General features: G+C 61.2%; 40 protein-coding genes. 26 read left to right on the forward strand and 14 right to left on the reverse strand.

Translation table 11 applies throughout. From position 1 onward, the window contains the following. Positions 1–250: 250 nt before the first annotated feature. Together rhtA and AC07OT_RS30020 are read left to right on the forward strand one after the other, a co-directional pair. Positions 251–1138 carry a threonine/homoserine exporter RhtA gene (rhtA, locus tag AC07OT_RS30015; protein ID WP_065939873.1) on the forward strand — a complete coding sequence of 296 codons (888 nt, stop codon included), beginning with the start codon at positions 251–253 and terminating at the stop codon, positions 1136–1138. A gap of 165 nt (positions 1139–1303) precedes the next feature. Continuing rightward, entirely contained in the window at positions 1304–1585 is a 282-nt protein-coding gene (locus AC07OT_RS30020) for a hypothetical protein (RefSeq protein WP_495103193.1), read from the forward strand. Between the two features lie 106 nt (positions 1586–1691). Here AC07OT_RS30020 and AC07OT_RS30025 read toward each other — a convergent pair whose 3' ends face one another. From AC07OT_RS30025 to AC07OT_RS30035, 3 genes are all read right to left on the reverse strand, one after another. Continuing rightward, entirely contained in the window at positions 1692–3500 is a 1809-nt protein-coding gene (locus AC07OT_RS30025) for an aminopeptidase P family protein (protein ID WP_495109782.1), read from the reverse strand. 39 nt (positions 3501–3539) lie between these two features. Next, on the reverse strand, positions 3540–4700 hold the full coding sequence (locus tag AC07OT_RS30030) for a cysteine desulfurase family protein (RefSeq protein WP_495109783.1): 1161 nt from the start codon (positions 4698–4700) through the stop codon (positions 3540–3542). Between the two features lie 234 nt (positions 4701–4934). Next, positions 4935–5204, reverse strand: a complete 270-nt coding sequence (locus AC07OT_RS30035; protein ID WP_065924558.1) for a hypothetical protein — start codon at positions 5202–5204, stop codon at positions 4935–4937. Positions 5205–5602: 398 nt separating this feature from the next. On the opposite strand from AC07OT_RS30035, the gene msuE reads away from it, so the two are divergent. From msuE to AC07OT_RS30055, 4 genes are read left to right on the forward strand one after another with little or no spacing between them, the layout of a single operon-like run. Beyond that, positions 5603–6166, forward strand: coding sequence for an FMN reductase (msuE, locus tag AC07OT_RS30040; protein WP_495109784.1), 564 nt, complete (start codon positions 5603–5605; stop codon positions 6164–6166). Positions 6167–6175: 9 nt separating this feature from the next. Next, positions 6176–7315: an FMNH2-dependent alkanesulfonate monooxygenase gene (ssuD, locus tag AC07OT_RS30045; RefSeq protein WP_027607133.1), complete on the forward strand. Its 1140-nt coding sequence runs from the start codon at positions 6176–6178 to the stop codon at positions 7313–7315. 55 nt (positions 7316–7370) lie between these two features. Beyond that, positions 7371–8558: an acyl-CoA dehydrogenase family protein gene (locus AC07OT_RS30050; protein ID WP_495109785.1), complete on the forward strand. Its 1188-nt coding sequence runs from the start codon at positions 7371–7373 to the stop codon at positions 8556–8558. 13 nt (positions 8559–8571) lie between these two features. Beyond that, entirely contained in the window at positions 8572–9675 is a 1104-nt protein-coding gene (locus AC07OT_RS30055) for a sigma-54 interaction domain-containing protein (protein WP_065924541.1), read from the forward strand. Here AC07OT_RS30055 and AC07OT_RS30060 read toward each other — a convergent pair. Beyond that, complete coding sequence (locus AC07OT_RS30060; RefSeq protein WP_495109786.1) at positions 9664–10029, reverse strand: antibiotic biosynthesis monooxygenase; 366 nt, start codon at positions 10027–10029, stop codon at positions 9664–9666. The genes AC07OT_RS30055 and AC07OT_RS30060 overlap by 12 nt on opposite strands. A gap of 99 nt (positions 10030–10128) precedes the next feature. Between AC07OT_RS30060 and soxR the strand changes: the two genes are divergently transcribed. The 10 genes from soxR (at position 10129) to AC07OT_RS30110 (ending at position 17454) form a co-directional block, all read left to right on the forward strand. Continuing rightward, complete coding sequence (soxR, locus tag AC07OT_RS30065) at positions 10129–10602, forward strand: redox-sensitive transcriptional activator SoxR (RefSeq protein ID WP_495109787.1); 474 nt, start codon at positions 10129–10131, stop codon at positions 10600–10602. Between the two features lie 58 nt (positions 10603–10660). Beyond that, positions 10661–11119, forward strand: coding sequence for a VOC family protein (locus AC07OT_RS30070; RefSeq protein WP_141157193.1), 459 nt, complete (start codon positions 10661–10663; stop codon positions 11117–11119). Between the two features lie 220 nt (positions 11120–11339). Further along, a complete protein-coding gene (locus tag AC07OT_RS30075) occupies positions 11340–12542 on the forward strand; it encodes a PepSY-associated TM helix domain-containing protein (RefSeq protein ID WP_141157192.1) in 1203 nt (400 codons plus the stop codon). Next, entirely contained in the window at positions 12539–13078 is a 540-nt protein-coding gene (locus tag AC07OT_RS30080; RefSeq protein WP_495109788.1) for a PA2404 family protein, read from the forward strand. The genes AC07OT_RS30075 and AC07OT_RS30080 overlap by 4 nt, the downstream gene beginning before the upstream one ends. Then, positions 13075–13398 (forward strand): hypothetical protein, encoded by a 324-nt coding sequence (locus AC07OT_RS30085; protein WP_495109789.1) that lies wholly within the window; start codon positions 13075–13077, stop codon positions 13396–13398. Before AC07OT_RS30080 ends, AC07OT_RS30085 begins: the two co-directional genes overlap by 4 nt. After that, positions 13395–13955, forward strand: coding sequence for a DUF6162 family protein (locus tag AC07OT_RS30090; protein ID WP_495109790.1), 561 nt, complete (start codon positions 13395–13397; stop codon positions 13953–13955). The genes AC07OT_RS30085 and AC07OT_RS30090 overlap by 4 nt, the downstream gene beginning before the upstream one ends. A gap of 19 nt (positions 13956–13974) precedes the next feature. Continuing rightward, positions 13975–14895 (forward strand): metal ABC transporter substrate-binding protein, encoded by a 921-nt coding sequence (locus AC07OT_RS30095; protein WP_027607123.1) that lies wholly within the window; start codon positions 13975–13977, stop codon positions 14893–14895. Then, the gene (locus AC07OT_RS30100) at positions 14892–15638 is read left to right on the forward strand and encodes a metal ABC transporter ATP-binding protein (protein WP_495109791.1); all 747 of its coding nucleotides are present in this window, start codon (positions 14892–14894) and stop codon (positions 15636–15638) included. Before AC07OT_RS30095 ends, AC07OT_RS30100 begins: the two co-directional genes overlap by 4 nt. Further along, positions 15635–16534 (forward strand): metal ABC transporter permease, encoded by a 900-nt coding sequence (locus AC07OT_RS30105; RefSeq protein WP_099584462.1) that lies wholly within the window; start codon positions 15635–15637, stop codon positions 16532–16534. Before AC07OT_RS30100 ends, AC07OT_RS30105 begins: the two co-directional genes overlap by 4 nt. Beyond that, positions 16534–17454, forward strand: coding sequence for a metal ABC transporter solute-binding protein, Zn/Mn family (locus tag AC07OT_RS30110; RefSeq protein WP_495109792.1), 921 nt, complete (start codon positions 16534–16536; stop codon positions 17452–17454). The genes AC07OT_RS30105 and AC07OT_RS30110 overlap by 1 nt, the downstream gene beginning before the upstream one ends. 19 nt (positions 17455–17473) lie before the next feature. On the opposite strand, the gene AC07OT_RS30115 is transcribed toward AC07OT_RS30110, so the two are convergent. After that, positions 17474–18187: a UTRA domain-containing protein gene (locus tag AC07OT_RS30115; RefSeq protein ID WP_495109793.1), complete on the reverse strand. Its 714-nt coding sequence runs from the start codon at positions 18185–18187 to the stop codon at positions 17474–17476. A gap of 347 nt (positions 18188–18534) precedes the next feature. Here AC07OT_RS30115 and AC07OT_RS30120 point away from each other — a divergent pair, with 347 nt between their 5' ends. From AC07OT_RS30120 to AC07OT_RS30145, 6 genes are all read left to right on the forward strand, one after another. Continuing rightward, entirely contained in the window at positions 18535–19611 is a 1077-nt protein-coding gene (locus AC07OT_RS30120) for an ABC transporter substrate-binding protein (protein ID WP_027607118.1), read from the forward strand. Positions 19612–19800: 189 nt separating this feature from the next. After that, on the forward strand, positions 19801–20607 hold the full coding sequence (locus AC07OT_RS30125; RefSeq protein WP_495109794.1) for an alkaline phosphatase family protein: 807 nt from the start codon (positions 19801–19803) through the stop codon (positions 20605–20607). Beyond that, positions 20604–21449, forward strand: coding sequence for an ABC transporter permease (locus AC07OT_RS30130; protein WP_495109795.1), 846 nt, complete (start codon positions 20604–20606; stop codon positions 21447–21449). Before AC07OT_RS30125 ends, AC07OT_RS30130 begins: the two co-directional genes overlap by 4 nt. Next, entirely contained in the window at positions 21436–22236 is an 801-nt protein-coding gene (locus tag AC07OT_RS30135) for an ABC transporter permease (RefSeq protein WP_495109796.1), read from the forward strand. The genes AC07OT_RS30130 and AC07OT_RS30135 overlap by 14 nt, the downstream gene beginning before the upstream one ends. Further along, positions 22233–23222, forward strand: coding sequence for an ABC transporter ATP-binding protein (locus tag AC07OT_RS30140; protein ID WP_092490276.1), 990 nt, complete (start codon positions 22233–22235; stop codon positions 23220–23222). The genes AC07OT_RS30135 and AC07OT_RS30140 overlap by 4 nt, the downstream gene beginning before the upstream one ends. A 30-nt stretch (positions 23223–23252) precedes the next feature. Next, positions 23253–23906 carry an HAD family hydrolase gene (locus AC07OT_RS30145; RefSeq protein ID WP_495103203.1) on the forward strand — a complete coding sequence of 218 codons (654 nt, stop codon included), beginning with the start codon at positions 23253–23255 and terminating at the stop codon, positions 23904–23906. A 78-nt stretch (positions 23907–23984) separates the two neighbouring features. Here the strand turns inward: AC07OT_RS30145 and AC07OT_RS30150 are convergent, their stop codons facing one another. After that, the gene (locus AC07OT_RS30150; protein ID WP_495109797.1) at positions 23985–24947 is read right to left on the reverse strand and encodes a zinc-binding dehydrogenase; all 963 of its coding nucleotides are present in this window, start codon (positions 24945–24947) and stop codon (positions 23985–23987) included. A 138-nt stretch (positions 24948–25085) separates the two neighbouring features. Here AC07OT_RS30150 and AC07OT_RS30155 point away from each other — a divergent pair, with 138 nt between their 5' ends. Both AC07OT_RS30155 and AC07OT_RS30160 read left to right on the forward strand, forming a co-directional pair. Beyond that, positions 25086–27167, forward strand: a complete 2082-nt coding sequence (locus AC07OT_RS30155) for a carboxy terminal-processing peptidase (protein WP_174562728.1) — start codon at positions 25086–25088, stop codon at positions 27165–27167. Positions 27168–27285: 118 nt separating this feature from the next. Beyond that, on the forward strand, positions 27286–29055 hold the full coding sequence (locus tag AC07OT_RS30160; RefSeq protein ID WP_495109798.1) for a bifunctional diguanylate cyclase/phosphodiesterase: 1770 nt from the start codon (positions 27286–27288) through the stop codon (positions 29053–29055). Here AC07OT_RS30160 and AC07OT_RS30165 read toward each other — a convergent pair. The 4 genes from AC07OT_RS30165 to bamJ all read right to left on the reverse strand — a co-directional run bounded on the left by AC07OT_RS30165 (position 29052) and on the right by bamJ (position 31353). Beyond that, positions 29052–29423 (reverse strand): hypothetical protein, encoded by a 372-nt coding sequence (locus AC07OT_RS30165; protein WP_005786715.1) that lies wholly within the window; start codon positions 29421–29423, stop codon positions 29052–29054. The genes AC07OT_RS30160 and AC07OT_RS30165 overlap by 4 nt on opposite strands. Next, on the reverse strand, positions 29420–29758 hold the full coding sequence (locus AC07OT_RS30170; RefSeq protein ID WP_065939991.1) for a helix-turn-helix domain-containing protein: 339 nt from the start codon (positions 29756–29758) through the stop codon (positions 29420–29422). Before AC07OT_RS30170 ends, AC07OT_RS30165 begins: the two co-directional genes overlap by 4 nt. A 93-nt stretch (positions 29759–29851) precedes the next feature. Next, complete coding sequence (locus tag AC07OT_RS30175; protein ID WP_027607108.1) at positions 29852–30310, reverse strand: YkvA family protein; 459 nt, start codon at positions 30308–30310, stop codon at positions 29852–29854. A 311-nt stretch (positions 30311–30621) separates the two neighbouring features. Beyond that, on the reverse strand, positions 30622–31353 hold the full coding sequence (bamJ, locus tag AC07OT_RS30180) for a BamJ family beta-barrel-assembly machinery protein (RefSeq protein ID WP_146478036.1): 732 nt from the start codon (positions 31351–31353) through the stop codon (positions 30622–30624). Between the two features lie 258 nt (positions 31354–31611). Here bamJ and AC07OT_RS30185 point away from each other — a divergent pair, with 258 nt between their 5' ends. Continuing rightward, entirely contained in the window at positions 31612–33420 is a 1809-nt protein-coding gene (locus AC07OT_RS30185) for a di-heme-cytochrome C peroxidase (protein WP_495109799.1), read from the forward strand. Next, the gene (locus tag AC07OT_RS30190) at positions 33417–34583 is read left to right on the forward strand and encodes a catalase family protein (RefSeq protein ID WP_495109800.1); all 1167 of its coding nucleotides are present in this window, start codon (positions 33417–33419) and stop codon (positions 34581–34583) included. Before AC07OT_RS30185 ends, AC07OT_RS30190 begins: the two co-directional genes overlap by 4 nt. A gap of 229 nt (positions 34584–34812) precedes the next feature. Here AC07OT_RS30190 and AC07OT_RS30195 read toward each other — a convergent pair whose 3' ends face one another. The 4 genes from AC07OT_RS30195 to AC07OT_RS30210 all read right to left on the reverse strand — a co-directional run bounded on the left by AC07OT_RS30195 (position 34813) and on the right by AC07OT_RS30210 (position 40795). Then, complete coding sequence (locus AC07OT_RS30195; RefSeq protein ID WP_495103209.1) at positions 34813–36093, reverse strand: MFS transporter; 1281 nt, start codon at positions 36091–36093, stop codon at positions 34813–34815. Then, complete coding sequence (locus AC07OT_RS30200) at positions 36090–37034, reverse strand: LysR substrate-binding domain-containing protein (protein WP_115488141.1); 945 nt, start codon at positions 37032–37034, stop codon at positions 36090–36092. Before AC07OT_RS30200 ends, AC07OT_RS30195 begins: the two co-directional genes overlap by 4 nt. Positions 37035–37117: 83 nt before the next feature. After that, positions 37118–39127: a CocE/NonD family hydrolase gene (locus tag AC07OT_RS30205; protein WP_495109801.1), complete on the reverse strand. Its 2010-nt coding sequence runs from the start codon at positions 39125–39127 to the stop codon at positions 37118–37120. Positions 39128–39211: 84 nt separating this feature from the next. After that, the gene (locus tag AC07OT_RS30210) at positions 39212–40795 is read right to left on the reverse strand and encodes a BCCT family transporter (RefSeq protein ID WP_495109802.1); all 1584 of its coding nucleotides are present in this window, start codon (positions 40793–40795) and stop codon (positions 39212–39214) included. Between the last annotated feature and the right edge of the window lie 390 nt (positions 40796–41185).

The raw sequence follows: 41185 nt of genomic DNA on the forward strand, positions 1-41185 counted from the left end.
TTCTGCATAACTCATTGTTTATCAAGGAGTTTTACGTTTCGACTGCGCCGGAAGTGGGGCGAATTATAGACGTCCAGAATCTGCCGTCAACCATTAATTTGGTTTTTCTATCAAGACACCTAACAACCTTTGAATCCGTCTATATATAGGCCGCCCACTAGTCAAACTGGGCAATATATTGCTCAAACCCGAACAGTTAAGCATCATAGCCGCCCCTGCTTCTCGAATATGACCTCGGACGAACGCCCCAATGACCACCTCCCCCCGCAGCTTGGCCTCGGCATTGTTTCCTGTCGGCCTGCTGTTGATCGCCATGGCCTCCATCCAGTCCGGAGCCTCACTGGCCAAGAGCATGTTCCCGATTGTCGGAGCCCAGGGCACCACAACCCTGCGCCTGATCTTCGCCAGCGTAATCATGTTACTAATCTTGCGGCCATGGCGCGCCAGGCTGACCGCAAAATCCCTGCGTACAGTGGTTGTTTACGGCATGGCCTTGGGCGGCATGAATTTCCTCTTCTATATGTCCTTGCGCAGCGTTCCGTTGGGCATTGCCGTAGCCCTTGAATTCACCGGACCGCTCGCCGTCGCGATCTACGCGTCGCGCCGAGCGGTAGACTTCCTGTGGATAGCACTCGCTATCATCGGCCTGCTCCTGCTGATCCCCACGGGGGAAGCCAGCAGCGGAATCGACCTGGCCGGCGCGACCTATGCTTTGGGGGCGGGGGCTTGCTGGGCACTCTACATTCTGTTCGGACAGAAAGCAGGCAACGACAACGGCGTTCAGACCGCCGCCCTGGGCGTAATGATCGCTGCCCTGTTTGTTGCGCCCATCGGCATTGTCCACGCCGGTACCGCGCTACTGACCCCGGCATTGATCCCGGTCGCCATCGGTGTCGCGATTCTGTCCACGGCACTTCCCTACACCCTGGAGATGGTTGCGCTGACACGCCTTCCCGCCCGCACATTCGGAACGCTTATGAGCATTGAGCCTGCTTTCGGTGCGCTCTCAGGACTTTTCTTCCTGCAGGAACATCTATCCCTACCGCAATGGCTGGCCATAAGTTGCATCATCATGGCCTCGGTAGGTGCGACGTTGACAATGCGCAATGACTCCAAGCCGCTGGTTCCGGCGGATTGAATCATCTTTGAAAGTTGCTCTGGTATTTGCCGCGTATTTAGGCCATGTTTAAACTGCAAACGAATGTCATTCATGGAGTTTTTCGACAAGGACAGCGCGAACGCTACACTCGAGAGCGAGTAGAGCCGACTTCGAGCATTGTGAAGCGGCTATATAAGGATGGGAATGAAGCGAATTTTGATACTGTTAATGGTCGTGGCCCTTGCTGGCTGTGCCGCGACTACCAAGACAGAAGTAAAACGCGGCAAAAAAGGGCTGCATATCAACTGTTCCGGCCTGTCTTCTTCCTGGGACCAGTGCTACACCAGTGCAACCAACTCTTGTGGCGCCAAGGGCTACCGGGTTATCGCCAAGTCCGGTGACAATTCCGAGGAGCCAGGGGACTACCCCTTCGGCATCAACCCTGCCGGCTATACCAGCCGCAGCATGATCGTCATCTGCAAGTAATCTCCTCCGAGCAGTCACCAGCGACTGCTCATATAAATGCCTGATACAACCCCGCCCCTTCGCGGCGCTGCAACTGAATGATTGCAGCTCCTGATTTTGCAACAGGTCAAATAGCCGTCGTACGCACCTGCAGCCACTCCAACGCAGCACCGCTGAGTAGCGGGCTCAGGCGTTCACGCACCTGAGCGTGGTACGCATTGAACCACTCGCGCTCATCCGCGGTGAGCAGCGACGGCTCCAGGCAACGGGTGTCGATCGGGCACAAGGTCAGGGTTTCAAACGAGAGGAACTCACCAAACTCGGTCTTGCCTGCTTCGCGGTTCAATACGAGGTTCTCGATACGCACGCCCCAGCGTCCAGGGCGGTAGGTGCCCGGCTCGATGGAGGTGATCATCCCTGGCTGCATCGCGGTTTGCGGCGCAGTGGCGGCCTGGTAGGCGATCACTTGTGGGCCTTCATGCACATTGAGGAAATAACCTACGCCGTGCCCGGTACCGTGGCCGTAGTCCACCCCTTCGGCCCAGATCGGCGCGCGGGCAATGGAATCCAGCAGCGGCGACAAAATCCCCTTGGGGAAATGCGCACGTGACAGTGCAATCACGCCCTTCAGCACACGGGTGCAGTCACGTTTCTGTTCGTCGCTCGGCGTACCGATAGGCACCATCCGCGTGATATCCGTGGTGCCGCCCAAATACTGGCCACCCGAGTCGATCAGCAGCAAGCCATCGCCTTCGATCACCGCATGCTCTTCTTCGGTGGCGTGGTAATGCGGCATGGCCCCATTGGCATTGAATGCTGCGATGGTATTGAAACTCAGCGACACGTAATCGGGGCGACGGGTGCGCGCAGCCGTCAAGTGTTCATCGATGGTCAATTCAGTGATGCGTTCACGCCCGAGTGCACTGTCCAGCCAGGCGAAGAATTCGCACAGCGCCGCGCCGTCCTGTTCCATGGCTCGGCGGATGTGCTCCGCGTCCGCCAGGCTCTTGCGGGATTTGGCCAGCGTGGTGGGGTTCAACCCTTCGATCAGCTTGACGCCGGGATCCAGGTTTTCCAGCAGACCGGCAGTAACGCGGGCCGGGTCAACCTGCATGCTGGCGCCCGATGGCACCGCGCGCAGTGCATCCGCCACGTCGCTGTAGTCGCGCAACGTCACACCATCCTGCGCAAGCACCGCACGCAGGTCCGCGTCGACTTTACTCAGCGCCACAAACAACGTGGCCTGTTGTTGATTGATCAACGCAAACGACACAAACACCGGGTTAAACGAAACATCGCCGCCGCGCAGGTTGAACAGCCAGGCGATGTCATCCAGGGTGGCGATGAAGTGCCAGTCGGCGCCCTTCTCTTTCAAACTGGCGCGCAGTGCGGCAAGTTTATCGCCACGGCTGACGGTCGCTTGCGGTGGCAGATGCTGATAGATCGGCTGGCTCGGCAGGCTCGGACGGTCTTTCCAAACCGCATCGAGTACGTCGATATCGGTCCGCAGGCGCGCCCCGCGCTCTGCCAGCCTGGCGCCCAAGATGCGCGCCGACGCGACAGCCATCACCGCACCGTCAACCGCCACCACACCGCCTTCCGGCGTCTGCTCGGCCAGCCACTCCAACGGCCCGGGTTGGCCCGGTTGCAGCTTGACCAATTCAATGCCACTGCCCTTGATCTCCTTGGTCGCCTGTTCCCAGTAACGGCTGTCGGCCCAGACACCGGCGAAATCCGCAGTGACAATCAGCGTGCCTACCGAACCATGGAACCCCGACAACCATTGGCGTCCCTGCCAGTAACCCGGCAGGTACTCGGACAAATGCGGGTCAGCCGACGGCACCAGCAGGGCGTGAATGCCCTCGCGGCGCATCAGTTCGCGGGTATGCGCCAAGCGCTGGGGAACCGTTCCATGGGTCAAAGGCTGCGTACTCATTGTGTCTCCTGCTAACCACTAATAATTGTTATGTGAAAATCAGACGGCCCAGAACGCCGGTGCGCTGGCCAGTGCGGCCTTGATCAATTGCACGGCCTGGTCGATGTCCTGCTCGGTGGTAAACCGGCCCAGGCTCAAACGTATGGTGCGGCCGGCAGAACGTGCGTCAAGGCCCAACGCAAGCAGCACGTGGGAAGGTGCATTGCTCGCGGAGTTGCAGGCCGAGGTCGCCGAAAAGGCGATGCCCGCACTCAACGCAGCAGCGTCGAATTCACCTTCGCTGAACGTAAGGCTGAGGGTGTGAGGAATACGCTGCGCAGGGCTGCCATTGAGGCGCACGCCACCGAGCGTATCCAACTGATCCAGCAGGCGCTGACGCAAGGTCATAATGACAGCCTTCTCCTGCGCAAAAGACGCCGCCGCCAGAGCGAACGCCGCGCCCATGCCCGCAATCTGATGGGTAGCCAGGGTACCGGAGCGCAAGCCCCCCTCGTGGCCGCCACCATGAATCTGTGCCGACACTTTCTGTTGCGCCCGAGGGCCGACATACAGCGCGCCAATCCCCTTGGGGCCATACAGCTTGTGCGCGGAAAACGACATCAGGTCCACCGGCCACTGCGCCAAATCGATCGCCACCTTGCCCGCCCCTTGCGCCGCGTCCACATGCAACAAGGCGCCATGCTCACGCACACGTGCGCCGATAGCCGGGATGTCATTGAGGGTGCCCAGTTCGTTATTCACCAGCATCAGCGATACCAGAAAGGTGTCTTCACGCAATGCCTCGCTGACGGCGTCGGCGCTGATCAACCCGTCGGCGTCCGGCACCAGGTAAGTCACGGCCACACCGGCTTCCTGCAACTGGCGCGCGGTATCCAGCGTGGCCTTGTGTTCGATCTGGCTGGTGATGATATGCCCGCCCGCCACGCCACGCGCCTGGGCAACGCCCTTGATCGCGAGGTTGTTGGACTCAGTAGCGCCGGAGGTCCAGACGATCTGTTCAGGCTGTGCGCCGACCAGTTCGGCCACCTGGCGACGCGCCTGCTCAACCGTTTGCCGGGCCGCCTGGCCGAACGCATGGGAACTGGACGCGGGGTTACCGAAATTGGCATTGAAGCCCAGACACTCGACCATCACCTGGATGACGCGCTCGTCCACCGGGGTGGTAGCGGCGTAGTCGAAATACAGCGGACGTTTATTCATGACAGTCAAGACTCGCAGAGCAGGTTCCCGAGAGCAGCGTCTCAGGGGCATCGGCCGGAACAGAGGTCGTCAGGTTTACCGGATCGAATGCCATTAAAGAAGGACAACTTTAAGTAAATGTGCGTAGGAACGCTCCTGAAATTCAGCTTAACAGGCTGAAGTCGTGCCATGGCAAACAAAAAGCCCGAGGTTCCTTCAAGGGAAGCCTCGGGCTTTTTGCTGCGCAGTGCCAACTCAACTGGGACGACCATGCAAAACCACGTTGCGCTCGGCGTTCATTTCGCCCTGGCGATCAAATCCGAAGGGCTTCTGTGGCTGGCCGGTCAGTGCGGCGCGCTGCTGTTGATATTCATCAAACGACAAGCCACGACGGCTCAGCGCTTCCAGGGCCAGTTGCTTGCTCTCTTCGGCCGTGTAGGGACGCAATTCCGGCGATGGATGGCTCGCACACCCGGCGAGTACGGCGCTGACAATCACTAAGCAAACAGCAAGAAATCGGTTCATGGCGGTAGCCCTGGAAAGAAGGTTTCGAGTCAATGAACACAGGCTACTCCCGACCTCACAGAGTGAAAAATCACCGTCCGTGATAGTCGCTATCAACCGCCAACGCACCCTCGATAGCTACTCCTTATATTTCCTTATGATCTATAAATATGGAAATACGTTCATTTACGGAATAAATGCAACGCTCTATAAAGGACTTGCACCGCAACTGCACTGTTCGCCACGCAACTGTTTGCCAGGCAACAGCCATTCAACAAATCACCAGTCAGACAACAGCAGCATTTTTCAGCAGTGAACCTGCAACCCACGCCAATCAAGGCCTGCACCCGTTGGTACAGCTCTTGCTCAACAGGTTGCACTCCACCTGCTATGAACCACTGTTGATAAAGGAACTGTTCATGACCCGTCCCCTGAATGTCGTTGCCCTCTCCGGCGGAACCTGGCGCCCGTCCCGGACCCTCGTGCTGACCCAAGCCGTACTGGCTGAATTGGCGACCTTGCTGCCGATTCAGACCACCCTGATCGAGCTGGGCGACATTGCCCGGCCGCTCGGTGGTGCGCTGTCACGGGATGAGTTGTCCGCCGAGGTCGAAGCCCAACTGGTGGCCATCGAACAGGCCGACCTGCTGATCGTCGCCGCACCGGTCTATCGCGGTTCCTACCCAGGCCTGCTCAAGCATCTGTTTGACCTGGTTGGCCTCAACGCCCTGATCGACACCCCGGTATTACTCGCAGCCACCGGCGGCAGCGAGCGCCACGCGCTGGTTCTCGATCACCAACTGCGGCCGCTGTTCAGCTTCTTCCAGGCCCTGACCCTGCCGATCGGGGTGTACGCCACCGAGGCCGACTTCACCGATTACCAAATAACCAGTGAGCCCCTGAAGGGCCGTATACGCCTTGCGGCAGAACGCGCAGCGCCGTTGTTTGCAGCGCACTCCCCCTCTCTGCTGAAAATCGCTTAAGGATTGGTCATGGATGTTTTCTGGTTTCTGCCAACACATGGCGACGGTCATTACCTGGGCACCACCCAAGGTGCACGGCCGGTCACCCTCAATTATCTGAAGCAAGTCGCGCAGGCGGCTGACAGCCTGGGTTACCACGGCGTGTTGATTCCTACCGGCCGCTCGTGCGAAGACTCCTGGGTCATCGCCTCGGCGTTGGTGCCGCTGACCGAACGCCTGCGTTACCTGGTGGCGATTCGCCCGGGCATCATCTCGCCGACCGTTTCTGCGCGTATGGCGGCGACTCTGGATCGCCTGTCCAACGGTCGCCTGCTGATCAATGTGGTCACCGGCGGTGATCCCGACGAGAACCGCGGCGACGGCAGCTTCCTCGACCACAGCGAACGCTACGAAGTCTCCGACGAATTCCTGCAAATTTGGCGCCGCGTATTGCAGGGCGAATCAGTGGACTTCGAAGGCAAACACCTGCGAGTGCAGAACGCCAAGGCGCTTTACCCACCGGTGCAAAAGCCTTATCCACCGTTGTATTTCGGCGGTTCCTCGGATGCCGCCCACGACCTCGCCGCCGAACAGGTGGATGTATACCTGACCTGGGGCGAACCGCCCGCCGCCGTCGCCGAAAAACTCGCGGATGTACGTGAACGCGCTGCCCGCCACGGGCGTACGGTGAAGTTCGGCATTCGTCTGCACGTGATCGTGCGCGAGACCGAAGAGGACGCGTGGAAAGCCGCCGACAAGCTGATCGAGCACATCAGCGACGAAACCATTGCCGCCGCACAAAAATCCTTCTCGCGCTTCGACTCCGAAGGCCAGCGCCGCATGGCCGCCTTGCATGACGGGCGCCGCGACAACCTGGAAATCGCCCCCAACCTGTGGGCCGGTGTCGGCCTGGTACGCGGCGGTGCCGGTACCGCGCTGGTGGGCAACCCCCGGCAAGTAGCCGAGCGCATCAAGGAATACGCCGACCTGGGCATCGAAAGCTTCATCTTCTCCGGCTACCCGCATCTGGAAGAAGCCTATCGCTTTGCCGAGCTGGTGTTCCCGCTGCTGCCGGAACCCTATGCCAGCCTGGCCGGACGCGGCATCACCAACCTCACTGGCCCGTTCGGCGAAATGATCGCCAACGATGTTCTGCCAGCCAAGGCCTGATCGGCGCAGCGGCGGGAGCGGCGTTGGTCGTTCCCGCCTATAAAGAGGAAACCCCGTGACCGCCAAACCCCACAGCGTCCTGCCATCACCGTTGCAGACCGCCAGACTGCTGGCCGCCGAATTCGCCCTCACCGCCGTCGAACGCGACGAGCGCGGGGGCACCCCCAAGACCGAACGTGACGCCCTGCGCCAAAGCGGCCTGCTGGCCCTGAGCATTCCCACCCAATACGGCGGCCTCGGCGCCCGCTGGAGTGACACCCTGGCCATCGTGCGCGAGTTCGCCAAGGTCGACAGCTCCATTGCCCACGTCTTCGGCTTCCACCACCTGATGCTCGCCACCGTGCGCCTGTTCTCGCGGCCGGACCAATGGCAACCCTGGTTCGAACAGACCGCGCGCAAAAACTGGTTCTGGGGCAACGCCCTCAACCCATTGGACACACGCACCGTGGTCAAGGACTTCGGCGGCTGGCGCGAGTTCTCCGGCAAGAAGAGCTTCTGCTCCGGCGCCAGCGACTCGGAAATGCTGATTGCCTCGGCGGTAGATGAAAGCGCCGGCGGCAAGCTGCTGATCGCCGCCATCCCCAGCGGGCGCAGCGGCATCACTCTGCACAACGACTGGAACAATATCGGCCAGCGCCAGACCGACAGCGGCAGCGCCAGCTTCGAACGGGTGCGCGTCGAGGAGTCGGAATTGCTGCTCGACCCAGGCCCGCTGAGCACGCCTTTTGCCTGCCTGCGCCCGCTGATCGCCCAGTTGACCTTCACCCATATGTTCCTCGGCATCGCCGAAGGTGCTTTCGAAGAAGCGCGCAACTACACGCTCACCGAGACCCGTTCCTGGCACAAGTCCTCGGCCGAAGACGTGCGCCAGGACCCTTACGTGCTGCATCACTACGGCGAATTCTGGGTGGCCCTGGAGGGTGTGCGCCTGTTGGTGGAACGCGCTGCAGAGCTGCTCGACCAGGCCTGGGCAAAAGGCCCCAACCTCAGGGAAAACGAACGCGGTCAACTGGCGATTGCCATTGCGACCGCCAAGGTCGCCGCCACCCGCCAAGGCCTGGACCTGTGCAGCCGCCTGTTTGAAGTCACCGGGGCGCGCTCCACCCACGCGTCCCTGCGCCTGGATCGCCATTGGCGCAACCTGCGCACGCAAACCCTGCACGACCCGGTCGACTACAAACTCCACGAGCTGGGGGACTGGGCGTTGAACCAATCCCTGCCGATTCCGACGTTCTACTCATAAAAAAGAGGTGCCCATGCAGCTTCTAACCTTACCGCCCTCGCCCGCCCTTGCGACGTCGATCCGCGCCACGGCCCAGGTCTTCGAAGACCCGAAATCCAGGGCGCTGCTCGACCATATCCAGCAAGTGGCGCCCAGCGAAGCCAGCGTGCTGATCATCGGCGAGACCGGCACCGGTAAAGAGCTGGTGGCGCGCCACATCCACAACCTCAGCGCGCGGCGCAACCGGCCGTTCGTGGCGGTGAACTGCGGCGCGTTCTCCGAATCCCTGGTGGAAGCCGAGTTGTTCGGCCATGAAAAAGGCGCATTTACCGGCGCCCTCAGCGCCAAGGCCGGCTGGTTCGAAGAGGCCGATGGTGGCACCTTGTTCCTCGATGAAATCGGCGATTTGCCGATGCCCATCCAGGTCAAGCTGCTGCGCGTCCTACAGGAGCGCGAAGTGGTGCGCCTGGGGTCGCGTAAGAGCATTCCGATCGATGTGCGCGTACTGGCCGCCACCAACGTGCAGCTGGAAAAGGCCATCAACGCCGGGCATTTCCGCGAAGACCTCTACTACCGCCTCGACGTCGTCAGCCTGGAACTCAGCCCGCTGCGCGAGCGCCCCGGCGATATCCTGCCGCTGACCCGGCACTTTATCGAAGCCTACAGCCAGCGCCTGGGCTACGGCCCGATCACCATCAGCCGCGAGGCCGAACACAAGCTAAAGAGCTACAGCTGGCCGGGCAACATCCGCGAATTGGAAAACGTGATTCACCACACCTTGCTGATCTGCCGTAACGGCGTGATCGAACGCGACGACCTGCGCCTGTCGAACATGCGCATCGAGCGCCAGGACGACAGCCAGCACGGCACCGACAACAGCGCCGAAGCCTTGCTGGAGCGCGCGTTTCAAAAGCTCTTCGAAGAACAGGCCGGTGCCCTGCACGAAAAGGTTGAAGACGCGCTATTGCGCGCCGCCTACCGCTTCAGCCATTACAACCAGGTGCACACCGCCAACTTGCTGGGCCTGAGCCGCAACGTCACGCGCACGCGCCTGATCAAGATCGGCGAGTTGGCGGTGAACAAGCGTCGCCCTGGAGAAAACGTGCAGGGCGAGCGCATGCTGCACCTATCCATTTAGGCGGCAGTGCAACGCGTTGTCATGGCTGCGCTCGAAACTGCGCAGCACCTGGAACGAACCAAAGGTCACGGCCGTGGCCTGGTGGGCGCGAATCAGTGTCCAGAAATCTTCCTCGCCGTGCTCAAAGCATTGGAACGCCGCTTCGCCGTCCTCGCGGGAGCGCCATTGCAGGTAATTGAGCACCCGCCGCCCGTCTTCGCTGACCTGCACACTCGCGTTGATAAAGCCGCCATGGCCCTGGGCCAGGCGTTCACTTTGGGTGGACAAGGCCGCCACCAGCGCCACTTGTTGCTGGGGTTCGATGTGAAACTCGATCAGTTGAGTGAAACTGCGATTCTTCTCTAATACCTGCATGAACACTCTCCTTTCTCTGTAGGCAGAATCTTGTGATTCGATACCACGCAGGGTAAAACCTCGAGTTAAGTCAAGGTCAAGCGCTTAATTGGAGTATTCATGGTTACCAAAGAGCTCACCGTCGGCCAACTGGCAGCCCGTAGCGGTGTAGCTGTTACGGCCCTGCACTTCTACGAAACCAAGGGGCTGATCAAGAGTCATCGCAATGCCGGCAATCAACGACGCTATCCACGGGATGTACTGCGCCGGGTGGTGGTGATCAAGATCGCCCAGCGCCTGGGAATTCCACTGGCAACGATTGGCGAGGCGTTGCAGACGTTGCCGGAAGGACGCACGCCCAACGCTCAGGATTGGGAGCGGTTGTCCGCGCGGTGGCGGGAAGACCTCGATGAGCGCATCCATAAGCTGATGCTGCTGCGGGACAAACTCACCGGTTGTATTGGGTGTGGATGCTTGTCGCTGGACGCGTGCCCGTTGCGCAACCCGGAGGACCAGCTCGGTGGGCGCGGGCCGGGGGCGCAATTGCTGGAGCCCGGCTTAACGCCCCCTTGTCGGGGCCCTCGGAGCCCTTGATGGGCATGGCCTATAGTGAAGAGGCCGTGCCTCCACAACCACAATCAAGGAGAACGAAATGAGCGTTAAACCCATTCCCGAGGGTTATCACAGTGTCACGCCCTATATGGGCATCGACAAAGCCTCAGAGGCTATCGAGTTTTACAAAAAGGCCTTCGGCGCCACCCAAATCATGCGCCTGGACATGCCCGATGGCAGGGTCGGCCATGCCGAGCTGCGCATTGGTGATTCGGCGATCATGCTGGGCACGCCCTGCGATCAGATGTCCCTGAGCAATCCGGCTGAAAGCACCAGTGTCGCTTTGCATCTGTACGTGAACGACGTAGACGCACAGTTCAAACAAGCCGTCGCAGCGGGCGCCAGCGTGGTGTCCGAACCAGAGGACCGATTCTATGGCGACCGTTCGGGCAGCGTGAAGGATCCATACGGTCATCTTTGGTACCTCGCCACCCGCAAGGAAGACCTCAGCGAAGAACAGATCCGTCAGCGCGCCATGGAAATGTTCAAGCAAGGCTGAGCATCGGAGCCGGTTCGCCGGCTCCTACCCTACTTCATGAATACCCCCACGCTGTAAAAAACCGCTGGATGTGAACCTGAAACATTTTCTTTCATATCCATCTTGGGGATTTCTCATTCTCATCCGTCTTAATTTAGATACAGCCGGTCGCGTCAGCAAAAGCTACGACTGGCCTTTTACGGGCCTCCCTCGCCCTCCTCTGATCAAGACCCTCTTTCACATGTCGAAGAAGTCACGCTCAAAACTCTGGTTTCTCGTCCATAGCTGGCTGGCCTTGCCCATCTGGTTCTTTGTACTGATTGTCTGCGTCACCGGCACCCTGGCGGTGGTCAGCCAGGAAATCGTGTGGCTGGCCAACCCGGACATCCGTGCGAGCAAGCCGTCGGATGATGCGCAACCACTGAGCTACGACCAGGTCATCGCGGCCATCAAGCGCGACGAACCCCAAGTCTTCGTCCAATCGATCAGCCGCCCGGATGAATCCCACTTCGCCCTCAGCGTCGACCTCAGCTACCCGGACGGGCGCTCGGTAGAGGTCTACGTCAATCCGTACACCGGGGCGATCCAAGGCATCAGCCCGTCGTTCAACTTCCGTCAGTTCACCCGCGCCCTGCACGGCTGGTGGCTGGTGCCGTTTACCAATGGCTTCAGCTGGGGCTGGTACCTGGTGTCGCTGCTCGGCTTGCCGTTGCTGGCCTCACTGGTCACCGGCCTGGTGGTGTACAAACGCTTCTGGAAAGGCTTTTTCAAGCCGACCCTGCGTATCCGCCACGGCGCGCGGATTTTCTGGGGCGACTTCCACCGCCTGAGCGGTATCTGGTCGATCTGGTTTATTGCGGTGATTTCCATCACTGGCACTTGGTTCCTGATCCAGGCAATCCTGGGTGACAATCAGATCTCCATCTCCAGCGAGCCCATCGTCCCGGTGATCGCCCGCGAAAAAGTCCCAACCTCAGCCCCCGGCGTGCCTGCGCCGATGATTCCGGTGGATGAGGCGATCGCGATCGCCACCCAACGTATCCCAGGGCTGGAGGCGAGTTTCGTGAGCCTGCCGCTCAATGCCTACAGCCACCTGCAAATCGGCGGGCGGGGCTGGTACCCGCTGATGTTCCAGACCGCTCAGATCAACCCGTATGACGGTGAAATCGCCTCGTCGCACCTGCTGTCCGACCGCACCAAGCTGGAGTTCGTCACCGAGTCCATGCGCCCCCTGCACACCGGCGACTTTGGCGGGTTGTGGATCAAGCTGATCTGGGCATTCTTCGGCCTTGTGCTGAGCATGATGGTCTTGAGCGGCCTGTTGATCTGGACCAAGCGCACGGCCCTGGCCACCCTCAACGCTCTCAAGCGTGAGGCCAAGACACAACGTGCGCCGGCAGCCATTCCGGCCATGCGGTCTGAAACCTCGGAGGCCAACCCATGAGCAAGTCCGCCAACGCTACCCCGCCTTCACCGTTGCGGACCTTTTGGCTGAAATGGCGTTTCCACATCAATGTCCTGCTGTTGCTGGTACCGCTGGGCTTCATGCCCAAGTACTTCGCCGATGCCGCGTTGTTTCGCGGCGACACCGGCATCGGCGAGCGGGTGGCCGGCGACGTACAGGTCGGCCCCTGGAGCCTCACGCTGGCCGAATTTCGCAATGAAGGGCCGCGCCCCGACCCGGCCGGCCCGATGAAGTCCTTCAACGCCGCCCTCTGCGCCACCTGCGCCGACCAGGTCAAGGCCACGTACCTGCGCATCGGCAAGCCGCGCAGCCTGCGTGCTGCCGGGGTGATCTTCTTCGGTACCCCGTACCGCATGGGTGCGGGCCTGCCCGTGCCGGAGCGTACCCCCATCGACGCCGAACTGTGGGTCACCATGGAAGGCTGGGACGGCACCATGCACCAGGGTTCCATCCCGCTGAGCCAGGCCTCGCCTGCCACCATTGCCTGGCTGAACAAGCAAGGAGTCAAACCATGATGTTCAAACACCTGTCCCGCGCCGCGCTGTTGCTGTGCGCCGGTTTCAGCACCACCGTCTTTGCCCATAACCCGATGTGCGAATGCAAGGAAATACCCGGCGAGCAGATCCAGTGCAAAGGCGGTTTCTCCGACGGCAGCGGTGCCCCCGGCGTGACCCTGGATGTGATCGGCTATGACGAAACCATCCTGGTGCCCGGCAAGCTCGGCCAGGACTCCACCCTGACCTTCAAGAAGCCGTCCGCCGAGTTCTACGTGCTGTTTGATGCCGGCCCCGGTCACGTGGTGGAAATCGACCAAGCGGATATCCAGCCTCAATGAGTACGACACAGGTTGTTCGCCCCGCCGGTGCCGGCCACGAAACCCTCTACGTACTGCTGCTGTGCCTGATCATCCTCGCGGTGGCCGGTACGGTGGTGGCGCTGCACGGTGAAACCCAGGCAGTCGCGGCGCTGCCCCGCCATCAGCTGGATGCCCGCCGCGACCTGAGCGCCGCCGAACAAGGTATCTACGCCGACCTGCGGGTCACGCTGGATGAAATCCACTTGCTGCAGCAGGAGCAAAGCGCCCTGCCTGGCCCCGAGCAACTGGCCGAAGAAGGCTTCGCGCCCTTTGCCCAGGACGCCAGTTCGGTCAGCCGCGGCGACCATCGCTGGCAGTTGTTGGCGAATTCGGCCTACTTGGGACTGAGCCAGACGCCGACCACCAGCGGTTCACTGCTGATGCGCGTACAGGGCAGCGAGCCGGATATCTGGCTCAACCGCAGCACACACCTGGGCGCCCCCTCCGACCTCACTGACCAGGCGCTGATCGCAGCCGGCTGGCAGCAGGTGGTCGCGCAATTCGATGCCGGCGTCACCCGCCAGCACCGCCACTGAACGAGAAGACCGATTGCCCATGTCTATTTCATCGCCCCTGTTGCGCGTGTTTCTGGTTGGCCTGTTCAGCCTGATACTCGCTCCCCTCGCGAATGCCGAAGCGGCCAAGCGCCTGCGTATCGGCATCACCCTGCACCCTTATTACAGCTACGTGGCCAATATCGTCGGCGACAAGGCCGACGTCGTGCCGCTGATCCCGGCCGGCTTCAATCCCCACGCCTACGAGCCACGCGCCGAAGACATCAAGCGCATCGGCACCCTGGATGTGATCGTGCTCAACGGCGTCGGCCATGACGATTTCGCCGACCGCATGATCGCCACCAGCGAGCGCCCGGACATCCCGGTGATCGAAGCCAACGCCAACGTGCCGCTGCTGGCGGCCACCGGCAACGCCGCGCGCGGTGCCGGCAAGGTGGTCAACCCGCACACCTTCCTGTCGATCAGCGCATCGATTGCCCAGGTCAACAACATCGCCCGCGAGCTGGGCAAGCTCGACCCGGACAATGCCAAGACTTACACCCAGAACGCCCGTGCCTACGGCAAACGCCTGCGGCAGATGCGCGCCGATGCCCTGGCCAAGTTGACCGGCGCACCCAACCCGGACCTGCGTGTCGCCACCGTGCACGCGGCCTACGATTACCTACTGCGCGAGTTCGGCCTGGAAGTCACCGCCGTGGTCGAGCCGGCCCACGGGATCGAGCCGAGCCCCAGCCAGTTGAAGAAGACCATCGACGAACTGCGTGCCCTGGACGTCAAGGTGATCTTCTCGGAGATGGATTTCCCCTCCACTTACGTCGACACCATCCAGCGCGAATCCGGGGTCAAGCTGTACCCGCTGTCGCATATTTCCTACGGCGAATACAGCGCTGAAAAATACGAAGTGGAAATGACCGGCAACCTTAACACCGTGGTACGGGCGATTCAGGAGTCCGGAGCATGACCGCAGCGCAGCAACTTAAGGTCGCGAGCGTCGGCCCGACCCTCGACTTCGACCAGGTGTCCCTGACCCTGGGCCGCACCGTGATCCTCGACGGCGTGAGCTTCCAGGTGCAGCCGGGCAGCATCCATGCGTTGGTGGGGCCGAATGGCGGCGGCAAAAGCTCGCTGATCAAGACCCTGCTGGGGCAGACACCGCACCTGGGACAACTGAGCCTGCAATGGCCGGGCACACCCGGCACCATCGGTTATGTGCCCCAGGCGCTGGAGTTCGACCGGGGCCTGCCGATGACGGTCGACGATTTCATGGCTGCCATGTGCCAGCGGCGCCCGGCGTTCCTGGGTTTGTCCAAACATTACGCCGCCGCGATTGGCGAGGCGCTGGAACGGGTCGGCATGCAGGACAAGCGCAAGCGGCGCATGGGCGCGCTGTCCGGCGGTGAGCGCCAGCGGGTGTTGTTGGCCCAGGGATTGATCCCGGCGCCACAGTTGCTGGTACTGGATGAACCGATGTCGGCCCTCGATGAAGCGGGCATCCAGGTGTTCGAACGCCTGCTCAATGACTGGCGCCTGGCCGGCATCACCGTGCTGTGGATCGAACACGACCTGGAAGCCGTGGGCCGCCTGGCCGACCGCGTCACCGGCCTGAACCGCCGCCTGCTGTTCGACGCCACGCCGAAAGAGGCGCTGACCCCGGACCGCCTGCTGACCCTGTTCTCTACCCACCCGCGGAGCCCGGCGCCATGAGTTATGAAGCGTTTCGCCTGATGGTCCAGGGCTGGGCCTCATCCGGTTACCTGCCGGAGGCACTGGCCTATGGTTTTGTGGTCAACGCCCTGCTCGCCGGTCTGCTCATCGGCCCGGTGCTGGGCGGGTTGGGCACGCTGGTGGTGGTCAAGCGCTTTGCGTTTTTCTCCGAAGCGGTCGGCCATGCCGCACTGACCGGCGTGGCCGTGGGCATCCTGCTGGGGGAGCCCTACACCGGGCCCTATGGCAGCCTGTTCGGTTACTGCCTATTGTTCGGCATCCTGCTCAACTACCTGCGCAACCGCACCGGCCTGGCGCCGGATACCTTGATCGGCGTGTTCCTGTCGGTGTCCCTGGCGCTGGGCGCCAGCCTGCTGCTGATCCTGGCGGGCAAGATCAACGTGCACATCCTCGAGAACGTGCTGTTCGGTTCGGTGCTGACGGTCAACGGTAACGACCTGCTGGTGCTGGCGATTGTCGGCTCACTGGTAATGGCCCTGGCGCTGCCGCTGTACAACCGCATCATGCTCGCCAGCTTCAACCCGCAATTGGCGGCGGTGCGTGGCGTGGCGGTGAAGACCCTGGACTACCTGTTCGTGATCCTGGTGACGCTGATCACCGTGGCGGCAGTCAAGGTCATCGGCGCCATCCTGGTGGGCGCGCTGCTGGTGATTCCGGCTGCGGCGGCACGCCTGCTGAGCCAGTCGCTCAAAGGCTTCTTCTGGATCTCGGTGGTGATCGCCACCGTCAGCACCCTGTGCGGGATCCTGTTGCCGATCATCTTCGACCTGCCCATCCCCTCCGGTGCCGCGATCATCTTGATGGCGGGTATCGCCTTCGCCCTTGCCGCCATCGCGCGCGGCACCGTGCCCAGCCTTAAAGGGAACCTTGGATAATGCGCTCCGTTCTTCAGCCTCTGGCCCTGGCCATCGCTTGCTTGATCACCACGCCGTTGATGGCGGCCGACGTGGGCAAACCTGCTGCACACGCGGCAAAACCGGTCAAAGTCCTGGCCTCGCTGCCGATCACCTATGGCCTGGCGCAGGTGCTGCTCAAGGGCACCGACGTGCAGCTCGAGCGCGCCGCGCCGGCCAACCTACCGGGCTCGCGACAGGTGTCGTACTTCACCGGCCGTGGCGCGCCGGCACTGAACAGCCTGGCCCAGGACGCCGACGCCGCCATCGGCGTGCGCTCGCTGTGGGCCGATGACCCGCTCTACCCCGTGGCACGGCGCAGCAATATCCGCATCGTCGAAATCGATGCGGCACGCCCGGTGGATGGCGGCCTGCCGGGCATCGCCGTGCAACCTGGCGTCGCCGATGGCTTGAACAGCCAGCCGTGGCAATCGAGCAACAACCTGGGGCGCATGGCCGATGTCCTGGCCGCCGACCTGAGCCGCCTGGCACCGGGCTCCAAGGCGAAGATCGACGCCAACCTGGCCGCCCTCAAGAAACGCCTGCTCAAGCTCAGCGCCGACAGTGAGGCGCGACTGGCCAAGGCGGACAACCTGAGTGTGGTCAGTTTGAGCGATCACTTTGCCTATCTGATCAGCAGTTTGAATCTGGAACTGCTCAGCACCGATGCCCGGCCCGACGCCGATTGGACGCCTGAGGCGTTACAGAAGCTCAGTGCCGAGCTGAAGGACAACGACGTGGCCGTGGTGCTGCATCATCGCCAGCCGAGTGACACAGTGAAAGCCGCCATCACGGCAGGCGGTTCAACGCTGCTGGTGTTGAACGTCGACGGCGCGGACCCGGTATCGGAGCTGGAGAACAATGTGGACCAAGTGATCAAGGCACTCACGCCGGATAGCTGAGTGACAGAGCCTTGGTGGGTTAAACCACATCCACGCCGACATGAATCGCATCATGCCGCCAGAATTCCAAGTCACAGTCGATCAAGCGCTGGTGCTGGTCATAATTGCCCCGGGCGATCCGCAAGCCCGGGCTGCCCACCGACACGCGCAATGCCGCCGCCGCTTCCACCGGCAATGAGGTCGGCACGATCTCGAAGCGCACCCGCCCGTAGTGCAAGTCGTACTTGCGCGCATACAACTCGGTCATCGACTGATTCAGGTCGCACTCAAGAATCCCCGGGAAATACTGCGGGTTCAGGTAGTGCTCCACATACAACACCAGCCGCCCGTCAATCCGCCGTCCCCGGCAGATCTGGATCACCCTGGACAACGCCGGCAGCTGCAACCACGCACACACCGCGGCCGAGGCCGGCTGCAGCCGCGCACTGATCACTTCGGTGGATGCCACACGCCCCTGGTCGTTGACCATGGCGTGAAAGTGGCTGCGCTGCATCAGGTTGTAGGCCAGGCGTGGCGGCGAAACGAACCAGCCCCGGCGCTCCTCGCGATAAATCTGCCCTTGGGCCTCCAGTTGTAACAAGGCTTCCCGCACGGTAATTCGAGTGGTACCAAACAACTCGCTGAGCTTGCGCTCGGCAGGCAGCTTGCTTGCAGGCGCCAACAGGCCGTGGTCGATCTGCTCTTGCAGCGCCAGCCCGATGGATGTCACCGCCTTGATTGCCTCATCACGCATCAACGTTACCTATCTGGACTAGACCAGCACTGTTCAGGTGCACAAACCGCTGCATAAATGGGCTTGCACGACTGCTTGCCAGCCTAGGCACTCCTGATGACCGACAGATGACAGTCCCTGTCCCGTCCCTGCACCACACCCTGCAATACATCGGCCAAGTCCAGTCGCTACGGGCACTTGAGCATGGTCTACGCTAAGTCTGCGCCGAGCGACATCAAGGTTTTAAAAACGACATCGACATGAAACTGTCATCCATCGCGTCTAGATTGGCTCAGGTATTGCTCTGACCTAGACCAACAACACCGTAGAAAACACCGCCGCGTTGAAAACGCCCAAAGGAGCTTCGGATGAAACAGCTTTTCCTGGCATCACTGTTAGGCTCGACAATTGCCATGTGCACCGCCGCCATGGCCGCTGATACCGATCTAAAAACCTTGGAAGCCGCCGCGAAAGCGGAAGGTGCCGTCAACAGCGTCGGCATGCCCGATGACTGGGCCAACTGGAAAGGCACCTGGGAAGACCTGGCCAAGACCTACGGCCTCAAGCACATCGACACCGACATGAGCTCGGCCCAGGAAATCGCCAAGTTCAAGGCCGAAAAAGACAACGCCAGCGCCGACATCGGCGACGTAGGCGCCGCCTTCGGCCCGATCGCGGTGAAGCAGGAAGTCACCCAGCCGTACAAGCCGTCCAACTGGGCCTCGGTGCCGGATTGGGCGAAAGACAAGGACGGTCACTGGGCCCTGGCCTACACCGGCACCATCGCGTTCATCGTCAACAAGAAGCTGCTGCACGGCTCCGAAGTCCCTACCAGTTGGGCGGACCTGCAAACCGGCAAATACAAAGTCTCGGTGGGTGACGTGAGTACTGCGGCCCAGGCCTCCAACGCCGTACTCGCCGCCGCCATCGCCAATAAAGGCGATGAAAAGAACATCGCCCCGGGCCTGCAATTCTTCACCAAGATCGCCCAGCAAGGTCGCCTCGGCCTGTCCAACCCGACCATCGCCACCATGGAAAAAGGCGAAGTCGAAGTGGGTATCGTCTGGGACTTCAACGGCCTGAGCTACAAAGCCAAGATGGCCAACCCGGATGACTACGTGGTGCTGATCCCATCGGACGGCTCGGTGAAATCCGGCTACACCACCATCATCAACAAATACGCCAAGCACCCGAACGCCGCCAAGCTGACCCGCGAATACATCTTCAGCGACGCCGGCCAACTCAACCTGGCGCGTGGCAACGCACGTCCGATCCGTGCCGAAACCGACCTGAAACTGCCGGCTGATATCGCCAAGAACCTGATCCCGGGCGAGCAGTACACCAAGGCCAACCCGCAGCCGATCAAGGATGCCGATGCCTGGGAAGCGACTTCCAAGAAGCTGCCGCAACTGTGGAACGAGCAGGTCATCGTAGAGATGAAGTAAGGGTTTATCCCACATTGGAGCTCCAGTGGAGATCCAATGTGGGAGGGGGCTTGCCCCCGATGACGGTGGATCAGCTAACAAATTCGTTGAATGACACACCGCTATCGGGGGCAAGCCCCCTCCCACATTTTTGACCCCGTTCCTCCAGAGGAATTGAGCCAAGTCAATCATTGCGGAGCGTCGCCCCCCATGAAACACCCCGTCATCCTTGTCGTGCTCGACGGCCTTAACTTCGAGGTTGCAAGGCACGCCATGGGGCACTTGCAGGCCTATGTCGGCGCAGGACGCGCAGCCCTCTACAAGCTGGAATGTGAACTGCCCGCCCTGTCCCGCCCACTGTACGAATGCATCCTCACCGGCGTGCCACCGATCCACAGCGGCATCGTCCACAACCAAGTCTCGCGCCTGTCCAACCAGCGCAGCATTTTCCATTACGCTACCGACGCCGGCCTTACCACCGCAGCGGCGGCTTACCATTGGGTCAGCGAGTTGTATAACCGCACGCCCTTTCTCGCCGCACGGGATCGTCATACCGACGACAAGACGCTGGCGATCCAGCACGGGCATTTCTACTGGAATGACCACTACCCGGATTCCCACCTGTTCGCCGACGCCGACAGCCTGCGGCTCAAGCATGCGCCGGACTTCATGGTGGTGCACCCGATGAACATCGACGACGCCGGCCACAAGCACGGCCTCGACACGCCGCAGTACCGCAACAGCGCACGCTCGGCCGACATCATCCTGGCCGACTACCTGCAAGCCTGGCTGGATGCGGGTTACCAGGTGCTGGTGACCGCCGACCACGGCATGAACAACGACCGCTCCCACAACGGCCTGCTGCCGGAAGAACGGGAGGTGCCGCTATTCGTCCTCGGCGATGCCTTCAGCCTGGATACCCAAGCCGCACCGAAACAGACCGAGCTGTGCGGCACCGTCTGCGAACTGCTGGGCGTACCCCACGACAAACCTGTGTGCCGGGAGTTACTGAAGTGAGTTCAATATCCCGCGGCAAATGGCTGGCCGTCCTGTGCCTGGTGCCTTTCGCACTGTTCTTTATCGTGTTCGAAATCGCCCCGCTGGTGTGGGTGCTGATCAATAGCCTGCAGACCGAAGACACCGGCTGGGGCCTGGACAACTTCACGCGCATCTTCAGTTCGAAGTTCTACCTGCAGGCCATCCAGTTCAGCCTGGAGATCAGCTTCTACTCGAGCATCTTCGGCATCATCATTGCCACGCTGGGCAGTTATTCCCTGCGCCGGGTGGATTCGCCGCTGCGCAACTTCGTCACCGCCTTCGCCAACATGACCAGCAACTTTGCCGGCGTGCCCCTGGCCTTCGCGTTCATCATCCTGCTGGGGTTCAACGGCAGCATCACCATCATGCTCAAGCAAGCCGGGATCATTCAGGACTTCAACCTGTACTCCAAGACCGGCCTGATCATCCTCTACACCTACTTCCAGATCCCCCTCGGCGTGCTGCTGCTCTACCCTGCCTTTGACGCCCTGCGCGAAGACTGGCGCGAGTCCGCTGCGTTACTGGGCGCCAATGGCTGGCAGTTCTGGCGGCATATCGGCCTGCCGGTGCTCACACCGGCGCTGCTGGGCACGTTCGTGATCCTGCTGGCCAATGCCCTGGGTGCCTATGCGACGGTCTACGCCCTGACCACCGGTAACTTCAACGTGCTGCCGATTCGTATCGCCGGCCTGGTGTCGGGGGATGTGTCCCTCGATCCAAACATGGCCAGCGCCCTGGCCGTGGTGCTGGTGGCGCTGATGACCGTGGTCACCGTGGTCCATCAACTGCTGCTCAAGAGGAGCTACCATGTCTCGCGCTGAAGCCGGCCCGGCCTCCCTCTACCACCGCGTGGTGGTGTACCTGTTGTTCGCGATCCTGGTGCTGCCGCTGATTGGCACCTTCGTCTACTCCATTGCCAGCAGTTGGTCAGCAACCATTCTGCCGGCGGGCTTCACGCTGAAGTGGTATGTGCAGCTGTGGAGCGACCCACGCTTCCTGATGGCCTTCGGGCAATCCTTGCTGGTGTGCGTGGGTGCGTTGATCCTGTCGGTGGTGTTGATTCTGCCGCTGTTGTTCGTGGTGCATTACCACTTTCCCAGGCTCGACGCCTTGATGAACATCCTGATCCTGCTGCCCTTCGCGGTACCGCCGGTGGTGTCGTCGGTGGGCCTTCTGCAACTGTACGGCTCCGGGCCGTTGGCGATGGTGGGCACGCCGTGGATCCTGATCGGCTGCTACTTCACCGTGGCGCTGCCGTTCATGTACCGGGCGATCACCAACAACCTGCAAGCCATCAACCTGCGCGACTTGATGGACGCCTCGCAACTGCTTGGCGCCAGCACCTGGCAAGCCGCGCTCTTCGTGGTGCTGCCCAACCTGCGCAAAGGCCTGATGGTGGCGCTGCTGCTGTCGTTCTCGTTCCTGTTCGGTGAGTTCGTGTTCGCCAATATCCTCGTGGGCACCCGTTACGAAACCCTGCAGGTGTACCTGAACAACATGCGCAACAGCAGCGGCCACTTCACCAGCGCCGTCGTGATTTCCTATTTCTTCTTTGTGCTGGTGCTGACCTGGGCCGCCAATATCTTGAACAAGGACAAAAGCCAATGAGCTTCGTCAGCGTCCAACACCTGCAAAAAGGCTACGCCGGCACCCCGGTGTTCAGTGATATCAACTGCGAAATCGCCAAGGGCGAGTTCGTCACCCTGCTCGGCCCATCCGGTTGCGGCAAGTCCACCCTGCTGCGCTGCATCGCCGGCCTGACCGCGGTGGACAGTGGGAAAATCCTGCTGGACGGCCAGGACATCGTTCCGCTGAGCCCACAGAAACGCAACATCGGCATGGTGTTCCAGAGCTACGCGCTGTTCCCCAACATGACCGTGGAACAAAACGTCGCCTTCGGCCTGCGCATGCAAAAAGTCAACGCCGATGACAGCCACAAGCGCGTGCAGGAAGTGCTGCAACTGGTGGAACTCAAGGACCTGGCCGGCCGCTACCCGCACCAGATGTCCGGCGGCCAGTGCCAGCGGGTGGCCCTGGCCCGCTCCCTGGTCACCCGCCCGCGCCTGTTGCTGCTGGATGAGCCGCTGTCGGCGCTGGATGCACGGATTCGCAAGCACCTGCGCGAACAGATCCGCCAGATCCAGCGCGAACTGGGCCTGACCACGATTTTCGTAACCCATGACCAGGAAGAGGCCCTGACCATGTCGGACCGGATCTTCCTGATGAACCAGGGCAAGATCGTGCAAAGCGGCGATGCCGAGACCCTCTACACCGCACCGGTGGATGTATTCGCCGCCGGTTTTATCGGCAACTACAACCTGCTGGACGCCGACAAGGCCAGCCAACTGCTGCAACGCCCGATCAGCGGGCGCATCGCGATTCGCCCGGAGGCCATCGAGCTGAGCCGCAACGGCGAACTCGACGCGCTGGTGCGCAGCCACAGCTTGCTGGGCAACGTGATTCGCTACCGCATCGAAGCCCGTGGCGTGGAATTGGTGGTGGACGTGCTCAACCGCTCGGCAGACGATCTGCACCCGGACGGCCAGCGCCTGGCACTTTCCATCGACCCCAGTGCGCTATGTGAAGTAGCCTGAGCCGCAGTGAATCTTGAGAGAGCGTAACGGATGGCATTGGTAATTTTTGATTTGGACGACACCCTGATCCACGGCGACTGCGCCACCCTCTGGAGCGAACAGATGGGGCGCCTGGGCTGGGTCGACCCGGCGTCGTTCATGGACAGGAACAACGAGCTGATGGACGCCTACAGCCGGGGCGAGCTGGCCATGGAAGACTTCATGGACTTCAGCCTGGAACCGATGATCGGCCGCACCCCGGAGGAAATCGAGCATTTGGTGGAGCCATGGGTCGAGGACGTGATTGAACCGCTGATCTACAGCGACGCCACCAAGACCATCGCCCGCCATCGGGCGAATGGCGACCGGATCCTGGTGATCTCCGCCTCGGGGACTCACCTGGTGAAACCGATTGCGGCGCGTATCGGCATTGATGAGGTGCTGGGGATTGAACTGGAAGTGAGTCATGGCGTGTACAGCGGCCGTACCGTCGGTGTACTGACCTACCGCGAAGGCAAGATCACGCGTTTGCTGGAATGGTTGGAGCAGGAAGGTGAGACGCTGGACGGCGCGTATTTCTATTCGGATTCGCGCAATGACTTGCCGTTGTTGCTGAAGGTGGAGCACCCGCAGGTGGTGAACCCGGATCCGGTATTGCGCGAGCATGCCGAGAAGGCCGGCTGGCCAATCCACCACTGGGTCTGACACCGCCTATCCCGACTTGAAATCCAATCAAATGTGGGAGCAAGCCCCCTCCCACATTGAACCTATTCCAATCCGGGATCAGGTGAGGCTTTCGTCAATCACCAACACCAGCTTCCCGGCGATCTGGTTAGTCGCCAGCTCCGCAAACGCCGCCTCGGCATCCTTGATCGGGAACGTCCTGGCCAATTGCGGGCTCAGGCGACCTTCGGCAAACAACGGCCATACATGCTGGCTCAGGTCGCTGAACAGGTCGGCCTTGAACTGATCGTCACGGCTGCGCAGGGTCGAACCCAGCAGTTGCACACGCTTAGCCAGCATCTGGGCCAGGTCCAGTTGCGCCTCGCGGCCGCCCATCAAGCCGATCAACACCCAGCGACCGTCCAGCGCCAGCAGCTTGAGGTCCAGCGCGGCGTAGTTGCCGCCGACCGGATCGAGGATCACATCGAATGGCCCGAAATCCCGCAGCCCTTCGATACCGTCAGTGCGTACTACGCCGCCCTGGGCGCCCAGGTCTTCACAGTAGGCCAGGCGCTGCGCCGAGCCGACGCTGACCCAGCACGGGCTGCCAAATGCCTTGCACAGCTGGATGGCCGCCGAGCCCACGCCACTGGCGCCGGCGTGCAGCAACACTTTCTCACCGGGCTTGAGGCCCGCCAGTTGGAACAGATTGAGCCACGCGGTGCTGTACACCTCCGGCAGCGCCGCCGCTTCGACCAGCGACAGACCTTCCGGTACCGGCAGCACATGACGTGCATCCACCACCACTTCTTCGGCCATGCCGCCACCGGCCAGCAGTGCACAGACGCGATCGCCCACCTGCCAGGACGAACCCGGGCCCACTTCGCTGATCACCCCGGAACACTCCAGGCCCAGCACGGCACTGGCGCCAGGCGGTGGCGGATAGAGCCCTGCACGCTGCAATAAATCGGCGCGATTAAGGCCCGCAGCCGCCACGCGAATGCGAACTTGGCCTACATCACATGTAGGACTGGGTTCGTCCAACCACGCCACATGACCTTCAACGCCTTGCAATGCTTTCACAGTGCCTCCATAGTGAGTCTGGACTGAGCCCGTAGCAGTAGCGCCGGGCTTTTTGCATTATGCGACCGGCCCCTATGGAACCGGCAACTTCAAAGACGGCCTAATATGCGTTATCAATTGCCCCCGCGTCGAATCAGCATGAAGCATCTGTTCCCCAGCACCGCCCTCGCTCTTTTCATTGGTATCGGCTTCGCGTCGATGTCGACCAATACGTTCGCAGCCAACAGCTGGGACAACCTTCAGCCAGACCGCGATGAGGTGATTGCCAGCCTTAACGTCGTCGAGTTGCTCAAACGTCATCACTACAGCAAGCCGCCGCTGGACGACGCCCGCTCGGTGATCATCTACGACAGCTACCTCAAGCTGCTGGATCCGTCGCGCAGCTACTTCCTGGCCAGCGATATCGCTGAGTTCGACAAGTGGAAGACGCAGTTCGACGACTTCCTTAAGAGCGGCGACCTGCAGCCCGGCTTCACCATCTACAAGCGCTACCTGGATCGCGTAAAAGCGCGTCTGGACTTCGCCTTGGGTGAGTTGGACAAGGGTGTCGACAAGCTCGACTTCACCCAGAAGGAAACCCTTCTGGTGGACCGCAAGGACGCGCCTTGGCTGACCAGCACCGCCGCCCTCGACGACCTGTGGCGCAAACGCGTCAAGGACGAAGTGCTGCGCCTGAAGATCGCCGGCAAAGAGCCCAAGGCTATCCAGGAGCTGTTGACCAAGCGCTACAAGAATCAACTGGCGCGTCTGGACCAGACCCGCGCAGAAGACATCTTCCAGGCCTACATCAACACCTTCGCGATGTCCTACGATCCGCACACCAATTATCTGTCGCCAGATAACGCGGAAAACTTCGATATCAACATGAGTCTGTCCCTGGAAGGCATCGGTGCCGTCCTGCAAAGCGACAATGACCAGGTGAAGATCGTGCGTCTGGTGCCGGCCGGTCCGGCAGACAAGACCAAGCAGGTTGCGCCTGCCGACAAGATCATCGGTGTGGCCCAGGCCGACAAAGAGATGGTCGATGTGGTCGGCTGGCGCCTGGACGAAGTGGTCAAGCTGATCCGCGGGCCGAAAGGCAGCGTGGTGCGCCTGGAAGTGATTCCGCACACCAATGCACCGAACGACCAGACCAGCAAGATCGTGTCCATCACCCGTGAAGCGGTGAAGCTCGAAGACCAGGCCGTGCAGAAGAAAGTCCTCAACCTCAAGCAGGATGGCAAGGACTACAAGCTGGGTGTGATTGAAATCCCGGCCTTCTACCTGGACTTCAAGGCCTTCCGCGCCGGTGACCCGGACTACAAGTCCACCACCCGCGACGTGAAGAAAATTCTTACCGAGCTGCAAAAGGAAAAAGTCGACGGCGTGGTCATCGACCTGCGCAACAACGGCGGCGGTTCCCTGCAGGAAGCCACCGAGCTGACCAGCCTGTTTATCGACAAGGGCCCGACCGTGTTGGTACGCAACGCTGACGGCCGTGTCGACGTACTCGAGGACGAGAACCCGGGCGCCTTCTACAAAGGCCCGATGGCGTTGCTGGTCAACCGTCTGTCGGCTTCGGCTTCGGAGATTTTCGCCGGCGCCATGCAGGACTACCACCGCGCGTTGATCATCGGCGGCCAGACCTTCGGCAAAGGCACCGTGCAGACCATCCAGCCGCTGAACCATGGCGAGCTCAAGCTGACGCTGGCCAAGTTCTACCGGGTATCCGGGCAGAGCACCCAGCATCAGGGCGTACTGCCGGACATCGATTTCCCGTCGATCATCGACACCAAGGAAATCGGCGAAAGCGCCCTGCCGGAAGCCATGCCATGGGACACCATTCGTCCTGCGATCAAGCCGGCCTCGGACCCGTTCAAGCCGTTCCTCGCGCAGTTGAAGGCTGACCACGATACCCGCTCCGCCAAGGATGCCGAGTTTGTGTTCATCCGCGACAAGCTGGCCCTGGCCAAGAAGTTGATGGAAGAAAAAACCGTCAGCCTCAATGAAGTGGACCGTCGTGCACAGCACTCCGACATCGAAAACAAGCAACTTGCCTTGGAAAACATCCGCCGCAAGGCCAAGGGTGAAGAACCCCTCAAGGAGCTGAAGAAAGAAGACGAGGATGCGCTGCCGACCGAAGCGGATAAAACCAAGCCGGAAGACGACGCTTACCTGGCCGAGAGCGGCCGGATCCTGCTGGACTACCTGAAAATCACCAAACAGGTGGCCAAGCAGTAAATGATGGCTATTTAATGTGATCGCTCCTTGGAGTGTCATCATATAGACATCATTCTGTCGTGAAATGAAGGACCGTCGGCGTAACGCCCGCGGTCCTTTTTTTTCGATCGAGATCGCCATGACTATGACCGAACAGCTGAGTGCATTGGGCTCTATCCTGGCTCAAGGCAGTTTGCACAGCCTGTTCCAGCCCATTATCTGTCTGTCGGAACGGCGCATCCTTGGCTACGAGGCCCTCAGCCGCGGCCCGTCGAACAGCCCGCTGCACTCCCCCATCGCGCTGTTCTCGGTGGCGCGCCATGCCGGACGCCTCAGCGAACTGGAAATGGCCTGCCGCGAAAGCGCCTGCCGCCGCTTCAGCGAGCAAAAGCTGCCGGGCAAGCTGTTCCTGAATGTCTCGCCGGAATCCTTGATGGAGACCGCTCATCAACCGGGCCGCACCCTGCAATTGCTGCGCGACTTCGGCATCCCGCCAAGCCAGGTGGTGATCGAACTCACCGAGCAGACCCCCACCGACGATTTCGACCTGCTGCAAACCGCCCTGCACCATTACCGCAACATGGGCTTTTCGATTGCCTTGGATGACTTGGGTGCCGGCTATTCCAGCCTGCGCTTGTGGTCGGAGCTGCGCCCGGATTACGTGAAGATCGATCGCCACTTTATCGACGGTATCCATCAGGACGCGCTCAAGCGTGAGTTTGTCGGCTCTATCCTGCAGATCGCCAGGGCCTCACGGGCCCAGGTGATCGCCGAGGGCATCGAATTGCCGGAAGAGCTGGCGGTATTGACCGAAATGGGCGTCGACCTGGTCCAGGGTTACCTGCTCTGCCGTCCACAGGAGCAGCCGCCACAGGAAGCGCGCCAGATGCTGCCCAAGCCCGACCAGGCCAATGTGGCCCTCAGCGAAGAAGCCGGCGACCTCAGCGCTCTGCTCAGCGAACAACCGGCGGTCGATCAGGACACCGCCACCGCCCAGGTGTTGGAGGCGTTCCGCCGCCAGGCTAACCTTAACTCCCTGGCGGTTCTGGATGGACGCGGCCACCCGGTAGGGATCGTGCACCGGCATTCACTCTCCGATGCGCTGCTCAAGCCGTTTGCCACCGACCTGTTTGCGCGCAAGCCCATCAGCCGGCTGATGAGTACGGATTTTCTGGCGGTGGAGTTGAGCCAGTCGCTGCAACAGGTCAGCCGCCTGCTGACCAGCCGCGCCCGGCAACGTATCGAAGAAGATTTCATCATCACCCTCAATGGCGACTACCTGGGCCTGGGCCGGGTGATCGATGTACTCAAGCTGATCACCGAACTGAAAATCCAGCAGGCGCGCTATGCCAACCCGCTGACCCTGCTGCCCGGCAACGTGCCGATCCAGCAGTGCCTGACGCGGCTGTTGCAGCAACAGCGGGAATCGGTGATCTGCTACGTGGATATCGACAGCTTCAAGCCGTTCAACGACATCTACGGCTACGGGCGTGGGGATGAGGTGTTGCTGTGCCTGGCGCAGTGCCTGAACGACCGGGTCGACCCCAGCCGCGACTTTGTCGGGCATATCGGTGGCGATGATTTTCTGCTGGTATTGGGGCCACAGGATTGGCGCAAGCGGCTCAACCAACTGCTGGACGATTTCCATACCCAGTGCCGGCGCTTCTACCGCGCCGAGCACCTCGACGCCGGCTGCTTCGTGGCGCTGAACCGCCAGGGCGTACGCCAGGAGTTTGCGTTGCTGTCACTGTCGATCGGGGTGGTGCATTTGTATCCACAGGCCTGTGGACAACTCGATGCCAGCCAGCTGGCGGAGCTGGCCTCACAGGCCAAGCATCATGCCAAGGACATGGCCGGCTACAGCATCCATGTGATCGACAGCATGGACATCCTGGCCCAGGCGCTTTAAGCCTCGGCAGACTCCGGATACTCGTATTCGAATACCCGCACCACTTCCGAGGCATGCCAGGAGGCGGCGGCCACGCCATCGGACGGCCCGCTGAAACGCCCCAGGCGCTCCACACATTCAAAGAACCCGGTACGCGGCAGGCGACTGGCGCCCTGGCTGATCACCAGGGAACTGCGCAACGGTTGCTCGGCCTTGGCGTCCAGCGCCGCCAGGTGCTCCAGGGCAGCGGCCAGGGTTTGCATCGCCGGCGTCGGAAATTGCAGGCGCTCCAACAGTGCCCGGTAGGTCAGCAGATGGCGCTGGCGGCGCGCCTGGTCCAGTTCGTTAAGTAACCCATCCCAATGTTGACGACTGATACGTAGGCTCAAGATTCATCCCTCCACCCTGTAACGCCCAATTCCCAGGCCAGGCTGCGGCGGATTGCGGCATCCGGCTGACGTTCACCACTTTCGATCAATCCTAGATACGAGGGGCTGATGCCCACGGTGCGGGCCAACGCTTCAATCGCCAGGCCCTTGGCTTCACGCAAGCCGCGCAGGTCTGCGAGCGGGCGCAAAACCTGGTCAGGCGCGGCTTGGACAGTAGAAGAAGGCGTCGGTGAAGGCTGTTGCTGACCGGCGGCTTTTAGCAGCGCCTGGTACTGATCCCATGGCAACACCGCATACTCGGGTTCGCCATTGCGTGAAATTATCTGAATATCCATGACCGCCCCGTAGGATAACTGCACTTACTGAGTAAGCTCTTTCCTTAGGAGTGTAATCCTAACAGCCACAAAGGTCGCAGGGGGATAGCCACGTCATCCGTTTTTTTGCGGGTTTTCCTTGGCCAGCAAGGCCGGGGTCGCAGGCAAGCGCTCAACCACCGCGAGTTTTTCCGGGCGTTGTGCGTCACGCCAGGCGCGAAACGCGCTCAGTTCGCCTTCCAGGGTCTTCATGACCCATGCCAGTACCGCGATGTCATCGAGCATGCCGAACATAGGGATAAAGTCCGGGATCGCATCAATCGGACTGAGGAAATACATCAACCCCGCCACCACAGAGATCAGCGCCTTTGGGCTGATGGCCCGGTACTCGCCACGCCAATAGGCCAGGCACAGGGATTGAAGCAGTTTGAGATCATCCTTGAGCTTACCCAGGCGGTTGCCCTGGCTGGAGCCTTTGGCGGCGACAGCGAACAGCAGGGTCGGCAAACGTCCACGGCCCAGCAAGCGTGCAGCCATGGGCAGGAAACGGGTGAAATTGAAGGGTGGTTTCATCTGTCACTCCAGTTCCATCAAACAGAAAGGTTATCCACACAAATTGTGGATAACCTTGTGAACAGAGCCTGTTTTACCGGCTGAAAGCCACGGTCTACAAGGCTTCCAGTCAGATCGGGCGTTTTTTGCGCACATCAAAAAAACCCAAGATTTCATTGACTTGGCGCAGATGTGCCGATACCCGTACTCGAGTCTTACATCAGACTGTTACCGCGTACGGGCGTTCGATCGGATGTCTACAGGTACTGATTTGAAAACCCCGAAAACAACAACGCCCCGTCAAGACGGGGCGTTGTGTGTTCAAGCGCCGATTACTTCTTGGCGGCAGGTGCAGCAGGGGCGTCAGCCTTGGCTGGGTCCTTGATGGCCAGCAGTTCCAGGTCGAATACCAGCACCGAGTTGGCCGGGATTGCCGGACTCGGGCTCTGGGCGCCGTAGGCCAGGTCGGACGGGATGTACAACTCGACCTTCTCGCCAACGTGCATCAGTTGCAGGCCTTCGACCCAGCCAGGAATCACGCCGCTGACCGGCAGGTCAATCGGGCTGCCGCGATCCACGGAGCTGTCAAAGGTGGTGCCGTTGGTGAGCTTGCCGGTGTAGTGAACAGTCACCACGTCAGTCGGCTTAGGCTGTGGGCCGTCGGCTTTCTTGGTGATCTTGTACTGCAGGCCGGAAGCCGTGGTGACGACGCCGTCTTTCTTGGCGTTGTCTTCGAGGAATTTCTTGCCGGCGGCTGCCGACTCTTCGCTCATTTTGGTCATGCGTTCTTCAGCACGCTTCTGCAGTGCGGCAAACGCTTCAACCAGTTCGTCGTCTTTGAGCTTCTGCTCTTTCTTGCCGACGGCATCTTCGATGCCCTGGGCTACCGCTTTGGAATCCAGGTCATCCATGCCTTCCTGAGCAAGGCTTTTGCCCATGTTCAGGCCGATGCCGTAGGAAGCTTTCTGCGCCGGGGTTTTCAGCTCTACGCTGGTCTGCGAATCACAACCCGCAAGTACCAGGCTAACCAGGGCCACCGCCGCCGCCAACCGATGCTGTTTCATGCTATTTCCTTGTTCATGCGCCAAAAGGGCATTCGAATAAAGTCGCGAGCTTATCAGGCGGCCACGACCAATGGCTACCGGCATGTGAGCAGGAAACTTCCGATAAGTTCACGTGTTTAAAAGCATTTTCATTCATTATGGGAGCCCGCGACGGATCGCGGGACCGCCTCTCATCTGACTCATGGCCACTTGCCGCACCCGTGGCGTAGTGGCATAACAACGCGACCACTCGACAAGGCCGAGACAAGGATAGCCATCTTGCGCATTTTTTCCCGTGTTTTACTGCTGATACTCATCGCGCTGGGCCTGATCCTGGCCGTGGTGCTGTACTACACCGTCAACCCCAGGCTGCCCGACTACGTGCCGGTGGAACAGGTGCACTACCAGGACCAATGGAGCGCCGCCGACCGCCAGACCTATTACTTCACGCCCCAGGGCACCCAAGTAAAAGGCCTGCACTACAACTGGTTCACCGCCCTGGAACTGCCGTTCTCAGAGCGGCGTTTTGCCACGCCGGAGTACCTGGCGCGCTTCGGTTTCCTGGTGGACCCCAAGCAGGTACCCACTACGCAAAACCCCGGCAACCTGCCCGTGGGGTTCGCCCGGCACAAGAACGCCGACAGTAACGTCGAATACCTGGATATTACCTGTGCCGCCTGCCATACCGGCGAATTGCACTTCAAGGGCCAGGCCCTGCGTATCGACGGCGGCTCGGCCCAACACGTACTGCCCTCCAGCGTACCCACCTTGCGCGGTGGCAGTTTCGGCCAGGCCCTGGTCGCCAGCCTCGCCGCCACCTACTACAACCCCTGGAAATTCGAGCGGTTTGCCCGCCAGGTGCTGGGGGATCGCTACGATGCCGAGCACAGCCAGTTGCGCGAGGACTTCAAACAGTCGCTGAACCAGTTCCTCAAGGTCGCCTGGAACGACACCCACCGCGGCCTCTACCCCACCGAAGAGGGCCCGGGCCGCACCGACGCCTTTGGCCGAATCGCCAATGCCAGCTTTGGCGATGCCATTTCGCCAGACAACTACCGCGTCGCCAATGCGCCGGTGGACTACCCGCAGCTGTGGGACATTTGGACCTTCGACTGGGTGCAATGGAACGGCTCGGCCCAGCAACCCATGGCGCGTAATATCGGTGAAGCCCTCGGTGTAGGCGCGACATTGAGCTTTTTCGACGCCGCCGGCCAACCGCTTCAGGGCGGTGCGCGCTACCCGTCGAGCGTCAGGGTGCGTGACCTCAACCGGATCGAAGAAACCCTGCAACGCCTAAAACCACCGACCTGGCCCGAGGATTTGTTCGGTCCCGTCGACAAGCCCCTCGCCGCCCAGGGCCGTGCACTGTTCGCCGAGAACTGCGCCGGCTGCCATGTGCCGGCCGTCACCGAGGAAAATGGCCGCCCGGTGCAGCAACTGAAAATGCTGCCGGTGGAGTACATCGGCACCGACCCCGGCACCGCCAGCAACATTGCCGACCAGCGCTATGACCTCAGCGCCCTGCAGTGGGACCCGGCGGAACTGGCCAAGCTCAATGTCGAACTGCACCCCACCCCCACCGAGCCGCTGGACCTGAAGAAAATGTCCGTGGCCAAGGGCCTGGCCTACGTCACCGCCTTCGTCGAAGACCACGCCTACCGCGCCGCCGGCGTCACCGCGGCCGAGCGCCCGCGCCTGGATGGCTACGGCCTGCCCATTGGCGTGCGCGAGTTGCGTGCCTACAAGGCCCGTCCGCTGGCCGGTGTATGGGCGACCCCGCCGTTCCTGCACAACGGCTCGGTGCCGACGATCTACCAGTTGCTCTCGCCCCAGGACGAGCGCAGCACCACCTTCTATAAAGGCACCTTCAACTACGACCCGCGTCACCTGGGCTTTGAGACCGCAGCGTTCAAGAATGCCTTCCTGTTCGATACCAAACTCACCGGCAACCACAACAGCGGCCACGAATTCCGTGCCGGCAAGCGTGGCAATGGCGTTATCGGCCGCAGCTTGCTGCCGCAGGAACGCTGGGCACTGCTGGAATACCTCAAAGTGCTGGGCGGCCCGCTGGAGCAACAACTGCCATGATGATCCGATCTCGATACGACCAACCTTCCCTGCTCGCCCGCCTGTGGCTGGGCCTTGGCCGGTTTCTCGGCAAGACCCTGCTGTGGCTTGTCGGCCTGGGCCTGCTCGGCTGGCTGGCGAGCACGGCGTGGTTTGCCTGGCAGCACAGCGGCCCGGTGTCGCCGGACGAACAGATCCCTGCAGGTGAAGCGGCAATGACCCAGGGCATTATCCAGACCGCCGTGCGCATCGTTGACCAGCATCGCGAAGGCACCCGCTACCTGCGCGATGCACACGCCAAGGCCCATGGTTGCGTGAAAGCCGAAGTCAGTGTGCTGGCCGATCTCGACCCGGCGTTGCGCCAGGGCGTATTTGCCGAACCAGGCAAGACCTGGCAGGCCATGATGCGGTTGTCCAACGGCAACGCCTACCCGCAGTTCGACAGCATCCGCGATGCCCGGGGCATGGCGCTCAAGCTGCTGGACGTGCCGGGCAAACAATTGCTCGCCGACCAGCAGGCCCGCACGGAACAGGACTTCGTGATGTTCAGCCACCCGAATTTCTTTGTCAGCGATGTGGCGGAGTACGCGCAGAACATCGGCGCCCAGGCGGATGGCAAGAAAGTCCTGGCGTTCTTCCCCAAGGCCGACCCGCGCAGCTGGCAGGTGCGTCACCTGTTTATCGCTCTGGCAACCCTGGCACCCGCACCGGCCAGCCCGACGCAGACCACCTATTTTTCGGTATCGCCCTACAAGTTCGGCGCGGCCAATGCCAAGTTCCGCGTCGCGCCCGACCCACAGGGCTGCCCGGAATACGCCCTGCCCAAGCAGAACCAGGACCTGCCGAACTTCCTGCGCAGCGCCTTGAGCCAGCAGCTGTCCACCGACCGCGTGCCGGCATGTTTCGTGTTGCAGATCCAGCGGCAGAACCCGCAGAAGTTCATGCCGATCGAAGACACCAGCATCGAGTGGAAGGAGAGCGATGCGCCCTACGAGAGCGTAGCCAGGGTGCGGATCCCGGCCCAGGATTTCGATACGCCCGAGCAGAACCTGGCGTGCGACAACCAGTCGTTCAACCCATGGTTTGGCGTAGCCGAGCATCGGCCCATCGGTGGTATCAATCGCTTGCGCAAGGCGGTGTACGAAGCCGTCAGCGATTACCGCCACAGCCGCAACGCCCCGTAAAGACTGCGTAACAATGGCCCCGGTGCCGTAAGGATCGCGTCGGGTCTATTGAGCCGTTTTCGCCGTGCCTCTACCGTGACTACCTACCCCATCACGTAGGAAGTCCACCGTGGAAAGCGCAACCCTCGGCATGATCGTACTCACCCTGATCGCCGTATTCGGCACCGCCTCGTTTTGCTTCGAGCACCTTGCTACCCGCCAGTCGCGCAAGAAAAAAGCCAAGTAGCCGTCACGGTTTACTGTCGGGCACGGGCTCGTTGATCACCAGCTCCTCGGGAATGTCATCCACCCGCGGGTCGAGTACCGCGGCCATGGCGCCCATCGGATGCTCGGGCATGGCCACGTGGTGCAACGGCGCCCCTTCGACGCGGTATTCGCCAGTGACCTGTTTGGGCTGCACGCGCCAGACCAGCAATAGTGCGCAGGCCGAGAACAGCATGTAAAACGCGCCATGCCCGTAGGTGGTCATCAGCGTACCGCTGAGCAGCGGCCCAAGGCTGGCACCAATGCCGTGGGTGGCGAGCATCATGGCGCTCAACGGTACACGCCGGGGTTGCTCGACGTTGTCATTGGCCAGCGCCACCGCCAGCGGGTAGAGCGTGAACAGCAACAGACCGCTGAGAAAGCCGAACACCAGCAACAGGGCATACGGCAACTGCACCAGCCCCCACAGGGGAATCACCACCATCCCCAGGGCCAGGGCGCAGGCCCGAATCAGCCGGGAGCGGTCGATACGGTCTGACAACCAACCGATCGGCCACTGGCCACACAGACCGGCAAATATCGATACCGCAACAAAGGTACCGGCCTGGGCGGTGCTCAGGTCGTTGCGGGTGGCGAATACCGGCGCCAACGCATAAAACGCGCCGATCATCAGCCCGGTGACAAAAACCGTGGTCAGCGCCTGGGGCACGCGGCGCCAGAAAAAACCCACTTCCAGGGGGGCCGCCACGAGCTTCGCCGGGTGCAGTCGCTGGGTCATGGTCACTGGCAGCAGGCAAGCGGCAAAGCAGATCGCCACGATCACCAGCGGCTTGAAATCCAGCTCCGGGAGCCCTATCAATATGCCCTGCCCCAGCATCAAGCCCAGGGAAACCGACACCATGTAGCCGGCGAATACCGCGCCGCGCTGGTTGTTTTCAGCCTGCTCGTTCAGCCAGCTTTCGATGACCATGTACTGGTTCATCATCACCACGCCCATCACGAATCGCAGCACCAACCAGAACGTCAGTTGCTCGAACAGCACATGCAGCAACACGATGATGGTGGCGACGCCGGCACAGGCCACATACGAACGCACATGCCCGATGCCTGCGATCATGCGATGTCCGAACTTGGCCCCACAGACCATCCCCCCGTAGTACGCGGCCGTCAGCGCACCGATCCACACCTCGTTGATGCCCTGGCTGCTCAGGCTCAGGCCGATAAAACTGAAAAACAGCCCATTGCCGGTGAGCATCAGGATAGTGGCGCTATACAGCGCGGGGAAGGTCAGGAAGGTCAGGTTCATGGCGACTCGGAGGGCGTGTTCAAGTGGCTGGCGTGGGCCTGCAACCATTGGCGGAAACTGCGTGCCGCCAAAGGCGGATTACGATGATGAGGTTGCATCAGGTGCAGGCGACCGCGACTGTGCATGGTGTGGGGCAAGGCCATTTGCAATCGACCCGACGCCAACTCGCCCGCGAGCAAACTCTTCCAGCCCAGGGCCACGCCGTGGCCCATGACCGCCGATTGCATCAACAACTGATAGCTGTTGGTGCGCAACGCATGGCGCGGGGTGTAGTAGTGGGCACCAACATCTGCAAACCAATCGGTCCAGGTCAGCCAGTCATGGTAGTGGTCCTCGACGATCAGCAAGGTGTGAGCGTGCAGCAGGTGTTGAACATCGTGAATCGGACCATGGCGCTCTATGTAGCCAGGGCTGCATACGGTGATGACCTGCTCACTGTCGAACACCGGTGACAATTCCAGGCCATGGGGCGCGGCCAGTTCGTCAAGGTGATAGAACAGGCCCAGATCATATTCACTGACATCCAAGTGGCTGGGGCTTTCGCTGCACAGAATGCGGATATCCAAGTCCGGGTGCTCGCGCTGGAACTCCGGCAGCAAGCCGGCGAGCCAGATGGAGCTGATGGTAGGCGTGCTGGCCAGGGTCAGTTGACGATCGGCACCGCGCCGACGCAACTCGGCGGACTCGCGGTCCAGCTCGCGCAGCAAGCGCTGGATGGTGCGAAAGAAACGCACCCCGGCGGGTGTCAGGCTCAGCCCCTGGGCCAGTCGGTAGAACAGTGGGCGCGCCAGGTCTTCTTCCAGCCGCTTGACCTGGCGACTGACCGCACTCTGGGTCAGGTTCAGTTCATGAGCGGCCTGGGTAAAGCTCAAATGGCGGGCTGCCGCTTCAAAGGCTTGCAGGCAATTGAGCGGGGGAAGATCGACGTTTCGGCGCGACATGGGCAGTTCCAATGGCAGAAACGGGCCCAGGTTTCCCCACGCCCGCAGAGATCATGTTGGCAGGTATCCTGCCAGTTGCTCAGTCACAGCGCGACCCTGGCCACACGCTTGCTCCATTGACGACGGTGTTCAAGCTGGCCATTTTCCCAGGCCGTTTGCTCCGCCTCTACATAGAACCACTCGGCATCGGCATGCACGCTCAGGCGGCTTTCCACCTCCACCTCCCATGCGTCGCGGCCCACGCGGTAATGCCACTGGATATCAGCACTCGTCGACAACGGATTCCAAGGCAACGTGTGGTATTGCTCGGTGCAGCGCTGGTCCACCCATAGGCCATGGTCGATAAACCGCATGGCGCCCAGGTCATCTTCGATCTTCACACACACCTCGCCACTGCCCACATCTTCGATCAACGTCCGTTTCGGCGCAGCGGCGCGCAGGACTTCCAGGGCAGCCGGCGTCGCCGATTGGGGCGCATCGAACGGACACTCCACTGCCTCGCCGATAAAAACCGGTAACTGCAAACTGTGCAGGCTCGGCAGCAAGGTCAGGGTGGTCAGCTCACGGCTGGGCCATAACAACGGGAAACTCGCGGTGCTCAACGCCAGGCGCAAACGGTAGCCAGCGGGCAGGCGCATACCGACATGGTCAAGGTTCAGGTGCACGTCCATCGGTTCACCCGGGACTACAGGAGTGACGTGGGAAAAGTCCTCGCGAAGATTGAGATTAAGCACCCCGTAACTGACCTGCGTGACCTGCCCGTCCGGCGCCACGGCGTTCAAGCGCGCCACCAGTTGCCCGCAGGCGGTGTCGCTGGCGAGACGCAACTTCAAGCGTGCATCACCCAGCAGCGCCAGGGGCTCGGTCAGGGGCTGGGAGTCGAAACACAGCGCGTGGGCGTCATCGCGGCGCTGATCCGTGGGCCCATCGGGACCAAACCAGATGGCACAGTACTCGCCCTGATGCAGGCCGGTGGTCAGCGGCGAGCACACACTGCGAGCAACGGCCAAGGCCTGGTGGCCGGGGTTGAGGCCGCGCTCGTCAAGACTGAAATCGGTCCATTGCACCTGCGGGTCAGGCCAGCCCGATGTCTGCACCCAGGTACCTGGGCGCCCGGCATAACTGCCTTTGGGCGGCAGAATATCCTGTAGGTAAAAGGTGCAGGCAGCGTCATCCATCACCCCATTTTCGATGCCCTTCAACCAGTGGTCCCACCAGCGCTTGGCCTCTTGCAGGAAGCCGATCGCGGGATTGGGCACGGCGAAATGCGGGTATTTGTGAATCCACGGGCCGATCATGGCCTTTTTCGGTCCTGGCAAATGCTCCATCAGACGCGAGACGGTGTTGCGGTAGGCATCACCCCAGCCACCCACCGCGTAGACCGCCGCCTTGATCTGCGAATAGTCCTCGCACACTGAGCCGTGGCGCCAGTAATCATCACGGGTCTGGTGCTTCAACCAGGTCTCGGCGAGCAGCGGCATCGCCTCCAGGCGTTGAAGCCAGAGGGTTTTCCAATCATCACCCACCAGCAGAGGGTCGGGCACTGCGGCACTGAAGTTGAGCATGGTCGCGGCCCAACCGAAATTCTCCATCAGCAGGTTGCCGCCCTTGTAGTGGATGTCGTCGGCGAAACGATCATCGGTGGAGCACAACGTGATGATCGCCTTCAACGCCTCGGGCTGGCGTGCCGCAACTTGCAGGCCGTTGAATCCGCCCCAGGAGATGCCCATCATGCCGACATGCCCGTCGCACCAGGGTTGCCGGCATAGCCAGTCGATCACTTCAAGGGCGTCGTCCTGTTCCTGCACCAGGTATTCGTCAGCCATCAGTCCCTGGGACTCACCATTGCCACGCATGTCCACACGCACACACACATAGCCCTGCCCTGCCATCCAAGGGTGAGTCAGCGCGTCACGTACGGCGGTGCCATCACGCTTACGGTAGGGCAGGTACTCCAGGATCGCCGGAAAGGTTTGCAGGCCCGCGGTCTCCGGCAGCCAGATACGTGCCGCCAGTTGGGTGCCGTCTCTCAACGGGATGAGGCAGTGCTCGATTTCACGGACCTTGTAGGCAAATTCGGTAACGATTTCCATCGGTAGCTCCAAACATTTATTGCGAACAAACGCCCCCCACGCGCCCGCCTGGGAGCGCGTGGGGAGACACACAGGTTTTAGCTTCTAGCGGGCAAATTCCGCGACGGGGCTGGCGCCACTCAGGTTGGGCTGAGTCACGGACTGTAGGTTTTTCACATCGAGTAATGTCGGATTTTTCAGCCAGAAGATCAGCGAAGTACTGGCCAGCAGCACCAGGATCATCCCCGGCAGCCCGCCGAGGTTGGAAAGCATCTTCACCCCATCGATGCCAATGAACGACACCATCACCCACGACACTGTGCCGATGATCACGCCCCAGACGATTTTCAACGCGGGGTTGCCATCCAGGTCGGAATCGGCCGTCACGCCTTTGCTGCACAGGTTGGCGATCACGTCGGTGCTGGAGTCCGCCGCCGTGACAAAGGAGATGAACGCCACGAACAGCAAGAACGCGATCATCAGAGCACTGGCCGGCAGTTGCTGGAACATCTGGTACAGCACGTGCTCCACGCCCTGCTCGTTGAGCACGCGGTTAAGGCTGCCATCGCCGAGCGCATCGAAATACAGGCTCGTACCAGAGAAGATACAGATCCACACCGCCGTAAACAGCGCCGGGTAAAGCATGTTGATATGAATGAATTCGCGCACGGTGTAACCACGGCCGATCTTACCGAGGAACAGCGCACTCACCGGTGCCCAGGCAAACCACACCGACCAGTAGAACACTGTCCAACTCTGCGGCCAGGTGTCGCCACTGGCGGCGCCGGTGAACAGGCTGCGGCTGAAGAAAGTGTCAAGGTAAACACCCAAAGACTCGACACCCAGGCTGAACATGTAGAGAGTCGGCCCGCACAACAGCACGAACAACCCCAAGGCCAGCATGATCCAGGTGTTGAACGACGACAGCATCACAATGCCGCGCTGCAGGCCGCTGGCCGCCGAGGCCACAAACGTGATGACGATAATCGCGATGATGATCCCCAGGCGGAACGGTGTGGTTTCGCCACCGATGTATTGGCTCAGGCCACCCGACAAGGTCAACGCGCCGGTGCCCAGGGACGATGCCATGCCAGCCACCAAGGCAAACATCGCCAGGGTGTCGATCAGCCCGGCATAGCGCTTGACCCGTGCCTCGCCCAGCAACGGTTCGAGCATGGCGCCGATTGAGAAGTTGCTGCGCCGGTTATAGAACACCAGCGCGAATACCAGCGAGGGCACCAGGTAGATGGCGTAGGGGGTGATGGTCCAGTGCAGGAACATCGTCGACATGGCGAAGCTTTTCGCCGCACCGCTGCCCGCTTCGATCGGCAGGCTGGTGGGGGGCCCATACAGGTGGTACAGCGGCTCGGCGGTGGTCCAGAACAACACACCCACCGCCAGCGTGGTACACAGCGCCACCATGAACCAGCGCCATTTGCTCAGTAACGGCTGAGCGTCTTCGCCACCGATACGCACCCCGCCCAGGGGCGACAGATAGACAATCGCTGTCAACACCACCATGGCAAACGAGCCGGCACTGAACAGCCATGAAAAGTTGTTAAGGATGATGCTGTTGAGTTGCTTGCTGACCGCGAGGAAAGCATTCAGGTCGATGTAGCTGGCGATCACCGCCGCCAGCAGAATCAGGAACGTTGGCCAGAACACCAACGGACGCAATGGATATTTCATACAGTGCCATTCCCCTTGCAGACTATTTTTATCGCCCTGACAGGCCATTGTTAGAGAGCGGGCACCGCAGCGTCCTGCTGCCGGTAGCTCGCCTGGAAGTCTTCGCGTGGTGATAGATAACCGTTTAAGCGGCCGGGGGCGCAATCGACCAATGTGCATGGGGGTATTCCCCCACGTCATGACGCACCAGCACAGTTCGGGAGGAGCAGGCCATGCACAACGGCAAGGCGCAGGATGATCAAATCGCAGGCAAAAAAAAGCCCGCTCATTGAGCGGGCTTTCTGTGGTGACCTGGCGTTCAGTGGGCCAGGTGACCGAATATGGCGCAGCGGACGGGACTCGAACCCGCGACCCCCGGCGTGACAGGCCGGTATTCTAACCGACTGAACT

Source organism: Pseudomonas sp. GW821-FHT09C10 (genome assembly GCF_059418085.1).

What these genes read in the sequence shown, in the direction of transcription:
- rhtA (WP_065939873.1), top strand. Translation starts at nt 251, where the DNA reads ATGACCACCTCCCCCCGCAGCTTGGCCTCGGCATTGTTTCCTGTCGGC.
- AC07OT_RS30020 (WP_495103193.1), top strand. Translation starts at nt 1,304, where the DNA reads ATGAAGCGAATTTTGATACTGTTAATGGTCGTGGCCCTTGCTGGCTGT.
- AC07OT_RS30025 (WP_495109782.1), bottom strand. Translation starts at nt 3,500, where the DNA reads ATGAGTACGCAGCCTTTGACCCATGGAACGGTTCCCCAGCGCTTGGCG.
- AC07OT_RS30030 (WP_495109783.1), bottom strand. Translation starts at nt 4,700, where the DNA reads ATGAATAAACGTCCGCTGTATTTCGACTACGCCGCTACCACCCCGGTG.
- AC07OT_RS30035 (WP_065924558.1), bottom strand. Translation starts at nt 5,204, where the DNA reads ATGAACCGATTTCTTGCTGTTTGCTTAGTGATTGTCAGCGCCGTACTC.
- msuE (WP_495109784.1), top strand. Translation starts at nt 5,603, where the DNA reads ATGACCCGTCCCCTGAATGTCGTTGCCCTCTCCGGCGGAACCTGGCGC.
- ssuD (WP_027607133.1), top strand. Translation starts at nt 6,176, where the DNA reads ATGGATGTTTTCTGGTTTCTGCCAACACATGGCGACGGTCATTACCTG.
- AC07OT_RS30055 (WP_065924541.1), top strand. Translation starts at nt 8,572, where the DNA reads ATGCAGCTTCTAACCTTACCGCCCTCGCCCGCCCTTGCGACGTCGATC.
- AC07OT_RS30060 (WP_495109786.1), bottom strand. Translation starts at nt 10,029, where the DNA reads ATGCAGGTATTAGAGAAGAATCGCAGTTTCACTCAACTGATCGAGTTT.
- soxR (WP_495109787.1), top strand. Translation starts at nt 10,129, where the DNA reads ATGGTTACCAAAGAGCTCACCGTCGGCCAACTGGCAGCCCGTAGCGGT.
- AC07OT_RS30070 (WP_141157193.1), top strand. Translation starts at nt 10,661, where the DNA reads ATGAGCGTTAAACCCATTCCCGAGGGTTATCACAGTGTCACGCCCTAT.
- AC07OT_RS30075 (WP_141157192.1), top strand. Translation starts at nt 11,340, where the DNA reads ATGTCGAAGAAGTCACGCTCAAAACTCTGGTTTCTCGTCCATAGCTGG.
- AC07OT_RS30080 (WP_495109788.1), top strand. Translation starts at nt 12,539, where the DNA reads ATGAGCAAGTCCGCCAACGCTACCCCGCCTTCACCGTTGCGGACCTTT.
- AC07OT_RS30085 (WP_495109789.1), top strand. Translation starts at nt 13,075, where the DNA reads ATGATGTTCAAACACCTGTCCCGCGCCGCGCTGTTGCTGTGCGCCGGT.
- AC07OT_RS30090 (WP_495109790.1), top strand. Translation starts at nt 13,395, where the DNA reads ATGAGTACGACACAGGTTGTTCGCCCCGCCGGTGCCGGCCACGAAACC.
- AC07OT_RS30095 (WP_027607123.1), top strand. Translation starts at nt 13,975, where the DNA reads ATGTCTATTTCATCGCCCCTGTTGCGCGTGTTTCTGGTTGGCCTGTTC.
- AC07OT_RS30100 (WP_495109791.1), top strand. Translation starts at nt 14,892, where the DNA reads ATGACCGCAGCGCAGCAACTTAAGGTCGCGAGCGTCGGCCCGACCCTC.
- AC07OT_RS30105 (WP_099584462.1), top strand. Translation starts at nt 15,635, where the DNA reads ATGAGTTATGAAGCGTTTCGCCTGATGGTCCAGGGCTGGGCCTCATCC.
- AC07OT_RS30110 (WP_495109792.1), top strand. Translation starts at nt 16,534, where the DNA reads ATGCGCTCCGTTCTTCAGCCTCTGGCCCTGGCCATCGCTTGCTTGATC.
- AC07OT_RS30115 (WP_495109793.1), bottom strand. Translation starts at nt 18,187, where the DNA reads ATGCGTGATGAGGCAATCAAGGCGGTGACATCCATCGGGCTGGCGCTG.
- AC07OT_RS30120 (WP_027607118.1), top strand. Translation starts at nt 18,535, where the DNA reads ATGAAACAGCTTTTCCTGGCATCACTGTTAGGCTCGACAATTGCCATG.
- AC07OT_RS30125 (WP_495109794.1), top strand. Translation starts at nt 19,801, where the DNA reads ATGAAACACCCCGTCATCCTTGTCGTGCTCGACGGCCTTAACTTCGAG.
- AC07OT_RS30135 (WP_495109796.1), top strand. Translation starts at nt 21,436, where the DNA reads ATGTCTCGCGCTGAAGCCGGCCCGGCCTCCCTCTACCACCGCGTGGTG.
- AC07OT_RS30140 (WP_092490276.1), top strand. Translation starts at nt 22,233, where the DNA reads ATGAGCTTCGTCAGCGTCCAACACCTGCAAAAAGGCTACGCCGGCACC.
- AC07OT_RS30145 (WP_495103203.1), top strand. Translation starts at nt 23,253, where the DNA reads ATGGCATTGGTAATTTTTGATTTGGACGACACCCTGATCCACGGCGAC.
- AC07OT_RS30155 (WP_174562728.1), top strand. Translation starts at nt 25,086, where the DNA reads ATGAAGCATCTGTTCCCCAGCACCGCCCTCGCTCTTTTCATTGGTATC.
- AC07OT_RS30160 (WP_495109798.1), top strand. Translation starts at nt 27,286, where the DNA reads ATGACTATGACCGAACAGCTGAGTGCATTGGGCTCTATCCTGGCTCAA.
- AC07OT_RS30170 (WP_065939991.1), bottom strand. Translation starts at nt 29,758, where the DNA reads ATGGATATTCAGATAATTTCACGCAATGGCGAACCCGAGTATGCGGTG.
- AC07OT_RS30175 (WP_027607108.1), bottom strand. Translation starts at nt 30,310, where the DNA reads ATGAAACCACCCTTCAATTTCACCCGTTTCCTGCCCATGGCTGCACGC.
- bamJ (WP_146478036.1), bottom strand. Translation starts at nt 31,353, where the DNA reads ATGAAACAGCATCGGTTGGCGGCGGCGGTGGCCCTGGTTAGCCTGGTA.
- AC07OT_RS30190 (WP_495109800.1), top strand. Translation starts at nt 33,417, where the DNA reads ATGATGATCCGATCTCGATACGACCAACCTTCCCTGCTCGCCCGCCTG.
- AC07OT_RS30195 (WP_495103209.1), bottom strand. Translation starts at nt 36,093, where the DNA reads ATGAACCTGACCTTCCTGACCTTCCCCGCGCTGTATAGCGCCACTATC.
- AC07OT_RS30200 (WP_115488141.1), bottom strand. Translation starts at nt 37,034, where the DNA reads ATGTCGCGCCGAAACGTCGATCTTCCCCCGCTCAATTGCCTGCAAGCC.
- AC07OT_RS30205 (WP_495109801.1), bottom strand. Translation starts at nt 39,127, where the DNA reads ATGGAAATCGTTACCGAATTTGCCTACAAGGTCCGTGAAATCGAGCAC.
- AC07OT_RS30210 (WP_495109802.1), bottom strand. Translation starts at nt 40,795, where the DNA reads ATGAAATATCCATTGCGTCCGTTGGTGTTCTGGCCAACGTTCCTGATT.